Annotated in this window: 56 protein-coding genes, 1 tRNA gene and 1 other RNA gene; 24 read left to right on the top strand and 34 right to left on the bottom strand. The window is 64.0% G+C overall.

Annotation, left to right across the window (positions count from 1 at the left end; genetic code table 11):
- Positions 1-7: 7 nt before the first annotated feature.
- Positions 8-83 (top strand) — tRNA-Lys (locus AAC023_RS01170).
- A gap of 6 nt (positions 84-89) precedes the next feature.
- Here AAC023_RS01170 and AAC023_RS01175 read toward each other — a convergent pair.
- Entirely contained in the window at positions 90-284 is a 195-nt protein-coding gene (locus AAC023_RS01175; RefSeq protein WP_339737260.1) for a hypothetical protein, read from the bottom strand.
- Here AAC023_RS01175 and AAC023_RS01180 point away from each other — a divergent pair, their 5' ends adjacent.
- A complete protein-coding gene (locus AAC023_RS01180; protein WP_339737262.1) occupies positions 285-812 on the top strand; it encodes a hypothetical protein in 528 nt (175 codons plus the stop codon).
- A 76-nt stretch (positions 813-888) separates the two neighbouring features.
- On the opposite strand, the gene AAC023_RS01185 is transcribed toward AAC023_RS01180, so the two are convergent.
- The 3 genes from AAC023_RS01185 to AAC023_RS01195 form a co-directional block, all read right to left on the bottom strand.
- The gene (locus AAC023_RS01185) at positions 889-2589 is read right to left on the bottom strand and encodes a methyl-accepting chemotaxis protein (RefSeq protein ID WP_339737264.1); all 1701 of its coding nucleotides are present in this window, start codon (positions 2587-2589) and stop codon (positions 889-891) included.
- Between the two features lie 118 nt (positions 2590-2707).
- Positions 2708-4729, bottom strand: coding sequence for a TonB-dependent receptor (locus AAC023_RS01190; protein WP_339737266.1), 2022 nt, complete (start codon positions 4727-4729; stop codon positions 2708-2710).
- Positions 4730-4786: 57 nt separating this feature from the next.
- Positions 4787-5296, bottom strand: a complete 510-nt coding sequence (locus tag AAC023_RS01195) for a hypothetical protein (protein WP_339737268.1) — start codon at positions 5294-5296, stop codon at positions 4787-4789.
- A gap of 210 nt (positions 5297-5506) precedes the next feature.
- On the opposite strand from AAC023_RS01195, the gene AAC023_RS01200 reads away from it, so the two are divergent.
- Positions 5507-6013: a paraquat-inducible protein A gene (locus AAC023_RS01200; protein WP_339737270.1), complete on the top strand. Its 507-nt coding sequence runs from the start codon at positions 5507-5509 to the stop codon at positions 6011-6013.
- Here AAC023_RS01200 and AAC023_RS01205 read toward each other — a convergent pair.
- Positions 6010-6489 (bottom strand): MarR family winged helix-turn-helix transcriptional regulator, encoded by a 480-nt coding sequence (locus tag AAC023_RS01205; RefSeq protein WP_339737272.1) that lies wholly within the window; start codon positions 6487-6489, stop codon positions 6010-6012. The two genes, AAC023_RS01200 and AAC023_RS01205, sit on opposite strands and share 4 nt — an antisense overlap.
- Before the next feature lie 63 nt (positions 6490-6552).
- Here AAC023_RS01205 and AAC023_RS01210 point away from each other — a divergent pair, with 63 nt between their 5' ends.
- Complete coding sequence (locus AAC023_RS01210) at positions 6553-7209, top strand: fumarylacetoacetate hydrolase family protein (protein ID WP_339737274.1); 657 nt, start codon at positions 6553-6555, stop codon at positions 7207-7209.
- Positions 7210-7244: 35 nt separating this feature from the next.
- Entirely contained in the window at positions 7245-7889 is a 645-nt protein-coding gene (gene maiA / locus AAC023_RS01215; RefSeq protein WP_339737276.1) for a maleylacetoacetate isomerase, read from the top strand.
- Between the two features lie 4 nt (positions 7890-7893).
- On the opposite strand, the gene AAC023_RS01220 is transcribed toward maiA, so the two are convergent.
- Complete coding sequence (locus tag AAC023_RS01220) at positions 7894-9084, bottom strand: DUF418 domain-containing protein (RefSeq protein ID WP_339737278.1); 1191 nt, start codon at positions 9082-9084, stop codon at positions 7894-7896.
- Positions 9085-9233: 149 nt separating this feature from the next.
- Between AAC023_RS01220 and AAC023_RS01225 the strand changes: the two genes are divergently transcribed.
- Both AAC023_RS01225 and AAC023_RS01230 read left to right on the top strand, forming a co-directional pair.
- Positions 9234-9497, top strand: a complete 264-nt coding sequence (locus AAC023_RS01225) for a hypothetical protein (protein ID WP_339737280.1) — start codon at positions 9234-9236, stop codon at positions 9495-9497.
- 171 nt (positions 9498-9668) lie between these two features.
- Positions 9669-11705 (top strand): hypothetical protein, encoded by a 2037-nt coding sequence (locus AAC023_RS01230; protein ID WP_339737282.1) that lies wholly within the window; start codon positions 9669-9671, stop codon positions 11703-11705.
- A gap of 96 nt (positions 11706-11801) precedes the next feature.
- On the opposite strand, the gene AAC023_RS01235 is transcribed toward AAC023_RS01230, so the two are convergent.
- From AAC023_RS01235 to AAC023_RS01255, 5 genes are read right to left on the bottom strand one after another with little or no spacing between them, the layout of a single operon-like run.
- The gene (locus tag AAC023_RS01235; protein WP_339737284.1) at positions 11802-12422 is read right to left on the bottom strand and encodes an ABC-type transport auxiliary lipoprotein family protein; all 621 of its coding nucleotides are present in this window, start codon (positions 12420-12422) and stop codon (positions 11802-11804) included.
- Positions 12419-13369, bottom strand: a complete 951-nt coding sequence (locus AAC023_RS01240) for an MlaD family protein (RefSeq protein WP_339737285.1) — start codon at positions 13367-13369, stop codon at positions 12419-12421. Before AAC023_RS01240 ends, AAC023_RS01235 begins: the two co-directional genes overlap by 4 nt.
- Positions 13370-13372: 3 nt before the next feature.
- Positions 13373-14146, bottom strand: a complete 774-nt coding sequence (locus AAC023_RS01245) for an ABC transporter ATP-binding protein (protein ID WP_339737287.1) — start codon at positions 14144-14146, stop codon at positions 13373-13375.
- The gene (locus AAC023_RS01250; protein ID WP_339737289.1) at positions 14143-15297 is read right to left on the bottom strand and encodes an MlaE family lipid ABC transporter permease subunit; all 1155 of its coding nucleotides are present in this window, start codon (positions 15295-15297) and stop codon (positions 14143-14145) included. Before AAC023_RS01250 ends, AAC023_RS01245 begins: the two co-directional genes overlap by 4 nt.
- Before the next feature lie 10 nt (positions 15298-15307).
- A complete protein-coding gene (locus AAC023_RS01255; protein ID WP_339737291.1) occupies positions 15308-16480 on the bottom strand; it encodes an MFS transporter in 1173 nt (390 codons plus the stop codon).
- Positions 16481-16604: 124 nt separating this feature from the next.
- On the opposite strand from AAC023_RS01255, the gene AAC023_RS01260 reads away from it, so the two are divergent.
- Genes AAC023_RS01260 through AAC023_RS01270 form a run of 3 tightly spaced genes read left to right on the top strand, consistent with a single transcriptional unit; the run spans position 16605 to position 19719 of the window.
- Complete coding sequence (locus tag AAC023_RS01260; protein WP_339737293.1) at positions 16605-17903, top strand: glycosyltransferase family 4 protein; 1299 nt, start codon at positions 16605-16607, stop codon at positions 17901-17903.
- A complete protein-coding gene (locus tag AAC023_RS01265; protein ID WP_339737295.1) occupies positions 17903-18622 on the top strand; it encodes a class I SAM-dependent methyltransferase in 720 nt (239 codons plus the stop codon). The genes AAC023_RS01260 and AAC023_RS01265 overlap by 1 nt, the downstream gene beginning before the upstream one ends.
- Positions 18622-19719 carry a hypothetical protein gene (locus tag AAC023_RS01270; protein WP_339737297.1) on the top strand — a complete coding sequence of 366 codons (1098 nt, stop codon included), beginning with the start codon at positions 18622-18624 and terminating at the stop codon, positions 19717-19719. Before AAC023_RS01265 ends, AAC023_RS01270 begins: the two co-directional genes overlap by 1 nt.
- Here the strand turns inward: AAC023_RS01270 and AAC023_RS01275 are convergent.
- A complete protein-coding gene (locus AAC023_RS01275; RefSeq protein WP_339737299.1) occupies positions 19676-20281 on the bottom strand; it encodes a class I SAM-dependent methyltransferase in 606 nt (201 codons plus the stop codon). The genes AAC023_RS01270 and AAC023_RS01275 overlap by 44 nt on opposite strands.
- Positions 20281-20952 (bottom strand): hypothetical protein, encoded by a 672-nt coding sequence (locus AAC023_RS01280; RefSeq protein ID WP_339737301.1) that lies wholly within the window; start codon positions 20950-20952, stop codon positions 20281-20283. The genes AAC023_RS01275 and AAC023_RS01280 overlap by 1 nt, the downstream gene beginning before the upstream one ends.
- A 105-nt stretch (positions 20953-21057) precedes the next feature.
- Between AAC023_RS01280 and pip the strand changes: the two genes are divergently transcribed.
- The gene (gene pip / locus AAC023_RS01285) at positions 21058-22032 is read left to right on the top strand and encodes a prolyl aminopeptidase (RefSeq protein ID WP_339737303.1); all 975 of its coding nucleotides are present in this window, start codon (positions 21058-21060) and stop codon (positions 22030-22032) included.
- Positions 22033-22127: 95 nt separating this feature from the next.
- Here the strand turns inward: pip and AAC023_RS01290 are convergent, their stop codons facing one another.
- The 17 genes from AAC023_RS01290 to AAC023_RS01370 all read right to left on the bottom strand — a co-directional run bounded on the left by AAC023_RS01290 (position 22128) and on the right by AAC023_RS01370 (position 38321).
- Complete coding sequence (locus AAC023_RS01290) at positions 22128-23480, bottom strand: sodium-dependent transporter (RefSeq protein ID WP_339737305.1); 1353 nt, start codon at positions 23478-23480, stop codon at positions 22128-22130.
- A gap of 112 nt (positions 23481-23592) precedes the next feature.
- Complete coding sequence (gene rodA / locus AAC023_RS01295) at positions 23593-24738, bottom strand: rod shape-determining protein RodA (RefSeq protein WP_339737307.1); 1146 nt, start codon at positions 24736-24738, stop codon at positions 23593-23595.
- Complete coding sequence (gene mrdA / locus AAC023_RS01300; RefSeq protein ID WP_339737309.1) at positions 24738-26585, bottom strand: penicillin-binding protein 2; 1848 nt, start codon at positions 26583-26585, stop codon at positions 24738-24740. Before mrdA ends, rodA begins: the two co-directional genes overlap by 1 nt.
- Before the next feature lie 39 nt (positions 26586-26624).
- Positions 26625-27146 carry a rod shape-determining protein MreD gene (gene mreD / locus AAC023_RS01305; protein ID WP_339737311.1) on the bottom strand — a complete coding sequence of 174 codons (522 nt, stop codon included), beginning with the start codon at positions 27144-27146 and terminating at the stop codon, positions 26625-26627.
- Positions 27143-28120, bottom strand: coding sequence for a rod shape-determining protein MreC (mreC, locus tag AAC023_RS01310; RefSeq protein ID WP_339737313.1), 978 nt, complete (start codon positions 28118-28120; stop codon positions 27143-27145). Before mreC ends, mreD begins: the two co-directional genes overlap by 4 nt.
- Positions 28121-28152: 32 nt before the next feature.
- Positions 28153-29193: a rod shape-determining protein gene (locus tag AAC023_RS01315; RefSeq protein ID WP_339737315.1), complete on the bottom strand. Its 1041-nt coding sequence runs from the start codon at positions 29191-29193 to the stop codon at positions 28153-28155.
- 124 nt (positions 29194-29317) lie between these two features.
- Positions 29318-30058 carry a VTT domain-containing protein gene (locus AAC023_RS01320; RefSeq protein ID WP_339737317.1) on the bottom strand — a complete coding sequence of 247 codons (741 nt, stop codon included), beginning with the start codon at positions 30056-30058 and terminating at the stop codon, positions 29318-29320.
- 66 nt (positions 30059-30124) lie between these two features.
- Complete coding sequence (locus tag AAC023_RS01325) at positions 30125-30631, bottom strand: hypothetical protein (protein WP_339737319.1); 507 nt, start codon at positions 30629-30631, stop codon at positions 30125-30127.
- Between the two features lie 60 nt (positions 30632-30691).
- Positions 30692-31696: a ketol-acid reductoisomerase gene (gene ilvC, locus AAC023_RS01330; RefSeq protein ID WP_339737321.1), complete on the bottom strand. Its 1005-nt coding sequence runs from the start codon at positions 31694-31696 to the stop codon at positions 30692-30694.
- A 138-nt stretch (positions 31697-31834) separates the two neighbouring features.
- Positions 31835-32752 carry a tRNA (adenosine(37)-N6)-dimethylallyltransferase MiaA gene (miaA, locus tag AAC023_RS01335; protein WP_339737323.1) on the bottom strand — a complete coding sequence of 306 codons (918 nt, stop codon included), beginning with the start codon at positions 32750-32752 and terminating at the stop codon, positions 31835-31837.
- Positions 32749-34134: a Do family serine endopeptidase gene (locus AAC023_RS01340; protein WP_339737325.1), complete on the bottom strand. Its 1386-nt coding sequence runs from the start codon at positions 34132-34134 to the stop codon at positions 32749-32751. Before AAC023_RS01340 ends, miaA begins: the two co-directional genes overlap by 4 nt.
- 123 nt (positions 34135-34257) lie before the next feature.
- The gene (locus AAC023_RS01345; protein ID WP_339737327.1) at positions 34258-34443 is read right to left on the bottom strand and encodes a DUF2065 domain-containing protein; all 186 of its coding nucleotides are present in this window, start codon (positions 34441-34443) and stop codon (positions 34258-34260) included.
- A 5-nt stretch (positions 34444-34448) separates the two neighbouring features.
- Positions 34449-35330: a protease modulator HflC gene (locus AAC023_RS01350; RefSeq protein ID WP_339737329.1), complete on the bottom strand. Its 882-nt coding sequence runs from the start codon at positions 35328-35330 to the stop codon at positions 34449-34451.
- Positions 35327-36487 (bottom strand): FtsH protease activity modulator HflK, encoded by a 1161-nt coding sequence (gene hflK / locus AAC023_RS01355; protein ID WP_339737331.1) that lies wholly within the window; start codon positions 36485-36487, stop codon positions 35327-35329. Before hflK ends, AAC023_RS01350 begins: the two co-directional genes overlap by 4 nt.
- A 108-nt stretch (positions 36488-36595) precedes the next feature.
- On the bottom strand, positions 36596-37132 hold the full coding sequence (locus AAC023_RS01360) for a dihydrofolate reductase (RefSeq protein WP_339737333.1): 537 nt from the start codon (positions 37130-37132) through the stop codon (positions 36596-36598).
- A complete protein-coding gene (locus AAC023_RS01365) occupies positions 37129-37461 on the bottom strand; it encodes a phosphoribosyl-ATP pyrophosphohydrolase (protein WP_339737335.1) in 333 nt (110 codons plus the stop codon). The genes AAC023_RS01360 and AAC023_RS01365 overlap by 4 nt, the downstream gene beginning before the upstream one ends.
- The gene (locus tag AAC023_RS01370) at positions 37458-38321 is read right to left on the bottom strand and encodes a thymidylate synthase (protein ID WP_339737337.1); all 864 of its coding nucleotides are present in this window, start codon (positions 38319-38321) and stop codon (positions 37458-37460) included. The genes AAC023_RS01365 and AAC023_RS01370 overlap by 4 nt, the downstream gene beginning before the upstream one ends.
- Positions 38322-38567: 246 nt before the next feature.
- On the opposite strand from AAC023_RS01370, the gene AAC023_RS01375 reads away from it, so the two are divergent.
- Complete coding sequence (locus tag AAC023_RS01375) at positions 38568-38945, top strand: VOC family protein (RefSeq protein ID WP_339737339.1); 378 nt, start codon at positions 38568-38570, stop codon at positions 38943-38945.
- Between the two features lie 96 nt (positions 38946-39041).
- Here AAC023_RS01375 and AAC023_RS01380 read toward each other — a convergent pair whose 3' ends face one another.
- On the bottom strand, positions 39042-39596 hold the full coding sequence (locus AAC023_RS01380) for a hypothetical protein (protein WP_339737341.1): 555 nt from the start codon (positions 39594-39596) through the stop codon (positions 39042-39044).
- A gap of 108 nt (positions 39597-39704) precedes the next feature.
- Here AAC023_RS01380 and ssrA point away from each other — a divergent pair.
- From ssrA to AAC023_RS01405, 5 genes are all read left to right on the top strand, one after another.
- Positions 39705-40063: a transfer-messenger RNA gene (gene ssrA, locus AAC023_RS01385) on the top strand.
- A gap of 101 nt (positions 40064-40164) precedes the next feature.
- The gene (locus AAC023_RS01390) at positions 40165-40974 is read left to right on the top strand and encodes a DUF3667 domain-containing protein (RefSeq protein ID WP_339737343.1); all 810 of its coding nucleotides are present in this window, start codon (positions 40165-40167) and stop codon (positions 40972-40974) included.
- A gap of 9 nt (positions 40975-40983) precedes the next feature.
- Complete coding sequence (locus AAC023_RS01395; protein ID WP_339737345.1) at positions 40984-41223, top strand: hypothetical protein; 240 nt, start codon at positions 40984-40986, stop codon at positions 41221-41223.
- Positions 41224-41334: 111 nt separating this feature from the next.
- Positions 41335-41811 carry an SspB family protein gene (locus tag AAC023_RS01400; protein WP_339737347.1) on the top strand — a complete coding sequence of 159 codons (477 nt, stop codon included), beginning with the start codon at positions 41335-41337 and terminating at the stop codon, positions 41809-41811.
- 89 nt (positions 41812-41900) lie between these two features.
- Positions 41901-42299: a PaaI family thioesterase gene (locus AAC023_RS01405; protein ID WP_339737349.1), complete on the top strand. Its 399-nt coding sequence runs from the start codon at positions 41901-41903 to the stop codon at positions 42297-42299.
- A 21-nt stretch (positions 42300-42320) separates the two neighbouring features.
- Here the strand turns inward: AAC023_RS01405 and AAC023_RS01410 are convergent, their stop codons facing one another.
- Positions 42321-42773, bottom strand: a complete 453-nt coding sequence (locus tag AAC023_RS01410) for a RusA family crossover junction endodeoxyribonuclease (RefSeq protein ID WP_339737351.1) — start codon at positions 42771-42773, stop codon at positions 42321-42323.
- Positions 42774-42849: 76 nt separating this feature from the next.
- Between AAC023_RS01410 and fumC the strand changes: the two genes are divergently transcribed.
- On the top strand, positions 42850-44244 hold the full coding sequence (gene fumC, locus AAC023_RS01415; protein ID WP_339737353.1) for a class II fumarate hydratase: 1395 nt from the start codon (positions 42850-42852) through the stop codon (positions 44242-44244).
- 2 nt (positions 44245-44246) lie between these two features.
- Positions 44247-44423, top strand: coding sequence for a DUF4169 family protein (locus AAC023_RS01420; protein ID WP_339737355.1), 177 nt, complete (start codon positions 44247-44249; stop codon positions 44421-44423).
- Positions 44424-44593: 170 nt separating this feature from the next.
- Here the strand turns inward: AAC023_RS01420 and AAC023_RS01425 are convergent, their stop codons facing one another.
- Positions 44594-44863, bottom strand: coding sequence for a hypothetical protein (locus tag AAC023_RS01425; RefSeq protein WP_339737357.1), 270 nt, complete (start codon positions 44861-44863; stop codon positions 44594-44596).
- Positions 44864-45014: 151 nt separating this feature from the next.
- On the opposite strand from AAC023_RS01425, the gene AAC023_RS01430 reads away from it, so the two are divergent.
- The gene (locus AAC023_RS01430; protein WP_339737359.1) at positions 45015-45233 is read left to right on the top strand and encodes a ribbon-helix-helix domain-containing protein; all 219 of its coding nucleotides are present in this window, start codon (positions 45015-45017) and stop codon (positions 45231-45233) included.
- On the opposite strand, the gene AAC023_RS01435 is transcribed toward AAC023_RS01430, so the two are convergent.
- On the bottom strand, positions 45230-45841 hold the full coding sequence (locus AAC023_RS01435; RefSeq protein WP_339737361.1) for a hypothetical protein: 612 nt from the start codon (positions 45839-45841) through the stop codon (positions 45230-45232). The genes AAC023_RS01430 and AAC023_RS01435 overlap by 4 nt on opposite strands.
- Positions 45842-45914: 73 nt before the next feature.
- Between AAC023_RS01435 and AAC023_RS01440 the strand changes: the two genes are divergently transcribed.
- The 4 genes from AAC023_RS01440 to AAC023_RS01455 form a co-directional block, all read left to right on the top strand.
- The gene (locus AAC023_RS01440) at positions 45915-47591 is read left to right on the top strand and encodes a chloride channel protein (protein WP_339737363.1); all 1677 of its coding nucleotides are present in this window, start codon (positions 45915-45917) and stop codon (positions 47589-47591) included.
- A gap of 70 nt (positions 47592-47661) precedes the next feature.
- Entirely contained in the window at positions 47662-48189 is a 528-nt protein-coding gene (locus AAC023_RS01445; RefSeq protein WP_339737365.1) for a hypothetical protein, read from the top strand.
- A gap of 111 nt (positions 48190-48300) precedes the next feature.
- Positions 48301-48651 (top strand): hypothetical protein, encoded by a 351-nt coding sequence (locus tag AAC023_RS01450; RefSeq protein WP_339737367.1) that lies wholly within the window; start codon positions 48301-48303, stop codon positions 48649-48651.
- 139 nt (positions 48652-48790) lie between these two features.
- A partial coding sequence (locus AAC023_RS01455; RefSeq protein WP_339737369.1) for a UvrD-helicase domain-containing protein occupies positions 48791-49139 on the top strand: 349 nt, incomplete at its 3' end.

The raw sequence follows: 49139 nt of genomic DNA on the forward strand, positions 1-49139 counted from the left end.
CCCCGGCGCGCCTATAGCTCAGTTGGTAGAGCAGCTGACTCTTAATCAGCGGGTCGTAAGTTCGAATCTTACTGGGCGCACCAATCTCTTTATCCATCTCCTTCAAGATCTGCCGGCACCTGACCCCGCACGCGCTGCGTCACGTGCTCGACCGGGCGAATGCCGGCCGGTTCGCTCTGGGTTTGCGGCTTCCATTTCACACCATCGGAACGGTAAAAGAACGGCGGTGCCAGCGTGCAGCTCTGGCACTGATCGTCGAACCGGGTCCGGGGCTTGTCATGCATATGTTGCGATCAATCTTGCCGGCGCTGGCCGCATGGGCAGCAATCGCTACATTTCCCGCGCCAGCGGCCGCCACCGACATTGTCCAGCTCGAAGCCTTCTTCAGCCGGGCCAAGGGCCTCGCCCGGCTCCAATTATGCCGCGAACCCTTCTACCCACCGGGAGAATGCCGGCCGGCGCGCTTCACCCAGGGCGTGCGCTATAACTGGCTGCACGCCTCCGACGCAATATCGAATGAGCGGCTTTCCGTCGTCCATGATGAGGAACGCAACGGCCATTCCGCCATCTTCCATTCGACCCTGCCGGGCTATGGGCCGATGCGATTTTCCGCCCCGGGCGAAGATATCTGGTGCATGCCGGAATGGCGGCCAGACCAGCGCTCACTCTACCATGCCCGCCTCGCCGGCTTTCGGGAAGATGAAGAGAGCGGCGATACGCGCATCGCGGCGCAATACGGGCTCTATGTCGTGCTCGACAGCGAAACGGGCTGTGAGGCCATGCTTGCGGCCGCCCGCGACATGCTGCGCTAGAGGCCTGCAGTAACGACAAACGCCCGAACTGAAACAGCCCGGGCGCAGTCGTCATACTGGCGAAACCGGCCTGAAATCAGCCAGCCTTGCGAACCTCATTGAGGAAGGTCTCGACCGTCTTGTTGAGCCTGTCGGCGCGTTCGGAAACGGCGCGGACCGATTTGAGAACTTCCTGGGAAGCCTCGCCGGTCTGCATGGCCGAACGCGAGACCGCATCGACATTGTCAGATACATTGCGCGCACTGGTGGCGGCGTGGGCGACCGAGCCGGAGATTTCGCGGGTCGATGCGCTTTGCTCTTCGGAAGCCGCTGCAATCGCTGCCGAGGCGCGGCTGATTTCCGCGACGGCTTTTGTGACATCGCCAATCGAGGTTGAAGAGGACGCCGCAGCCTCCTGGATCGCTTCGATCTGGCCGCGGATATCGCCGGTTGCCTTGGCCGTCTGGGCCGCGAGCGATTTCACTTCCGACGCGACCACGGCAAAACCCTTGCCGGCCTCGCCAGCGCGGGCCGCTTCAATGGTCGCGTTGAGGGCCAGGAGATTGGTCTGCTCGGAGATATCATTGATCAGCTGGACGACATTGCCGATCTGTTGCGCGGCGGAGCCGAGATTATCAACGACGGTCTGGACCGCCTTGGAGCGCTCATCGGCCTGGGCCGCCATATTGGATGAATTCTGGATCTGCTGGGTAACCTCCTGGATCGAGGCAGACAATTCCTCGGACGCGGCGGCCACGGATTCGACATTGCTCGAGGCCTCTGCAGCCGATGTCGCCATCATGCCGCTCTTGGTCGAGCCTTCGATCGCTGCCGTCGACAATTGTTCCGAGATTGCCGACATCGAGGAACACGCCTCGGTGACCTCGCCCAGCAGGGTCATGACTTCGGTGTCGAAAGCCTTGGCCAGATCATTGATCTGGGTGGCGCGGCGCTCCTGGACTGCGGTCGCGGTGCGTTGCTCCTGCTCGAGTTCCTCGGCCTTGATGCCACGCTCGCGGAAGCGTTTAAGGCTTTCCACGACCGCACCCAGCTCATCGGTCCGCTCAAGCGCAACGATATCGAGCGAATAATCGCCATTGGCCAGCGTCTCGGTCGCATCGGCGATCGAACGGACAGATTTGGAAATCCGGGTTCCGAAGAAGATGGACAGGGAGATCAGGCCAACGGCGACCAGTGCGGTCAGGCCGATAAAGACCATGATGGCGGTGCGGGCCGCAGCATCGGCCGCCTCGGCGTCGGCGCGCGACAGGCTGGCGGCGGTATTGGCGAGCTCGGTCAGATCGCCACTCAGCTCGGTAAACACCTCATCGAAAGGTGCCAGGAAGGCAACGGAGCTGGCAAAATCGAGTTCCAGCATCTGGCCGACGAAGTCGAGGGCATCGCGGTAAAGGGCCAATTGTTCGGTCAGGCGGTCGATCGTCTCGCCGCGGCCGGCTTGATTGGCAAAGGGACGCAAAGTCTCGACCTGTGCGGAAAGGCTGTTGATATTGACGCCGACCGGCTCGAAGGCGGCCATGACATCGACGCCCTGACCGGCCGCCTGGGCGGTAATGATCTGGAAGACATCGGCATTGATCGTTTCCAGCGTTGTCTGCATGCGCGTCAGTTCGACACCAACTTCCATGCCCGCAATCACGCGGGCCTGGCTGGCGGAAGCCTGCATGAGAGACCAGGTGCCCAGGCCGGCAACGGCGGCAAGGGCAAGAATGGCAGCAATGGGCGCCACGGCGAATGACCGCGCGATGGTGAGATTGAACAATTTTGTTCCCTTGGCCATGAGGCCCTCCTGCGAACCGGTCAGCGGCAATTGATTTGGTGGCGTTAACAGTCCACCGGAATGGTTAACATGACAATTACCGCCCCGGTGCCTGAGCACCGGGGCGTCATCGCATTTGCTAGAAGCCGGCGCTGAGGGAGACCCACACGCGGGATTCAGTCTGATGATGGGTATTGGTGACCTCACCACTTCCGAAATTCGCGTTCTGGGCGTTCACAGCAACCGTGAAATGGTCGTTGATTTCGTAACCGGCACGCATCGACAGCGCGATATAGCTATCGATCGGATCAAGCGTAATGGTGCCGAACACCGGTTGGTTCGGCATATTGATCGCGGAAACGTAGTTTGCGTATCCATCGATCGTGAAGCGGCCGTCTGTCCAGCCCAGATGAGCATTGGCGATATGAGACGGTGTCGCCTCTTCAAAGTTCAGCGGCGTGTAGAACGGGAAGAGCGACATATCGTCCTCGACCTGCTTATAGGTGTAATTGGCATCCCAGGACCAAGCATTGTCAGGACGGCCGGCCAGGGTCAGCTCCACGCCCGCGACTTGTGTGTCTCCGCGATTGTCGAACAGGAAAGTCGGCACTGGCGTTGCGGGCGGCAACAGGTCGGGTGCCTGGCCGAGCTGGCTTTTGACACCTTCAGTCTCCTGCAGGAATACAGCCGCACGCAAAGTCATTGTCGGCGTCAGTGCGCGATCATAGGCGATCTCGTAATTGGTCACGATCGAGGGTTCGATTGCTGGATTGCCGGCCGCCACAACGAAGAAGCCCCCGAGATTCACCGGCATCGTGAAGCCGATATCGAACATTGTCGGAGCCTGCACACCGCGCGCTGCGGTGAGGCGCACGGCACCGCCGAATTCCGGCCGCCAGACCAGAGCCGCATTATAGCTCAGCTCTTCGATGGAGACGTCGTAATCGGCCTGCGCGAACGGGTAGAGGAACGGGTTCGGCTGCGCATCGCGGCTCCAGTCAACGCTGTCAAACCGGCCAGCCAGGGTGAGGTCGACGGCATTGCTGAACTTGTGGTTCCACATCGCCGAGAAGGCGGTCGTCTCATAACCGAAATCACCATTGGTCGGATCCGGGAATGAGCCGGTTTCACCCTGCCGGAATTCAAGCGAGAGGCGGATGGTATCATTGGTACCAACGCGGAACAGGTCCTGCAGGCGCAGTGTGGTAAGGGTCACGTCCTGCGCGCCGAAGGAATATTCGATTTCCGACTCATTGCGATACGCGGACAGGGTCAGGAAGCCCCAATCGGTGTCGGCCTCGAGATCGCCCTTGTAGGAGACGAGCGTGTAGCCGGTATTCTCGTGGTAATAAATGCTGTCGCCTTCCGAAGCCCGCACATTGGAGAATGTGGCTTCGGCAGTCAGATTGACCTTGTCGGTGATACGAAAACGGCCCTCGATCGCACCGGTTTCGCGGCTGAAATCTGGCTCGCCTGGCGCGCGCAGCACGGCAGTCGCCTGGCCCGCATAGGGCGTGAATTCATTGGCTTCCGACGCGCCATAGCTGGCCCGGACCGCGAAGCGGTCACCGAGCTGGCGCGCGGCTGTGAAGGAAATGCCTTGGTACTCATCCGTCCCGGCATTGACGCGCAGCTGGGTGTAGTCGCCATGGTTCGGATTGCGGGTGATGATGTTCACCACACCGGCAACAGCGTTGAAGCCATAGAGCGCCGATTGCGGCCCCTTGACGACTTCGATCTGCTGGATCTCGTCGAGCTGGACCGGCAGGGTCGACCAGGCGGTATAGCCATAGCTGTCGAGATAAACCTCGCGGCCATTGACCAGGACCAGAAGGCGCGGCGTATAGCCGGTTGCGGCACCGCGGACAGAGACCTGACCGTCGCCATAGGCATAGCGGGTGACATCAACGCCGCCATAATGGCGCAGAATGCCGGGAATGTCGTATTCCGGGAAGCGTTCGATCTCGTCCTGGGTGATGATGATCATCGTCGCAGGCACATCGGACGCGCGCTGCGGAGCACCGGTTGCACCGGCTGTCACGGCTTCGCCGAACATTTCGCTCATCGAAGTGTAGTCCAGCTGCTGCGCGGAAACGCCGACCGTAAAGGCCGCCGAGAGAGCGATCGCAGAGATCGTCGTCAATAGTGTTGTCGTTTTCATGATTTGTCCTCGTCAGGGCCTCAGCCCACCTGAATGTCTTGTGGAGCGTCAGCTCACCTAGATTTCTTCAACCATCATTGCGAAAGCCGCAGCAAAAGAGATGGATGATGCCGAAGCCGCGCCGCCATTGACGACGATCCGCACGGCTGGCGCGCTCTGAACGCCCATCACGCATTTGCCGGACTGGACGCAGCTCATATCGGTGGAAACGCTCATCACGCCATTGGCGCTGGTGGCGGCGAAGACGCCGGCATCGCCAGCGGCAGAGCCGAGCAGGACGGCCGCGTCGGCGCCGGCAAGACTGGCGGTGTCAGACGCTGCGACAAGACGCGGCGTCAGCGTGACGCGGCCGGCCGAAAGCCCGCTGCCCATGGAGGCTGCCAGGGCCTGGGCCTCGGCTTCGCTGCCGGCATCATAAACAATGGCGACGACGCGGCTGGTGCCACTGGCACCATCGACGAAGCCGAGGGCACGACCGATGACTTCGAGGTCGCGCTGGGTGGTTTCAGCCGCGACGGGCGCTGTCAGGAGCGCGCCGGCGAGGACTGTCAGTAGAAATTTCTGCATTGTGGAACCCTGTCCTTTCACGATGACACCCGGGGGAAAGGTGCGTGTCGGCAATGCGTTTAGTTTCCGGGCGTTAACCACAGACTTATTTCGAATCATAGGTTATTACCTCCCTGGGCGGTGCCGGCACTTGGCTGATCTCCAGTCCTGCCTGCCGTTCTTTTGCCTGCATTGGATTTCAGCATTGGCTATCCAGGGGAAGGCGCGATCATGACGAAGCCGCGGGCATTGGCCGATCAGGGGGCCGGACAGACGACGACCGCCCTGCTGGTGTTGAGCTCATGCCTCTTGCCTCTGGGCCTCATCCTGCCAGCCCTGCGGACCACACAGTTCGGACTTTGGACTGGTGAACATTCGATTCTGGGTTTCGGGCGGGCCCTGTTGCATGACGGTGAATTCCTGCTCGCCATGATCGTGTTGGGCTTTTCGGTGGTGTTTCCAGGCTTCAAACTCATCTGGATGTGGCGGCTGCAATTTTCCCGCGCGCCCGGCACCGGTGCCGGCCATCTGCGATTTCTCGAAATGCTGGGCAAATGGTCGATGGCCGATGTGCTGGTCCTGGCCTTGGTGATTTTCAGCGTGCGCGACAATCTCGTCTTCGCCGCATCCACGCTGCCGGGTGTCTATATATTCGCCGCCGCCACCGTGCTGGCCATGTTCGCCTCGGGCCGCATCGTCACCCAGCTGGGCGAGCGGACACGGGTTTCCGCGCCCTAACTGTCCTTGAGATCGCGGGCGCGATCACGCAGACGGTCGAGCAGGGTTGAGAGCCGCGCGACCTCGTCCGGCGTGAGCCCCGCCAGGAGCGCAGCTTCGGCCTCCAGCGCGACTGGTGCGATTTCCGCATAGATGGCCCGTCCCGCCGGCGTCAGTGCCAACAGATGCGAGCGTCGGTCCGCCCGGTTGCTTGAGCGTTCGATCACACCACGATCGGCCAGTGAACGCACAGCGCGGCTGACCGAAACCTTGTCCATCGCCGTCACATCGCACAGGCCCTGCGCCGTCACCGGATGGCCCTCGCCGAGAATGGCGATCACGCGCCATTCCCAGATCGTGATCCCGAACCGGCTCTGATAGGCGCGCGCCACCATTGACGAGACCTGGTTGGAGGCAATCGCCAGGCGGTAGGGCAGATAGTCGCCCAGCCGCAGGGCCGGCATGCCCGGCGCGCTGTTTGGTTTGGCTTCGTCCATATCCGGTCTGGTGCCGCAAACGGGTTGCAGCGGCAAGCCAAAACTCGCTCGACGCCGACCCGCATGTCGCGCTATCCCAACGCCATGATCGACATCATCCCTACACCCGCCCTGCCAAGCCTTCCCATCGAAGGTGATGAGCGCCGCTTTCCCGTCCGCCGCATTTTCTGCATCGGCCGCAATTATGCCGACCATGCCAGGGAAATGGGCGCCGCCGCCGAGGCGATCTTTTTCATGAAGCCCGCCGACGCGATCATGACATCGCCGCGCCTGCCCTACCCGCAAGGCACGTCGGACCTGCATCACGAAGTCGAGCTGGTCCTGGCGCTCGGCGATGGCGGAGCGGTCATGGGCTGTGCCGTCGGTGTCGACCTGACCCGGCGCGACCTGCAAGGTGCGATGAAGGCCAAGGGCGGTCCGTGGGAAATCGGCAAGGCGTTCGAGAATTCCGCGCCGGTCGGCCTGTTGCGCTTCGGGCCCGTGCCTGAACGCGGAGCGATTTCACTCAAGGTCAATGGCGTGCGCCGCCAGTCCGGCGACCTGTCGGAGATGATCCTGCCGCCGCGCCGCGTCCTGTCGGAACTGGCGCGCTATTTCACGCTCAAGCCTGGCGATCTGGTTTTTACCGGCACGCCCGCCGGCGTCGGCCCCTTGCAGCGCGATGACCGGGTCAAGGCCGAGATTGCCGGCCTCCCGCCGCTCGAATTCACCGTCACCTGAGACCCGCCCCCGGCCCCCCTGACAAGGAGATCGCGATGAAACCTGTCCTCTACGGCTATTGGCGCTCCGGTGCCGCCTACCGGCTTCGCATCGCCCTCAATCTCAAGGGCGTCGAATACGAGCAGGTCGCGATCAATCTGAAAACCGGCGAGCAGAAGAGCCAGGCCTGGCTGGCCATGCAGCCCCAGGGTCTGGTACCGGTGCTCAAATATGGCGATGCCATGCTGATGCAATCGCCCGCCATTCTGGAATGGATTGAGGAGAGCTGGCCGCAGCCCGCCCTGCTGCCATCCGATCCGCTGGAGCGTTGCCGCGTACGCGCCTGGGCCGCGATCATTGGCTGCGACACCCACCCGGTGCAGAATTTGCGCATTCTCAAGGCGATCGGGGATGATCTCGGCCAGGGGCCGGCAGGGATGAAAGCCTGGGCCCATCGCTGGACAAGCGACGGGCTGGCCGCGCTGGAGGCCCTCGTCGCAGCCCACCCGCGCTCAACCCCCTTCCTGCACGGCGACGCACCGGGCATGGCGGAGGTCTATCTCCTGCCGCAACTGGTCAATGCCCGGCGCTGGGAGGTTGATCTGTCGGCCTTTCCGACGCTGATGGCCGCCGAAGCCGCCTGCCTCGCCCTGCCGGCCTTCCAGCGCGCCACCCCGGAAAACCAGCCCGATGCCGAGTAGGGCGTCAGCGCAGCCACGCCTGTGGCCGCCCGGCGGTGAGTGAGCGCCACACCCATTCGACCGGGCCGTAGCGATAGCGTTGCAGCCAGAAGATCGAACCGAAAACCTGCGCCACCCAGACCGAAACCAGGATCAGGGCGAGGCCCGTGCGGTCGATCTGGCCGAATTGGCCCAGGCCCGGAAACCCGACGAAGAGCAGTGTCATCAAAAGGGTCTGCGCGAAGTAATTGCTGATCGGCATGCGCCCGACAGCTGCCAGCGCCGAGCGCGCCGCGCGAGCCCGATCCAGTTTCGCCGCCAGCATGAATCCCGCAGCATAACCCAGTGCCAGCGCCAGGCTGCCGAAATACTGGGCGACACGGTTTTGCAGCACCGCCGCGGGTGAGAAACCGGAGGCCATCGCATTCCAGGCGCCAGCGAGGCAGAGCGCCGCGCCAATGCCCAGAGCGATGGCGGCGATCCAGCCATAATGGCGCACCGACCACTGGCCGGTCAGAAAACCGCTTCGCAGCGCCGCCATGCCGAGCAGTAGACAGCCGGCCATCCGTCCGCTCATGAAGACAATCTGCATCATCTCCGATTGCAGCGCGATGCTCATATTATAGCCGAGCCGCGCCACGAAACCGGTGCGGTAGAGTGTTTCAATGCCGGCAATGGCTTCGGGATTGAAACCCATCGCGCCGGCTGCGGTGATGCCGTCGCCGATCAGGGCGCCGATCGCACTGCCCGCCAGCAACATCAGCCCGGTAAAACCGATCAGGCCAAGCCCCAGCCCCCAGAGACTGCGCAGCGTCATGCCATTGGCGGCCACCACGATCATGGCGACCAGGGCCAGCGGCACCAGAATATCGCCATACCAGAACAGATAGGCATGCAGCAGGCCGAGCAGAAGCAACCAGGCCAGTCGCGGCCATTGCCGGGTCGGGTTCTGGCGCGCGGCCCGCACATTCAACACCAGGGCCGCGCCGAACAGGGTGATGAAGAGCGCCGTGCCCGATTGCGAAACCAGGCCCTGGGTCACCAGCCATACGGCACGATTGCCCCACCCCTCGAAATCACTCTGCAGGCCGGGAATATCGGCCGCGATCCAGACGAAGGCGAAGAGCTGAATATTGACGGCAAACATGAGCAGCACGGCGAAGCCCCGCAATGCATCCAGGCTGTCATGGCGCGGGAGTGGTGCATTTTCCGGCATTTTTGCTCCCTTGAGGCGAATTCGCCCAGTTTCCGCCATATTCTTACGAAGATTTCACGACCGCGGCATGTTTCTGGAATTGTATCGAGTCTCAATAAATTTCATAACTCAATCGCGCATGCGGATACGCCTTGGGGTGCGAAAACGTCATGATCCAGCTTCTGGTCTCACTGATTGAATGGTTTGCCGTGATGGGCTTGTCCCTGCTTGGCATTACCTTATCCCCGGGCAGTGACTGCGTCACAGTCGAGCCGACCGAATACCGCCAGATGATCGTCTGGACCCCCGCCGACACCCATGATGCCCGCAAGGGTACGCAGATATCGAGCCGTGACTGCCTGTCGGGCGCCGAGATTCTCATCCACGAAGCCACACCGGCATTTGTCACGCCATCGGACCGGTATGACAGCTAGGCTGGCGCGCTTCCAGCCTCGTCTCAACAGGCAAATATCGATTTCGCATAGATTATCTGTGTCGGCGGCGCGCTTCTGCGGCTATCATCTGTCACAATGGCTCTATTGAGCCCTTCTGTCCGCAGACCCCGTCCGGGAGCGAGCCTGCTCCACGGCCCGATCGAGCGCAATATGACCGAGAAAACGCTAGAAAAATCAGTCCACCTCACCGAAATCGGCCTGGCCGGGCCGGAATCCGACCAGGCCATGGCCGCTGCTGCCTCGCAAGCCGCGGCTGCGGCAGCACCGGACGCCGAGCCGCACCAGCCCCGCATGGCAGAGGAACGCCCGGGCGGGGCCTGGCTGATCTGGCTGGCCAATAGTTTCGCGCTGCTCTGGGTTGGCGGCGCCGCCGCCTTTATCTGGGGCGCACTCGGTGTCCAGTCGCTCGAGCGTCTGGGACAATATGGTTTCGGGCAATTGACCGGGCTGGCCGTTTTCGCGATTGCGCCGGCCCTGCTCTTTGTCATGAGCGGTCTGATGGCGCGCGAAGTCGTTCGCAATGCCCATAATACCCGCCGCGTCGAGCGTGCCATTCGCCGCCTGTCCGAGCCCGCCCAGTACGCGCGCCACGAGGTCCAGTCCCTCTCCCAGGCCGTGACCGGCGAGGTCGACCGCATCAATTCAGCGCTTGAGAGCGCCCTCGCCCGCCTGGCGGCAATGGAAGAAGTCATCAGCCACCACGCGGAATCGCTTGAACTCTCGGCCACCGATGCGCGTGACCGCACCGAGGAATTGCTCAAGGGACTGCGCAAGGAAAGACTGCGTCTGGGCGAGGTCTCGGAATCCTTCGACGACAAGGCAGCGCTGATCGCCGCAGCGATTTCCGACCAGTCCAAAATGGTCGCCGCCGCCGCCGAACTGGCGGCCAACCAGGCCAGCGATAGCGGACGCCGCATCCTCGCCAGCGTCGAAAGCCTGCAGGATGCGGGCGATTCCGTCACGGAGCGCAGCAATATCGCCGCAACGAAACTCTCGGAACGCACCGCGCACCTGCACGAACTCTCGGACACGCTCAAGGAAAGAACCGACAATCTCGATGCCGCCTATGTCAAACACCGCGGCCGCCTGAGCGAAGCCGGTGAGGCGCTGCGCAAGGAGCAGGAGAAGATCGCCGCCGCCCTCGATTTCCATCGCGCCGAGCTTGAAGTCATGGCGACGACAGCCCGCGACGGTGCCGATGCGCTGACCTCCGCCTCGACCAATGGCGCTGCGGCCTTCAAGAAATCCGTCGACGAAGCGCTTGAGCGTGCGCACAGCCTCGCCGGCCGTGTGCGCTCGGAGTCCGAATATGCGGCGCGCGAACATGAAGCCGCCCTGGCCCGCCTGGTGGCCTCGGCCCAGGAAGCCAAGTCGATCTCGGAAGCCGCGATCGAGGCCATCGAGGCCCAGGCCGATGCGGTGACGCAGAAGGTCGAGCACTCCAACGAAATCGCATTTAACGCCGCCCAGCGCTCTGATGATGCTTTCCAGCAACGTCTCGCCGAAGCCGACAAGCTCACCGCACGAGCCTCGCAAGTGGCCGATGAAGCTGCAGAATCGGTTCGCCGCCGCCTGGAAGCCGTCTTGGCCTCGGCCCGCGTCGAGACCCAGAATGTCGAGCGCCATATCGACACCATGACCAATCGGCTGTCCGAATTGCCGGTCATGGCGCGCGAACGCGCCCAGGAAGCCGCTGACGCGCTTCGCCGCGGCCTGGAAGGCCTCAATGCCGCCGCCATGGTAGCTGCCGAAGAATCCCAGGAGATCGACGCCGCCTTCCAGGCGCGCATCCGGCAGAACTACGAATTGCTCAGCGACTTCATGCTCCGCATGGGCTCTGTGGCCGGTGGACGCCGGGTGCCAGATCTGGGCACGAATGAATTGCCCGATCCGCTGCTGGGCCGCAAACGCAAACCGGCCGAAGCCGAAGCGGCGCAGGCCGAGAGCGAGGACAGCAGCCATGACATGCATGCGCCGCTGACCGGCGGGCAGCCTCGCCGAGCCGCGCCCCGCGCAGCGGAGAATGCCGTCGGCTTCCCGGAGCGTGGCGGCCGCCAGTCCGGTGAGCCAGGCTGGCGCTGGAAGGACTTGCTGTCGAGCATGCCCGCCGAAGGCGACGAGGATACGCCCGCCGCAGACAGCGCAGCTGCCAAACGGCCGAACAAGCGCGACAAGAGCGAAAGCTAGCCAGCGGCGCGGCGGTCAATCAGCCGGAAGGCAGACTCCGCGTCGGCGCGCGCCGCACGGGCGCCCCGTTGGGAAAAGAGACGGCCTCGGTCTGGATCAGGGAGCAATCTGTGCTGCGGTCCAGTCAGCCAATTCCTGGCTCACTTGCGATGCAGCCTGGTCGAAGGCGCCGATAATGGCACCGACGCGATTGCTCGAGGCGCGAGCCTCGCCGACAAACACCGAGGAACCGACGAAAGCGCGGCCACTGTTCGCGACCAGCCGCGTGGATAGCCGGACCCGGACCAGCGGCGCATTATTGTCGCCGCGATCATAGACAGCCTCGAATTCGCGCAGATCGAGCCGCAATTCGTAGGCCGCACGGATGCCATCCTCGGGCAAGGCCGGCGCCAGATGAGAATCCGCGGCGTTGAAGGTGTCGACGATCAGATTCTGCATGATGCGCGGGGTCGGGGCGATCCAGCGGGCCGATGCCATATAGGCGATCCGCCCGTCAGCCATCTGAATGGCAATCTCGTCACCGGCCAGACCACGCGGCGCCTGCGGCGGCACCACTTCAACCACGGTCCGGGATTCACCGGACCAGGCTCGCGCTTCCGGCGAAGCGAGACGATAGACCGAGGATGGTGTGGATTCCGGCAAGAGCGAAACACAAGCCGAGAGCGATAATGCGCTCAGGGCAATCAGAGCCAGCTTGATCGAAATGACGGGTCTCATTGCGGCACCTCTACCGTTTGACGGGGTGAACCGGCGATAAAGCCGCCGGGGTTATTCTCGAAGTCCGCAGCGCTGCGCTCCATCGATTCAACAAGCCGGTTCAGATCGCCAGCCGCCCGGGTCAGATCTTCCAGACCGTCCTGGGCAAAGGATTCCAGGGCGGGCTGAATCGCCTGGATAAGGCCGGTGGTGTCCGTCGCGGCCTGGTTGACAGCGATCGCCGCAGCGGTGGTCTCATTGACGGCCAGGGTCATCTCATTGGTCAGGAAAGCATCCGCCGTGACGCCGAATTGCTGCAGCGAGACGGCGGCCTCGGAAATATCCGAAGCGGCGGCATCAATGCGCCCGACCGCGGCGCGCATATCCTCGACCAGTGCCTGTTCGGCATTCACCCGATCCGTGATTTCGCGCAGATTGACGAGGGTTGCCGAGAATTCCTCGACATTCTGGTCGCTGAGCAATTCCGACAGACGGAACAAGGTCAGCTGCGCCGCATCGAGCACATCCTCCGAGCCTTCAACCAGGCCTTCGAGCTGGGCGCGGCGCGCAAAGATTCGCGGGGGCTGCCGGCTGGCCGGGCTCAGCAGGCGCTGGGCGTCCGGGGCGCCGCCGGAAATCAGGATATAGGACAGGCCGGTCAGGCCCTGTGGCTCCAGCTGGGCGTAGGAATCGACGCGGACCGGTGTCTGGGCCAGCACACGGACGCGCGCGATTACCCGGCTCTGGCCATCAAGCCCGAGCGAGGTCACCTCACCGACCTGGATACCGTTGAAGCGGACTTCAGCGGATTCGCGCAGACCGCGGACCGGCCCTTCGAACACGACATCGTAAAACGCATAATCCTCGTCAAAGGAGACCTTGCCGAGCCAGACCGCGAAGATTCCGCCGCCCGCGATCAGGATCAATGCGAACAGGCCAACGAGGACATGATGTGCCTTGGTTTCCATCGTCTAGCTCTCCTTGCCGGCGACCGCAGGCCGGCCGCGCGGACCGTGAAAATATTCCTGGATCCACGGATGTGGGTTTCGCATCAACGCCTCCAGTGGTGCAACCGCCGCGACACGTTTGTCCGCAAGTACGGCAATTCGGTCACAGATGGCATAGAGGCTGTCGAGATCGTGCGTGATCATCAGGACGGTCAGGTCGAGGGCGCGCGACAATTCCAGGATCAGGCCGTCAAAGGCCGCCGCACCGATCGGGTCGAGCCCGGCCGTCGGCTCGTCGAGAAACAGGATATCGGGATCGAGTGCCAGCGCCCGCGCCAGCGCCACCCGTTTGCGCATGCCGCCCGACAATTCGGACGGAAAGCGGTCGAACGCTGTCGAATCCAGCCCGGCGAGACCGAGCTTCATGCCGGCAATCTCCTCCATCAGCGGGATGGACATGTCGACATGCTCGCGCAAGGGCGCCATCACATTCTCGAGCACGGTCAGCGAAGTGAACAGGGCGCCATTCTGGAACAACACGCCCCAGCGGCTCTCGATCTCGCGCCGCTCGCCCTCCTTCATCCCGGAAAAAGCCCGGCCTTTGAACAGGATATCGCCATCGGTATATTTCTGCAGGCCAAGAATGGCATTCATCAGCACGGTCTTGCCGGTGCCGGAACCGCCGACCAGGCCAAGGATTTCGCCACGGCGGATGTCGAGATCGAGATGGTCGTGCACGACATGGCGGCCAAAACCGGTGCACAGGCCGCGGATGGAGATCAGGACATCGTCGCTCATATGCCCAGCTCCAGATACATCATCGCAAACAGGGCCTCGATCACGATCACGATGAAGATCGACTGCACCACCGAGGCGGTGACGCGGCGGCCGAGCGATTCAACATCGCCGGCGACCTTCATGCCCTGACGGCAGCCGATGATCGCCACCACCAGCCCGAAGACCGGCGCCTTCGACATCCCGACCCAGAAATGGCTCCAGTCCAGCTCGGAATGGATCCGCGCAATGAAAACCGCCGGCGAAATGTCCTGCGCACTCCACGCCACCAGCATGCCGCCGAAAATGCCGGTAATCATGGCGGCAAAGGTCAGCAGCGGCGCCATCAGCACGCACGCCACCACGCGCGGCAGAACCAGGACCTCGAACGGGTCGAGGCCGAGCACGCGCATGGCGTCGATCTCCTGCTGCATCTTCATCGCACCGATCGAGGCCGTGAAGGCGGAATCGGACCGGCCCGCCAGCAGGATCGCCGTGATCAGCACGGCAAATTCGCGCAGCACCGAAATGCCGATCAGTTCAACGCTGAAGATGGCAAAGCCGAAATCGGCCAGCAGGTTGGCGCCCATATAGGCAACAACCGCGCCGATGAAGAATGACAAGACCGCCACGATCGGCATCGCATTGACGCCGACCTCTTCCATCGCCCAGATCGCCGAGGTCAGGCGAAAGCTCGCGGGGCGAAACAGCGTGCGCAAGCCGGTCGTGATCGTCTGGCCGAAGAAGGCAATGGTCTCGATCGTCTCGGACAGTGCCGCCTCAAGCCCCGCCCCGATCCGGCCCAGTGCATTGCCAAAGCCAAAGCTTGGCGGTGCCTCCGGCGGACAGACCTGGGTGCGTTGCCGGATTTCCTCGATCAGACGCCGCGCCGTCGGATGCTCGCCGAGATAGTGGAAATCCCCGTCGGGCAGGCCGCAGCGGCGCGTGGCACGCCCCAGCATATAGGCGCCGGAGGTGTCGAGACGCCCGAGATGGGACAGGTCGATGACGATCTTGTCGGGTTCGACACTGGCTTCGACCTGGCGAATGGGCGCATCGACCCGGCCAATCGTGTCGATCGTCCAGTCGCCATGGGCCTCGATGATGGTCTTGCCCGCGTCTTCGCGCAAAACCACGGTCGCACCGTTCGCGGATATTGCCGGATTTCCCCTCATGTCCGGGAGCCTAGTCGATTTTGTCGGCGCGAGGGAGTGCAGAATTGCGGCTCAACAGTAAAGCCGCGACAAGGCCTGCTGCTGCGGGCAGGATCATGATGGCAAAACCTGTCGTTCCAAGCCGCGCGAAGAAATAACCGGACACCGCCGAGGCGATTGCCATCACCACGCCGCCGGCCAGGGCCGAATTGATCGCCTGCCCGGTGGCAGCGAACCGGTCGGGCACCGATTGCGCCGCATAGCGCAGAAAACCGAGATAGGTAGCCGCGAAACTCAGGGCGTGCAGGCATTGCAGCGCAAACAGGCCCCACAATGGTGGCGCCAGCGCCGTCAGGCCCCAACGCAAGATCGAACCGGCGCCACCGATGATCAGCAGGGCTGCCGGGCTGAGGCGGCCGAGCCAGCCGCGCCCCGACACCCACAGGAACACGATCTCGACCGCGACACCGCTGGCCCACAGCGCCCCGATAGTCAGATCGGCATAGCCCTGGGCCGACCAGGCGACAGCGGAAAAGGCATAATAGAATCCATGGCCGCCCTGGATCAGGGCCGAAGCCGCCAGCGCCAGTCCGAACGGGCCGGCCAGCAGCCGGCGCAGGGCCGTGATGTCGGCTTCCTGGGCCGGGGGGTGCGGTGCACGCTCGCCCGCCGGCAATCGCGCCGCAGCGGCGGAGATCGCGACCGAGCCGGCGACGATGCACACCAGGATGGTTTCGCTGCCACGCCAGTCGATCAGGGCGCCGGCGGCGAAATTGCTGATGATGAACATCACCGACCCGATCGCCCGCACCGGTCCGAACACGAACAGGCCATCGCGCGCCTGCCGCAGCGCGAAGGCATCGATCACCGGGATCTGTCCGAACAGCACCGCACCTGACAGGAAGGACAGCACCAGCAGGATCCAGGGCGAACTGACCGGGAAATGCAGGGCAAAGACCAGCGTCGCCGCGAGGGCAAACAGCAGGATCGGATCGCGATTGCGGCGCGCATTATCGGCCCAGCGCGCACCCAGCGGCGAAACCAGGGTCCGCCCCGCCAGCCCGGCGGCGACAATCCAGCCGATCCATTCCGCGCTCAGATCCCGGCCTTCGAGCCATTTGGGGAAGTATGGCAGGAAGGCCCCAAGGGTGAGGTAGAAAGCCCCGTAATAGGTGGCAAAACGAAATCCGGGCGTTCTGAACATTTCAATCCCCTGATGCCCGATGCCCATAACCCGTGCCACTGTTCCTGCATAGGCATGATGCGCTTGGCGAACAGTGTTCACTTCTATAGGTTCGCCGCCAGATTGAAGCAGGGAACAGCCATTCATGGATGCGGACGCCGCGGTATTGCACGGTACGGATAACAGTGTTGATACAGCACAAGTCCGTCCGCTCAGAGTGCTCGTCACCGGCTATCGCTCCAACCCGCATGTTGGCGGCCAGGGCGTCTATATCCGGGAACTGACACGCAATCTGCGCGATCTCGGTCACACCGTCTCGGTGGCTTCCGGCCCGCCCTACCCGCAACTCGATGACGGCATCGAGCTGATCGAACTGCCCTCGCTCGACCTGTTTGCCGAAGACAATGCCTTCCTCGCCCTGCGGCCGCGGCATCTGCGCTCCTGGGCGGATATGTCCGAATGGCTCGCCCACAATAGCGGCGCCTTTGGTGAGCTCTATGCCTTTGGCCGCCGGCTGGAGAACTTCCTGGCGCGCGAGGGCGGCCGCTTCGACGTCGTGCACGACAACCAGACCCTGGCAACGCCCTTCCTGCGCATCAACCGCCGCCTGCCCGTCATTACCACCATCCACCACCCGATCGCGATCGACCGCGACTACGCCCTCGCCGCCAGCAGTAAATGGTGGGAACCGGCACTGACGCGGCGCTGGTATCACTTCATCGGCATGCAGGCGCGTACGGCGCGCCGACTGCCGCGCCTGCTGGCCGTTTCACAGGCCGCCAGCGACAGCCATGCCGAGCGCTATGGCGTCGACCCGGCCCAGGTCCGCGTCGCCTTCAACGGGATCGACCACGCGATCTTCAACCCGGACCCCGCCGTGAAGCCGGAACCGGGCCTGATCGTCACCACGGCCAGCGCCGATGCGCCGATCAAGGGGCTGGACGTGCTGATCGATGCCCTCGCCCGCGTCGCCGCCGCGCGGCCGCTGGCCCGGCTGCACATTATCGGCACGCTGCGCGATGGTCCGGCCAAACAGGCCCTTGCGGCCCACGGCCTCAGCGGCCGCGTCACCACCAGTTCCAACCTGACGCGCGAGGCGATCGCCCAGCTCTACCGCCGCGCCCACATCGTCGCCTGCCCGGCCCGCTTTGAAGGCTTCGGCTTTCCCGCAGCCGAGGCAATGGCTTGCGGCGCCGCTGTCGCAGCCAGCAATGGCGGCGCCCTGCCGGAAGTGGTTGGCGATGCCGGCCTGATCTCCACCGCTGGCGATGCCGCCAGCCTCGCCAACGACCTCGCCCGCCTGCTTGACAATCCCGAAGAGGCGCAACGCCTTGGCGCTCGCGCTGCGATCCGGGCCCGCGAGGAATTCAACTGGTCGCGACACGCCCTGGCCGCCTCGCGCCTCTATGCCGAAGCCCTCGCCGAGCGGAGCCCGAACGCCTGATGTTGACGATGCGACTGGAAGAGATGGCGCTGGAGCCCGGCATGCGCGTGCTCGATCTCGGCTGCGGCCGCGGCCGGCATTTGCACGCCCTCTACTGGAACGAGATCCCGCTGGAGGTCGTGGGCATCGACCTGTCGCACGAAGAGGCCAAGGCGGCATTCGATGGCTTCTTCCAGCTGCCGCCGCCCGAACCGCATTCGCCGCTGCGCAGCGCCGCGCTCGGTGCCGGCGATGCCGCGCGCCTGCCCTTTCCCGACAATAGTTTCGACCGTGTCCTGTGTTCGGAAGTGCTCGAGCATGTCCCAGATCCCGACGCCGTGCTGGCGGAGATCGCGCGCATCCTCAAGCCCGACGGGATCTTCGCTGCCTCGGTGCCGCGCTACTGGCCCGAAGCGATCTGCTGGAAGCTCTCGACCGAATATCACAACACGCCCGGCGGCCATGTGCGCATCTTCCGCACCAAGGCCCTGCGCGATCAGGTGCGCAAACAGGGCTTTGCCGCGTTCAAGCGCCATTGGGCCCATGGGCTGCACAGCCCCTATTGGTGGCTGCAATGCGCGCTGTGGGACCAGCGCGAAAGCGCCGCGAGCGTGCGGCTCTACCGCAAATTCCTCGAATGGGACCTGATGGAAAAACCCTGGCTGACCCAGTCGCTGGAATGGCTGCTGGCGCCGGTGATGGGCAAGTCCGTAGTGATGTATTTCCGGAAGGTTGGCTGATGGCCAGACAGATCGACATCACCGCCTGCGCCGACCATATCGAGCGGCTGCAACGTCCCGATGGCTCGATCCCCTGGGTCGAGGCGGGGATCTGGGATGCGTGGAATCACGGCGAGAGCGCCATGGCGCTGGCGATTGCCGGTCGTGAGGTAGCGACACGCCGGGCGCTGGACGCGCTGTTCGAGCGCCAGGACGCCGATGGCGGCTGGCGCGGCGATCTCGGCGCTTCAGTGCCGCTGGACGATGCCAATCGCCGCCTGGTGCCCGGCACGCCGGAAACCGCCCGCGACACCAATTTCTCCGGCTATGCCGCGGTGACGCTGTTGCGCTCGGTACTGGCCCTGGACGATGCCGCGGCCCTGCCCCGCTACTGGCCGCAATTGCGCCAGGCGATGGACTGGGTGCTCAGTCATCAGACCCGCCATGGGGATATCGTCTGGCGGGCGCCCGATGACGGCGAAGCGCTGGCCGGACTCGACTCGCTGCGCGCCGGCAATGCCAGCCTGTACAAGGCGCTGGAATGCGCGATCCAGATTGCGCGCATGCTCGGCCATGATGACCGCGACTGGATGGTGGCACGCCAGCGCCTCGGCGCCGCCCTGCGCGAGAATGATTCCCGCTTTGACCGCACCGGCATCGATCGCCGCCGCTATGCGATGGACTGGTACTACCCCGTCCTCGCCGGCGTGCTGCCCGCCGAGACCGGGCGCGCGCGCCTCTATGCCCGCTGGACCGATTTCGTCGAGCCGGGGCTGGGTTGCCGCTGCGTCGCCGACGAGCCCTGGGTGACGGCTGCGGAAACGGCGGAACTGGCGCTGGCCTGCATGTCAGTCGGCAAGGCGGACCAGGCGAAAGCCCTGCTGCGCGATCTCGCACCGCTGGCGGCAAAGGATGGCGGTTACTGGATGGGCTGGCAGTTCGAGGAAGGTGTCATCTGGCCCTATGAACGCCCGTCCTGGACGGCCGGGGCCATGGTGCTGGCGGCCGATGCGATACAGGGGCTGAGCAAGGGCTCGGCGCTGCTGATACGCAATGCGGTGCCGGAATTTTCGCTCAAGCGAGGCGGCGCAGAACTTCCAGCGTCCCGACGCGATTGACGGTCTCGTAGAGACCTGACGCTACCGCGAGTTTCCAGATTTCATAGGGCGGGCGGCCGCCATCGGCCGGGTCGGGAAACACGTCGTGGATTGCCAGGATGCCGCCGGCGACCAGCTGGCCACTCCAGCCGCGATAATCGGCCAGCGCCGCGTCCATCGAATGCCCGCCATCGATGAAGACCATGCCCAGCGGCGTGCTCCAGTGGGCGGCGATCAGCGCCGAGCGTCCGACCAGCGGCACGACACAATCCTCCAGCCCGGCGCGAAACAGCGTGCTGCGCAGGGCGGGCAGCGTCTCGACGGCACCCAGCTCGGCATTGAAGAGTTCGGGATCGTGATATTCCTCGCCGGCCTGGTGCTCTTCCGAGCCGCGATGATGATCAAGCGTATAGAGAAGACTTCCGGCCTCGCGCGCTGCAGGGCCGAGATAGAGGGCCGACTTGCCGCAATAGCTGCCGATTTCGAGCACCGGGCCCAGACGGCCGGCATCGCGCGCAAGCGCGGCCAGTGCCTCACCCTCGACCGGATCGAGGAAGCCTTTGACGGTCGCCGGGTCAAGCATCAGGAGAAGGGCTGCACATCGCGGAGTTCGCGGCGCAATCGCGCCAGCGCGTCGGCACGATCACGCAGGCTTTCGGACAGGAAGGCGAGCTGGTCGCGTTCGATCATCACTTGCGCAAGCTGACGTTCGCTGAACCGGTCAGACAGTCGCGCCAACACAGCGTCAAACGTCACGACGGCTTCGCGCGTCAGGGCGATGGCAGATTCAACCTCGCCCAAATCCCGGGTCAGGGTCGGTCGGGTGAAAGCCGCCGGTGCGATGACGATGGCCAGCGCCGCCTGGTCAACCTGGCGGGCCTGCGCGGTGGCAAGTCTGACGTCTGCGATGACAAGCTCGGCGGCGTCAGGGGCATTCAATGTCAGCAATTGGCGCAATTCGATATAGGCCTGCCCGGGTTGCGCGGCAGGCTCGGCCTCGCTGCCGGCCTGGCCGGTCAAGCGATCCATCCATCCGCGCGCAGTCTCCATGGCGCCAGACGTCTGTACCCAGGCATTGTCACGATAGCTGGTTTCCAGCGTCTGGGCGGCATCGAACAACAGGGCTTGCGCCGGGCTCGAACGCAGCTCGCTGTCTGACAAGCCGGTTCCGACGAGTGAAATAGGGTCGCTGGCACAGGCCGTGATCAAGCCGCAGGCGCAAATCGCCGCAAGAACACCCTGGTATCCACGCATCAAACGATATTTCCCAACACGAGAGCCTGCCCCAATTGAAGAGAGGATATAGGGAGTAGCTCTGATAAGCTATGCATTATTATATTGCTGACGCGCTAACGACAGATGGATGCGATGGATTCCGCCTATACACGCCGCTCACTCTACCCGCCGCTCCGGCCCAACAAGGCGTCTCGCCTGCCGGTCGGGGATGGCCATGAGCTCTATGTCGAGGATTGCGGCCGGCCGGACGGGCTCCCGGTTATCGCCCTGCATGGCGGCCCCGGCGGTGGTATATCACCCGCCTTGCGCCGGTTCTTCGACCCGAGCCGGTATCGCATTATCCTGTTTGACCAACGTGGTTGCGGACGCTCGACACCGCATGGCGCCCTGAACGCCAATACCACCAGCCACCTTGTCGGCGACATCGAACGCATTCGCGCAGCCCTCGGTATCGACAAATGGGTCGTTTTTGGCGGTTCCTGGGGAGCAACGCTTGCCCTCGCCTATGCGCGGGAACATGCCAGCCAATGCCTGGGTCTGATCCTGCGCGGGGTCTTTACCTGCCGCCAGCTTGAACTCGACTGGTTCTACCGGCGCGGTGCCAACATGCTCTTCCCGGACAGTTGGGAGCGGTTGACCGGTTCGCTGAGCGCAGCGGAATCCGGGGATGTGCTCAAGGCCTATTATGAGCGCATGCAGGAGCCGGACATCGTGCGGCGGCGTCCCGACGCGCTTGCCTGGGCCCGCTGGGAAAGCGCGCTGATCAGCCTGGCCGGCCAGCCCGATGCGCCGCTGGCCGATCCGCTGCGGGCCGACGCCCTCGCCCGGATGGAGACGCATTACTTCTTCCACAAGGGCTTTTTCGAGCATGACGGCGCCCTGATCGACAGCGCCCCGCGCTTCAAACACCTGCCCGGCATCATCGTCCAGGGGCGCTATGACGTCGTGACCCCGCCGCAGACGGCCTGGAGCCTGGCGCGCGAATGGCCACGCGCCAGGCTGCGCATGATTTCTGATGCGGGCCATGCCGCCGGCGAGCCGGGAATTGTCGACGGGCTGGTCCGCGCCACGGATACTTTCGCCGACCAGTTCAGCTAGCGGCTGGCGCTGCCCCTGAACAAAAAAGGCCCCGCCTGCGATCTGCGCGGCGGGGCCTTTCCTGTTGCGTGCCGTAACCCGCAGGGCGGGATCGGTTAGCCGAGGCCAACCATGGCGCCGAGACGGCCGGCATTGAAGCGGTCATCCAGGCCCAGCACCAGGATGGAGCCGATTGCCACCGGTACGATATAGCGCACCGCAAAGTGGAAGAAGGCAAACAGGCCAGGCGAGGCGTGGCTCAGCTCAGTCCGCATCAGGCTCTTCGGGATCACCCAGCCAGCGAAGACTGCGACCAGGAAGCCACCAAGCGGCAGCAGGATCTGACCGGAGAGCACGTCGACGAAACCGCCGGCGAAAGCCTCCGAATACACAGCCCCCGCACCGATCATGAAGGCGAAACCACCCAGCAGCCAGGCCGTCATCGAACGACCGAAGCTCGCATTCTCCTCGACGAAGGCAACGGTCGCCTCCAGCAGGGAGATGGACGAGGTCAGGGCAGCAATGAAAGCCAGGGCGAAGAAGGCGCCACCAATGAAATTACCGGCCGGCATGGTCGAGAAGACCTGCGGCAGGGCGGTGAAGATCAGGCCGAGCCCGGCAGCCGGGTCCATGCCAACCATGAAGACGATCGGGAAGATCATCAGGCCAGCGATCAGCGCGACCAGCGTATCGGCCGAGACGATCAGGACCGACGAGGAACCGATATTGGAATCGCGCGGCAGATAGGAGCCATAGGTAATCATGATGGCCGAGGCGACGCTGACCGAGAAGAAGGCCTGGCCCAGCGCGGCCACGAAGGTCTGGCCCGACACGGCGCTGAAATCGGGTGCGAACAGATAGGTCACGGCAGCGCCAGCCGCACCATTCATCATCGAATAGACCGTCAGGCCGATCAATACGAGGAAGAAGAGCGGCATCAGGATCGTGGCAACGCGTTCAATCCCGCCTTTCAGGCCCCGCGACACGACCAGGATGGTCAGGACCATGAAGCCGAAATGCCAGAGCATTTTGACGCCGTCAGTGCCGTAGAACATCGTGGCGCCATCAGGCTGGGCGAAGCCGCCCGCAAAACCGGCCGCCGAGAACGCCATGACCTGGCCCGCAATGACGCTATAGGTCGTCAGGACGAGGAAACCGGCCGCGGTACACACCCAGCCAACGATTGACCATTTTCCGGATTTGCCAGCCTCGATCGCCATTTTGCGGGTCGAGGTGATCGCGGATTGTTGCGCGTGACGCCCAATCGCCAATTCAGCCATCAGGACCGGAAGGGCAAACAGCAAGACGCAACCAACATAGATCAGCACGAAGGCCGAGCCGCCATTCTGGCCCGTCATAAACGGGAAGCGCCAGAGATTGCCGAGACCGACGGCCGAGCCGACCGCGGCCATGATAAATGCAAAACGCGACGACCAGTGGGCGTGCGTGCTCGCGAGCGCTGCTGCCATGAAACTCTCCCCTCATGTCCGGCGGTCTATGCGCCTGGACGGTTATTAATTGGAGCGCACATTTCCCCAACCCTACAGCCGGGTCAAGCTCGCGATTGCGGCAAACAGCCAATCAACCGAACAGGCCAACCCCGCGCGGCGGCTCGGCATTGCGGTGAATATGCGCGCCGAGGATGAGTCCGAAGCCGGCCAGCACGGCCAGCATCACGGTGCCGCCATAGGAGATCATCGGCAGCGGCACGCCGACCACCGGCAAGACGCCCATCACCATGCCGACATTAATGAAGACATAGAGCCCGAATGTGGTCGCGACGCCCATCGTCGTCAGGCGCAGAAAAGTCGATTTGCAGCTGGTGGCGATGGCGACCGTATTGGCGAGGATCAGGGCATAGACTGTCAGAATGACGAGCCCGCCAACAAAGCCGAATTCCTCACCCAGAATGGTGAAGATGAAATCAGTCTGTTTCTCCGGCAGGTAGTCGAGCTGCGACTGGGTGCCTTCCATGAAACCCTTGCCGGTGAAACCGCCCGATCCCAGGGCGATCTTGGACTGCAGGATCTGATAGCCGGCACCGAGCGGATCGGAATCAGGGCTGAACATCGTCATGATACGCTGGCGCTGATAGTCCTCCAGCCCATAGCTGAAGAAGCCGATGCCACCGGCCAGGCCGACGACAGCGCCGGGCAGGATGACCTTCCAGCTCAGACCTGCAAGGAATACCACCGCGCCTCCGGTCGCGACCAGTAGCAGGGTCGTACCCAGATCAGGCTGTTTCAGGATCAGCATCGCCGGCACGCCGATCAGGGCGGCCGGAACCAATAGCCCGCCGAGCCGCGAGACGCGCTCGGTCGGCAGGTCGTGATAGAAACGCGCCAGCGCGAATACCAGGGCAATTTTCATGAGTTCCGACGGCTGCAAGCGGATCGGGCCGATATCCAGCCAACGTTGCGAACCATTGACCGTGGCACCGAATAATTCTGCGCCGATCAGCAGGATGAGCGCGACGGTGTAGACCGGGTAGGCCACGCCCATCCAGAAGCGAGGCGGGAACATGGCGATGACCAGCATGGCGACGAATCCCACCGCGAAGCGGATGGCATGACGCACTGCCCACGGCTCCCATGACCCGTCACCGACCGAATACAACATGCCGACGCCGGCCGCGCCGAGCAGGACAAGGAGCAGGACGAGCGACCAGTTGAGCTCCATCATCTTGCCCGGCAGGTCGCGGGGCACGCTTTCCCGGAAAACCGCCATCAGAGACCGCCTCGCGCCATATTCCCTGAATCGGCGAACACGCCGGGCCGGCTGGATGGATCGCGGGCGACAACCCGGCGCAGGATATCGCGCGCAGGACGGGTCGCCGCACTCGAGCCGCCGCCATGTTCAACCACTACGGCAACGGCATATTTGGGATTATTGGCGGGCGCGTAACAGACAAACAGCCCGTGATCGCGCAACCGCCAGGGCAGATCGAGCTGGGTTCGCACCCCGGATTCGCGCTCGGCCGCGGTGATGGAATAGACTTGCGCCGTACCGGTCTTGCCGGCCATTTCGATACCATCAATCCCAAGACCGCCAAGCCCGAAAGAAGTCCCGCCAGGCTCTTCCGCGGCCGCGCGCAGGGCATCGCGTACCTGCACCAGCGATTCATCACGCAAGCCCATATGCGGCGCCGGCGGCGCCATCGCATTGCGGTACAGGGTCGGCTCGACCGCGCGGCCGGAGGCGACACGGGCCGTCATCACCGCCAATTGCAGGGGCGAGGCCAGCATGGCGCCCTGCCCGATCACGGTGTTGTAGCTATCGCCGGTCGACCAGCCCTGATTACGCTGAGCCCGCTTCCAGGCCGGGTCCGGCATGATGCCCCGCGCAACGCCGGAAATGCCGATATCGAAGGGTTGGCCAATACCAAAGCGCTGTCCCATCGCATGCAGCCGTTCGATCCCGAGCCGTTGCGCGGTCTCGTAGAAGAAGATGTCGCACGAGGTCTTCACCGCCGTCCGCAGATTGACGGCGCCATGGCCCTGACGGCGCCAGCAATGGAATTCGCGTTCACCCAGCCGCACCGAGCCGGAACAGAAGACCGTCTCATTGGGCCGGAAGATATTGTGTTCGATGGCGGCGGCAGCCGAGACCGCCTTGAAGGTCGAACCGGGCGGGTAAGTGCCCTGGATCGATTTCTGGAACAGCGGCCGGTGGTCATTATCGCGCAGGCCGGAAAAGTCTGCGCTCGAAATACCGCCGACAAACAGATTGGGATCAAAGCTCGGCGCCGAGACCAGGGCAATCAATTCGCCGCTATTGACGTCGATCACCACCGCTGCGGCACTGTCCTGACCAAGCCGCTCATAGGCATATTGCTGGATATCAGCATCCAGCGTCATGACGACATCACGGCCCTGTTGCGGCGGGTTTGACTGTTCGGGCAGTTCGCGGATCACGCGACCGACGGAATTAACCTCGATTTTCAGGGCACCGGCCGATCCGCGCAAATCCTGTTCGCGGGCAACTTCGACGCCCGTCTTTCCGACCTTGAAGCCGGGATGGCGCAACAGCCGCTCGGCCTCGCGCGATTCATTCGCGAGATCATCCTCATTGGGCGTTTGCACATAGCCCACCACATGCGCGAAGGCCGCCGCATAGGGGTAGGAACGCACTTCGCCGACATCCGGCGCCATGCCCGCCAGCTCCGGAGCGTTGAGATTGATCGCCGAGAAGGTCTGCCAGTCGAGATCCTCGGCGACGGTGATGGCGTTGAAACGCTGTCCCCGGCTGGCCGCGCGCAGAACACGCTCGCGCTCATGCTCGCTCAGCGGCATGAAGCGCGCGAGCCGGTCAAGGGCGGCGGCAATATCACCCGCCTGTTCAGGAACAATGAGGACGCGGAAACTGTCGCGATTATCTGCCAGCAAGGCGCCGAAACGGTCGAGGATCCGGCCACGCGACGGCGGCACAAGCCTGAAATTGAACTGATTGTCTTCCGACAGGAGACGGTAGCGCTCGCCCTCCAGCACCTGCAGGGAATACAGCCTTGCGCTGAGCCCGGTAAAGGCCAGTGCCCCGCCACCCGCCATCAGCAGGGCCCGGCGGGTGAACTTCATATCCTGTTCCTGGCGATCAGCGCGCATCGGGTTTAGCGATCATCCTCCGATAAAGCCGGTTCGGCTGCTGCGACGGCGTCGCAGCGCGAAATGGGCGATGAGCGGGAACATCAACATGGTCGCCGTCGCTTCGATGATCAGGGGACGAAGGTCGGCCAGCTGGCCCAGCGCCAGGCTGCCGGCACCATAGGCAATCGCGTGGGCGAGCAGGAGCGTGCCGGCGAAGCGGGCCAGGATGGGCGGCAGATCGCGCGGCATGCCGTCCTCGCCGCGAAAGCGCAGGGCCGAGATCGAGACCAGATAGGCCAGCGCCCAGACGCCCATGGGGGCACCGGTCAGCAGGTCCTGGCAAAGCCCGATCGAAAAAACGATGATTGGCGGCATGAAATAGGGCCGCAAACCCGCCCACAGAAAGATGGCGATCAGCGGCCAGGTCGGCATGATATTGACGCCGTCAATCAATTGCGTTGGTGCAGCCTGGACAACCAGCGCCAGGAATACCGACAGCGCGCAGCCCGCCGCCGACCAATAGGGAGTCTGGCGTTCGGAGGTTTTTCTCATTCTTCGCCTCCGTCGGATTGTCCCGGGCTGGCAGGGGGCTCGTCATCGTCAGCCCCGGCACCCGGGCTCTCAACGACAGGATTGCCGTCTGCATTGCCAGCAGTGTCCGTGTCTTGCGCTTCCGGCTCGTCGACCGGCGGCTCGATCCGCTGATAGGGCCAGACCCAGACGAAATCGACCGGGGCCTGGTCGGAATAGAGGCGAACACGCCAACTGCCGTCGCGGGCCTCCACCGCTTCACCGACTGGCAGGCCGCGCGGCAGGATACCGTCATCTCCGGAACTGACAATACGGTCGCCCGGCTGAATATCCGCATCGCGGCCGACATAGTCCAGCCGCGGAAAGGCGGTGTTGTCGCCAATCAGAATGGCGCGGGCATTGGAGCGATCGGCCATTACGGGAATGCGGCTGTTGAGATCGGTCAGCAGCAGGATGCGTGCCGAACGGCGGCCGCTCTCGAACACCCGGCCGACCAGGCCGTAGAGATTGATCACCGGATAGCCGTCATCAATCCCGGCATCGCGGCCGCGACCGATCAGGCGCGCGCGAACGAAGGGGCCTTCCGGATCGGCCACCGTCCAGGCCCCGATCCGGTCCTGGGTCGCAGGGGTATTGATGTCGAGCGCCGCTTCATAGACTTCGATCCGGTCGCGTTGGCGATAGGCCAGGTCTTCCCAATAGCGCGCTTCAATCAATTGCTGGCGCAGCTCGGCATTCTCGTCGGCCAATGCGCCCTGACGCCGGAAATAGGGGCCGATATTCTTGAGGCCACGAACCGGCTGGGCGGCCAGTTCCAGAACTGGCGCGGCAATATCGGTGAAGCCTGAGCGGAAACCGGCGAATCCGGCCGATCGTGTTTCAGGCCGGTCGAAAGCGATCAGGGCCCCGGAAATGACAATCAGGGCGATGAAGAGGGTCCGGGAAAACCGAACCCCACCCTCACCTTCATGCCGTCCTGAACGACGAGACGCCACGACTCACTCCTGCCCTTGCGTGAACCGGCAGATTAAACCGCTTCAGACAGAATGGGGCGCCAAAGCTTAAGATCTTCAACCGCCTTGCCACAGCCTAGCACAACGCAGGACAGCGGATCATCGGCGAGACAGACCGGCAGGCCGGTCCGTTCGCGCAGCTCGGTATCAAGATTGCGCAACAGCGCACCGCCGCCTGTGAGCACAATGCCCTTGTCGACGATATCGGCGGCCAGCTCGGGCGGTGTCGCCTCGAGGGCCTGTTTCACGGCTTCAACGATCTGCTCGACCGGCTCGGAAAGCGCATCGGCAATCATCGCCTCGGTGATCGAGATCTCGCGCGGCACGCCATTCATCAGGTCGCGACCCTTGATATCCAGGGTCAGGCCTTCGCCCTTGACCGGCGGCATGGCCGAGCCGATTTCCTTCTTGATGCGCTCAGCGCTGGTTTCACCGATCAGGAGATTGGCCGAGCGGCGAATGTAATTGATGATGGATTCGTCCATCTTGTCGCCGCCCACACGGACCGAGCGCGAATAGACAATCCCCGACAGCGACATCACGGCGACTTCCGTCGTACCGCCACCGATATCGACAATCATCGAGCCGGTCGGCTCATCGATCGGCAGGCCGGCGCCCACTGCGGCGGCCATCGGCTCATCGATCAGATAAACCTTGCGGGCGCCGGCACCGAGTGCGGATTCATGGATCGCGCGGCGTTCGACGGCCGTCGCGCCTGAGGGCACGCAGATCACGACCTGCGGGCTGACCATGGAGCGGCGATTATGCACTTTCTGGATGAAATGCTTGATCATTTCCTCGGCGACGTCGAAATCGGCGATAACGCCATCGCGCATCGGCCGGATCGCTTCGACATTGCCCGGCGTCTTGCCCAGCATCAATTTGGCTTCCGCCCCGACCGCCTGGACGTATTTGCGTCCCTTCTCGACCTTGTACGCTACCACCGAGGGCTCATTGAGCACAACGCCACGCCCCTTGACGTAGACGAGCGTATTCGCGGTGCCAAGATCGATGGCGATATCTGCAGAAAGTAAGCCGAAAAAATAGTTGAACATAGAGCGCGCTGGTTTCGAGGGGTGTGGCGGCAATGCCGCGGGAAAGCTTTTTTTGTTGTGCGATGACCCGCGCCATATTGCAAGGGGCACGCAAGCGCAAACGCATACTGTTCACGCCGGCCGGCTAGGGCTCGGCCTCATGCTTGGCCGGTGGCGCGACCCCGTCAACCGGGCGATTTCGCCGCAACCAGCGGCGCGCGACCAGCATCATGCCGATCCAGCCGACCAGCGCGAGCGCCAGGGATAGACCCAGCAGCAATTGCCCCTCATCCATCATGGCCAGGATGCTCTGCCCCGCCAGGGCAACCACCAGCAGCTTCGGGCCCGTCCCGAGGAGCGTGCCCAGACCGAACGCCCAATAGGGCGTGCGCGCCATGCCAAAACCCATATTGACGACGATGAAGGGCCCCGAGGGCACCCAACGCACGATCATGCTCGCCAACAGGCCATTGCGGCCTATGAAATCAGAAATCCGATTGGCCCAGTCGCCACCGAACCGGGCCAGCAGGCCGGCGCCAAACCAGCGCCCGAGAAAATAATTGACCGTTGCCGCCGCCAGTGTCGCAATCCAGGCATAGATGAAACCGGTCTGCGGTCCGAAGGCAACGATGGCCGCCGCCATCAGGCCAAATTGCGGCGCGCCCAGGAATGACAGCGCTATGAATACGAGAATGGTCAGCGGCAGGGCATACCAGCGGCTGGCTGCGGAATCGAACCAGTCATCAATCGCACCCGGGCCAATCTCAAGAACGAAACGCCCGATCACGAATACGGCCGCGACCACCGCAAACAAGGCGATGGAAACGCCGATGGCGCGCGCGGCCCGGACGTCGAGGCGCAGCATGAATTGAATCAGAGCGTTCATTCTCTCCGGTACCCAAGGACAAGATGCGAGCTAACTAAACACGGATCCGTGCGCCTGCAACGCAGATCATCCGTCGGTCTGGCCGGTTTCGTCCGGCACCTCGCCCGCAGCGATCGCCGTCAGCTTGGCGCGCTGCAAGGCCAGGACGCCCAGTTGTTCGTCGAGCAATTTGAGGATTTCACGCGCCTCCTGCTGATCGACCACACCAGGCGAGCGCTCGGTCTCGCCCAGCGAGTCCATCAGGGCGGCGATATTGCGGGCATTGCCCCGGCTGGCATCGCCAGCCAGTGACAGCCAGTTGGCGTCGGCAGCCTTGTCGACCGGAACGAAAATCCCCCCCGCCAGCGCTGCAAGGTGCTGGGCCGCAGCGGTGGCACCGGATTCGGTCAGCCGCGCGATACGGGCATAGGAAATCTCATTGCTGGAATCAGGATCGGCGAGCGCATAGACGCGGGTCCGGCTGAGCTCGAGCAGATTCATTACCTCGGGGATGCCCCCGACCTCCTCGAATACGCGCGCCACGACTTCTTTCGGTTCGCCGTAGCGGCGCTCCTTGACCGGATTGAATGCCATCTTTGTCCCCAGCATTGGTTATATGTCCCTGTAGCTGACAGAGATGAACAGATTTATTGTCTATTTCGTGGCACTGCCAAGCCTTGAGCGCAATTCCGCGCCGGCGGCCTCGATCGGCAGGGTGCGGTCATGCGCCCGTTCGGCTTGCAGGCGGTCGCCCGATTCATAGCGCTCGACCCATTTGCGCGCGAAACTGCCGGACTCGATAGCCTCCATCGCGCCGTCGATAACCTTGAGCAATTCGGGTCCGGCAATCGCGTCCTCAATCTCGCGGGCACCGAATTCAGCGGTGTCGGAAATGGCTTCATACATGCCGGCGATACCGCGCTCCTGGATCAGGTCGGCGAGATATTTCAGCTCGTGCACGCAATCGATATAGGCCATGCGTTCACTCACCCCGGCCGCCGTCAGCCGCGTGAAGCTCGCCTTGGCCAGTGCCACCATACCGCCCACCAGCACGACCTGTTCACCGAACAGGTCCGAGACGGTTTCCTCGCGAAATGTGGTCGGGAATATCCCGACATTGCCCGACCCGATCGCTGCCAGATAGGCCAGTGCCAGCGCCCGCGCCTCACCGCTGGCGTCCTGGTGAACGGCCCAGAAGCCGATCAGGCCGCGGCCCTTGAGGAATTCCTGGCGCACCGCACCGCCCGGCCCCTTGGCCGCAGCGAGGATGATATCGGCATCGGCCGGCGCCTCGATCATCCCGTAATGCACGGAGAAGCCGTGACAGACGATCAGCGCCTGGCCGGGCTTGCGATGGGGCAGAATGTCCTGCGTCCAGATCTGGCGATGCGCTTCATCGGCGGCCAGCAGGGCGATGGCATCAGCCCAGGCCGCCGCCTGCGCGACAGTGACGACCTCAAACCCGTCCGCCTCGGCCTTGGCCCGCGAGGCGGAGCCGGCACGCAGGGCGATGCGGATCTGCGTCACGCCACTATCGCGCAGGCAGAGCGCGTGCGAGCGACCGTGATTGCCATAACCGACCAGGGCGACCCGGCGGCTGGTAATCGGCCCAGGATCGATATCGCGGGTGTAGAGCGGCTCGGTGGCGTCCGGTGTCATGGGCAGAATCATCCTCGTCGGCAGTCAGCGGATAGGACGCAGGCTCACCCCCCAAGTCCAGCACAGAGCGCCTTTTGCCTGCAGCCTAATCGCCCGTGCCCTGCCTGGCGAGCCAGGCAGCGCCCATTTCCCGGGCGATCAATGCGCGATGATGGCCGCCAGTTCGTCACGCGCCGCCGCGGCGTCGAGCGCGTGGATGCGGGGCCAGTCCGCCTGTTGATTTCGCAACCAGGTCAATTGCCGCTTGGCGTAGCGGCGCGAGTCCCGCTGCGCCAGACTCACCGCCGTATCGAGCTCGATCTCGCCGCGCAAATGCGCCATCAGGGGCGGCACACCCAACGCCTTGCTGGCCGGCAGGAGCGGATCCAGGCCAAGGCTGGCGAAGGCGCGCACCTCGTCGAGCGCCCCCTCGGCAAGCATCACTTCGAAACGCCGGTCGATCCGGTCATACAAGGCCTGGCGCCCGGGTTCGATGGCGATGCCGCGCCAGTCCGCGGCATTCAGCATGGGCCGGGTTTCGGCATGAAAGGCTGTCAGCGGTTCGCCGGTCGCATAGCCGACTTCGACAATCCGGCTCAGCCGCTGCAGATCGGCCGGCTTGATGCGCGCTGCCGCAACCGGGTCCAGCCGCTCGGCCTCGCGCCGCAGTCCGTCCGGCCCCGAGGCCGCAATCAGCTCCGCCACCTGGTGGCGGATGTCGGGATCAATCTCGGGCACCGGCGCCAGGCCCTTGGTCAGGGCGCGAAAGTAGAGGCCGGTTCCGCCGACCAGGATCGGCGTGCGGCCGCGTGCGCGAATCCCGGTGATCAGGCCCAGCGCGGCCTCGGCCCAATGCCCGACCGACCAGCGTTCGGCCGGATCAACACTGCCAAAGAGATGATGGGGTGCACGTGCGAAATCAGCGGCCGCGGGCTGCGCCGTGATCAGCGGCAGACCGGCATAGATCTGCATCGAATCGGCATTGATGATCTCGCCATCCAGCGCTTCGGCCGCCGCCAGGGCCAGCGCGGTCTTGCCCGCCGCCGTCGGTCCCGCAATCAGCAGGCAGCGCGTCACGGCCGGATGGATTGCAGCACGTACTGGCCGCCGCGATTGAGCTGGAAGCGGACCGGGCCGGTCGGAATGCCATCAACAATACGGCGGATATCCTCGATCGAGCTGACCCGTGTGAACTCGACTTCTTCAATCACATCGCCCGGGCGCACCTTGCCGGCAGCATCGCTGCTCGCCGCGACTTCGGTGACCAGCACGCCGGTCGCATCCGGGTGGACGCGGAAACGGCGGCGCGAGGCGGCATCGAGCGCTGCCAGCGTCATGCCCCGCACGCTATTGCCCTGGCCCTGGTCAGGGGCGATGACGGGCGAATTGGTGGCCGCCGCCGCCTCCCCCGCCGCGGCTGCCAGTTCGCCAACGGTCACTCGCAAAGTCATCGGCCGATCGCGGCGGATAATGCCGATCTCGGCGACCAGACCGATTTCGGTCTCGGCCACCAGGCGCGGAAAGCTGCGGCTGTCGCGCACCCGGCGGCCATCAAAGCTGACGACCAGATCGCCGGTGCGCAGACCAGCAGCCGCAGCGGGACCACCCGGCTCAATGCGCGAAATGATCGCGCCATACGGCGAGTCGAGCTCGAAGCTCTCGGCCAGTTCCGGCGTCACCGGCTGGACGCTGACGCCAAGCCAGCCGCGGCGGGTTTCGCCGAACTCGATCAGCTGGGCGACCACGCGCGTCGCGATATTGGACGGGATGGAGAGCGAGATGCCGACACTGGCACCGGTCGGCGACAGGATCAGCGTGTTCACGCCGATGACATCGCCATCCATATTGAACAGCGGGCCGCCGGAATTGCCGGTATTGATGGCGACATCGGTCTGGATGTAATCATCATAGCGCCCGCCCGCCTCGCGGCCCCGCGCCGAGACGACGCCGGCGGTCAAGGTGCCGCCCAGCCCGAACGGATTGCCGATCGCGATCACCCAGTCGCCGACGCGCGCGCGATCACTGTCGCCGAAGCTGACATGTGGCAGCGCCTCGTGAACATTCATCATCCGCAACACGGCCAGATCGGTCACCGGGTCGATACCGATCACCTCGGCCGCGAAGACGCGCCCATCGGGCAGGGCGACCTCGACCTCGTCAGCACCATCGATGACATGATTATTGGTCACGACCAGCCCGGTCGCATCGACGATGAAACCGGAGCCGAGCGAATTGGCGATGCGCGGGGCGTCGCCGAAGATTTCGTTGAAGCGCTCGAGCGGGGAGCCTTCGGGGAAGGATGGCAGGCCTTCGCCGGCATTGAGCCGCTGCGCCGCCGCGATATTGACGACGGCAGGCGAAAGTCCCTCGGCCAGATCGGCAAAGCCACCCGACCCGGGATGCGCCAGGGCGGTCGCGGGCAGGACAAACAGCAAGACGAGGGCAAACAGACGACGCATGAACTCAACCGATCCGAAAAAGAAATTCCAGTCTCTAGACATTGATTGATAGCGCCTTGCGGCCCTGGGCCGCAACCGTTGTGACGCGATTGTCATTGCCATGACAAAGCCGTCACGCCCCGGTCAGGCTCCGAGGAAAGCGACCAGCGCAACTCCGGATACCAAGGCGACCAGCCCCGCAATGCGCAGCTGGTCGCCCGGCATATCCAGAATCTGGAGCAGAAATCGCTTCATCGCCTCGGGAGCCAGCGCATAGGCCGCCCCCTCAAGCGCCAGAGCGACGCCCACACCGACAAGCAATGCCGTCAACACGCCTAGTTACGACCCGTTTCGCTACGGAAATAGTCGAAGAATTCCGAGTCCGGTGCGACGATAATCGGCGTCCCGGCCCCGATCGCTTCCTGATAAGCGATCATCGAGCGATAGAAGGCGAAAAATTCAGGGTCACGGCCATAGGCCGCCGCATAGATGGCGTTGCGCTGGGCATCGCCCTCACCCATGACCCGTTCCGCGTCGGCCCGCGCTTCAGCCCGGATAACCAGGCCCTGGCGGTCGGCATCGGCCTGGATTTCCTGGGCCTGCTGGGCGCCAACGGCGCGGATTTGCGCGGCCCGCTGTTCACGTTCAGAACGCATGCGCTGGAAGACGCGTTCAGCGATCTGTTGCGGAAGGTCAGCGCGAAGGATGCGGACATCGATCACTTCGATGCCGAGATTCTGCCGGGCAACCTGGGCTTCAACGGCCGCCTGGACGCGGTCCATCAATTCAGCGCGTTGACCGGAGACAACTTCCTGGGACGGGATCGAGGCGATCACGCCGCGAAGCGAGTCATCCATGATCGAGCGCAGACGCGATTGGGCCCCACGCTCATTTCCGACGGTCTGGTAGAAGCGCAGCGGGTCAACGATCCGGTAGCGCAGGAAGGCGTCAACAACGAGACGAACCTGGTCCGACGCCTGGATTTCTTCCGGGCTCATGTCGAATTCCAGATTGCGCTTGTCGAACATCAGCACATCCATGACGAAGGGTAGCTTGAAATGCAGGCCCGGATCTTCATCGCCGACTTCATTGACGGCATCGACCGGCTCACCAACCCGCAGGATCAGGGCCTGCTGCAGCTCATTCACCGTGTAGACGCTTTGCAGCCCGACGAAGATGACGCCGAACAGGAGGATTATTCCGAGGGTGCGGATCATTGGTTATTCCCCTGACTGCGAGTGCGGTTCTGACCAAGCTGGTCAAGCGGGAGATAGGGCACGGCGCCGGACTGACTATCGAGAATGGTCAGATCGGAATCGCGCAATACGCCCTCCATGGTTTCCAGATACATGCGGTGACGCGTCACTTCCGGCGCCTGCACATATTCCTGATAGATCGACAGGAAGCGATCAGCCTGGCCTTGCGCCTCGGCAATCACCGAGTCGCGATACCCCTGGGCGGCCTCGCCCAGACGGGCCGCATCACCGCGCGCTTCCGGGATGACCCGGTTGGAATAGGAGGTGGCTTCCAGACGCAGACGTTCAGCGTCCTGCTCGGCGACATCCACATCGCGGAAGGCGTCGATCACGCTGGCCGGTGGCTGAGCGGTCTGAAGGTTGACCTCGAGGATCTCGATGCCCGCCGTGTACTCATCCAGGGTTGCCTGCAGCAATTCCTTGGTCCGGCGCGAAACTTCGCCGCGGCCCTCGGTGATGATGTATTGCAGATTCGACGATCCGATCACTTCACGCATGGCGCTTTCGGCGACGGCACGGACCGTGTTTTCCGGATTGCGGACATTGAACAGATAGTCGCGCACGCCGTCGGGATAGCCCAGATTGACGCGCCACTGCACGGCGAAATTGATGTCGACGATATTCTGGTCGCGCGTCAGCATCTGGCCTTCGGTGCCGGCACCGATGGTGAGCGTGTTGGTCGTCGTCACTTCCGGCAGGAAGACCGTCTCGATCGGGGTCGGGAATTTGAAATGCAGGCCAGGCGTGGTGGTCCGGCTGTATTCACCGAAGCGCAGCACGACACCATTCTGGTTCGGGCCCACCTGGTACCAGCCACTGCCGGGAAGCAGGAACCAGACACCGACGAGGATTGCCAGCACAAGACCGACGCCGAAAATACCGCCGCCCTTGCCGCCATCCTTGCCGCCGGACTTGCCGCCGCCACCGAACATGCCGCGGAAGCTGCGCTGCAATTGGCGCACGACTTCGTCGAGATCGGGCGGCTCCTGGCCGCCACCACCACCGCCACCCTCGGGCCTGCGGCCCCAGGGGTTTTGTCCGTTTCCGTTATTGCCGCCGCCGGAACCCCAAGGGCCTCCGCCGCCGCCGCTACCGCCGGTATTATCGTTCCAGGGCATGGATGCTTCATTCCTCTCGATACATTGCGTCAATAGATGAACGTTTGCGCGCAAAGGTTCAAGGTTTATCGGGGGGGACGCGCAGAGCGCCAATCCCGCCCTCCCGGCTCAGACCCGTTCCAGCACGCGGCAAACGAAATTGTGCTCATCGCCCGGCCCGGCCTCGTGGACCTCGCGCAAGACCTCCGACCATTGCCCGGCCTCAAGCGTCGGGAAAACGGCATCGCCGGGCGGATCGGCCTCGACCTCGGTGATATAGAGCCGGTGGGCATGTCCCAGCGCCGCAGCATAGATCTGGGCGCCGCCGATCACGAAAACCTCGCCGACCGAATCGGCCTGCGCCTGCGCGGCCGCCATCACCAGCGCCGTGCCGAGATCCCTCGCCACCTGCCCGCCCTCGGCGACGAAACCCGCCTGCCGGCTGACCACGATATTCAGCCGTCCGGGCAAGGGCCGCCTCGGCAGGCTGTCCCAGGTCTTGCGGCCCATAATGATCGGCCTGCCGCTGGTGGTGGCCTTGAAATGCCTGAGATCCGAGCTCAACCGCCAGGGCAGATCGCCTTGTGCGCCGATAACCCCGTTGCGTCCGCGCGCGACGATGAGACAGATCGCTGGCAGGCCGAAGGCCGGTTCCCCGCCGCTCATGACACGTCCTCGCGCTCCAGCCAGCTGAGCCATTTATCCTGCACCGCGGCATCAAGATCGATGCCCTCATCGCGGGCCAGCAGGAGCAGCATCCCCAGCGCATCGGCCATTTCACGCGCCAGATTTTCGCGCGCGCCCTCATCGGCGGGCTTGCGGCTGCGGCCAGTGGTGGTGAGATAGGCCTGGGTCAGCTCGCCGAGCTCTTCCTGCAGTTTGAGCAGATACCAGTCACCCGAGCGGTCAATCTGGTAGCGCTCGGCGTAGATGTCTGAGACCTGCGCGATGCGGGCACCCAAAGCGTTGAGACAGGACGGGCTCGCCCCGCTCATACCGCCACCGGTGCCTTGATCGCCGGATGCGGATCATAATCCTCCAGCATGATGTCCTCATACTCGAAGGCGAAGAGGTCATTGGCATCCGGCTTGAGCCGCAGGCGCGGCAGCGGGCGCGGCTGGCGGCCAAGCTGTTCGGCGACCTGGTCCATATGGTTGGAATAGATATGGGCGTCGCCAAACGTATGGATGTATTCGCCCGGCTCCAGCCCGCACACCTTGGCGACCATCGTCGTCAGCAGGGCGTAGGAGGCGATATTAAAGGGCACGCCGAGGAACATGTCGGCCGAGCGCTGATAGAGCTGGCAGCTGAGTTTCCCGTCGGCGACATTGAATTGGTACAGCGTGTGGCAGGGCGGCAGCGCCATCGAGGGCACATCGACCGGGTTCCAGCCCGAGACGATCAGCCGCCGCGAGGCCGGATTATTCCTGATCTGCTCGAGCAGGTTGGAGAGCTGGTCGATCTCGGTGCCGTCCGGCCCGGCCCAGCGGCGCCACTGCTTGCCATAGACCGGGCCGAGTTCGCCATCGGCATCGGCCCATTCATCCCAGATCTTGACGCCACGCTCCTGCAGCCAGCGCACATTGGTCTCGCCGCGCAGGAACCAGAGCAATTCGATCGCGATCGACTTGAAATGCACTTTCTTGGTCGTCAGCAGCGGAAAGCCTTCGGAGAGGTCGCAGCGCAATTGCCGCCCGAACACCGAGCGCGTGCCGACCCCGGTGCGGTCGTCCTGCTGCGTCCCGTGTTCGAGGATGTCGCGCAGCAGATCGAGATAGGCCGCCTCGGCCGCCGAGCCGGTCGCGGCAGCGCTGCCGGATTCAAGTCCGGGCTCAAGAACGGCTGTCTCGGCCATCGCGTTTCTCCCCTGCGTCACGTGATCAGCCACTCTACATCCGATTCGCCGCAACCGGACCGTCGACGTCAGAATGATCCACACGTTTCCTCGATCCGGCTCCCGGCCGTCCCGCCATGGCGGCGTGCGGGCGCAATCACGATCGCGTGCGGGCCGGTCAGATTTCGCTTGCCTTGGCCATTACATGCGCTAGCGTGCGGAATCGGAACATAAACGGAACGATGCCGTCTTTAAGGGAGAAACAGAATGCTTGGCTATGTCACTTTGGGATCCAATGACTTGCAGCGCGCCGCCGCGTTTTACGACAAGATCTGCGCCGAATTCGGCGTCGGCCGGATGATGGAATCCGACACTTTCATCGCCTGGGGCAAACCCGGCGGCGGCGCCGGCATCGGCCTCACCAAACCCTTCGATGGCAAAGCCGCCACCGTCGGCAATGGCGTCATGGCCGCCTTCGAGGCCGACAGCAAGGAACAGGTCGACAAGGTCTACGCCCTCGCCCTCTCGCTCGGCGCCCAGGACGAAGGCCCCGCCGGCCCGCGCGGCGACAGCTTCTACGCCGGCTATTTCCGCGATCTGGACGGCAACAAGCTGAACGTATTCCACATGTCGTTCGGCGAGTAGGCAGAGGCCGGGGCATGCGCCTGGCCGGAAGCGGCAGGCGCATGCCCCGTTTTGCATGGCCGGCGGCTCTCATGGGTGCCCCGGGCCAGCTGGCGATCAGCGGTTCGGCTTGCCGCCCCCCAGGCTTTGCAATTCGGCCTGCAGGCGGGCCTGCTCCTGGCGCATGGCCTCGATTTGCCGGTTCTCGGCTTCAATCCGGGCATTCTCAGCGGCGATGCGGGCATTTTCCGCCTCCAGGTTCGAGGCCGGTGCCGGGGCTGGATTAGAGGCCGGCGCAGGGTTAGCGGCCGGTGCCGGGTTTGAAGCGGGCGCAGGGTTCGAGGCCGGTGCCGCGTTGGCGGGCTGTGTGCGGCCCGAGCGGCCATTGCCGACGGGATCGGCCGAACGGCCGCTATCATTGTCCGTAACCCCGGAGGAGGCCTGACTGCCTGTGCCCCGCCCCTGCCCCGCCGGATCGGCACGCGCGCCGCTATCGCTGTCGGAGACACCGCCTCCGCCGCGCCCATAGCCACCCGGATCGGCATTGGCGCCGCCATCGCTGTCGGACTGGCCGGTATAGGTCTGCGCCGATGCGGCGCCATTGACCGCGCCGACGGCACCCGTGGCGACAATACCGCCAGCCACACGCGCCAGAAAGGAGCGCCGGCTCAATCTCCCTACTTTCGCCATTGCATTCCCCCCGCTGCGACGATTTCTGTCCGCAGCGTAGGGTGGCCCATCGAGCTTGCAAACCCCCGCCGGCCCCGAATGCAGTCAACCGCCCTTTAAACATCGCCCCGCATCCCCTATATTAGGCGTGTCAGCTTGCTGACTATGGCGATAAACGCGCTCGTAATAACCAGACCGGACCCGGGGGCAGTACCCGGCGGCTCCACCATTACCTTCCGCTTGTATTGGCAAGCGAATATGGGGCCGAAACAGGATCGACGGATGGGTAAAGGAGACTGCTTTTGCCCGGGTGAGGCCCGATACAGGCTCATTCTTAAAGTTGCCAATGACAACTTTGCTGAAGAAGTCCGTCTCGCTGCCTAGTCAGCGCGTCTAACTTCGACATGAACTCCTGGGTGTTCGCACGCTCAGGCGGGGTCCGGAGGCACCTGGCAACAGAAGCCTCCACTTTTCCCTTTGTTGATAACGCTTCCCGCCCCGGCCTTGCGCTTGACGCACGGCCCCGGTCACGGGCTAGATGGGGTTTGTCCGCGCGGCGCAGGAGCCCGAATTGACCTCGCCCCGGCCGCCCTCCACGCCTGACCAACGCCATTGCGCCAATTGCGGTGCGCCGCTGGACGGACCCTATTGCGCGGCTTGCGGCCAGGCCGAAGCCGATCTGCGCCGGCCCATCCTGTCACTGGTGACCGATTTTCTCGATGGCGCCTTCGCCTGGGACGGACGTTTCCTGACCACGCTGCGCGGCCTCTATATGCGTCCCGGCGGCGTGGCGCGCGATTATGTCGACGGCAAGCGGATGCAGTTCTCGCCGCCGATGCGGATCTATCTGATCATGACCTTGGCCTTCTTTGCGCTCAGCGCCGCGGCCGGCATTCGTCCGCTGGCGATCACATTCACGCCTGATGCCGCCACCATTCGCAGCCAGAGCGCCGGGGATATCGAGGACCGGCGGGCGCGCCTGCGGCCGGGCGCTGATGCGGCGGGCGATACGCTCGACGACGCCACACTCGCCTGCGGCGTCCTGCCCGGCCCCGACGAGATCGCGGCCGATGGCAGCCTGGTCTTCGCCCGCGATACCGGCATCAATATCGCCCTGTTCCGGCGCGGCACCCCGCCGGAATCGCGCAATCTCGACCTGCAGACCGAACAATGCTTCCACACCGTGCTGACGAATGGCGGCGCCGGGTGGGTCGAGCCCGTCGTGATTGAAGCGATCCGCCATCCCGCGGCCTATGAGGCACGAGCGGCGGCGAATGCCAGCCAGGCCTTCCTGCTGATGGTGGCGGTTTTCGCCTTGCTGAACCTGGCGCTGCACCCCAGACGGCGGCTGATCGAACATGTCGTCTATTCGCTCTACTGAAATGCCAGCATGGTCCCGGCCGCCATGTTGGGCATCCTCGCCGCCAATCTCGGCGCTGGCAGCTGGCCCGGCATGGTCGCCCTGGTCATCCTTGGCATGGCCATCCAGGTGTTTGCGGCGCTGCAGGAGCGCGGCTTCTACGGCTCGAGCTGGATTGGCACCGCCCTGCGCCTGCCCGTGCTGATCACCGGCTATGCGGCCGGACTGACCGCGATATCGATCGGGTTGATCTGGCTGGGCGCGCGCTAGCGCCGCCCCACCCCTCAACCTCCCCGACACCTTGTGCAGTAGAACGACCAGAATGCGTTGACCTGTCCACGCCGTGCGATACCTTGCGGCAAGGGAAAAACGGGGATGTCCATGGCCAAGGATCTGATGCGCTACGACTTGATGGCGCAAGAGGCGCTGCGCGGCGTTGTCCGTCAGGCCTTGCTCAAGGCGGCCCTGCCGCAAGGCCTGCCCGGCCCGCACCATTTCTACATCACCTTCCGCACGCGCGCGCCCGGCGTCGATATCGACCCGTCATTGCTCGAGAAATATCCCGATGAAATGACCATCGTCCTGGAACACCAGTTCTGGGATCTCGAAGTGACCGAAACCGGTTTCGAAGTGACGCTGAAATTCGGTGGCGTGCCGAAATATCTCAAAATGCCCTATTCCGCAGTCTCGCGCTTTCACGATCCGAGCGTCGGCTTTCATCTGCAATTCGACCAGGCCGTCGGCGGCAATGACCCGGCCGTGGATAGTGGCCCCGGCTCCAAGCCCGGCCCCAAGAGCGCGCCTGCAGAGGGCGAGGCCGGCCAGGTCGTCAGCCTCGACAGTTTTCGCAAGAAGTGATGGGCGGCCAGCGACCGGTTGCCCCAGATCTGAGCGACGGGCCGGTACACCGGCTTGATGCGCCACAGATTCGCGCCCGACTCACCCAGATGACCAATCTCGAGCATGCCGCGACCCTGCTCGGCTTCCGCCTGCTCGATTTTTCCATCCAGGAGGGCTGGATCGAGGCTGAATTCGACCCCTCCCCGCAGGTCTCGAACCTGCGCGGCGGCGTGCAGGGCGGCATGATGTGCGCCATGCTTGATGAAGTGATGTCGCTCGCCGTCCTGGTCGAACAGGGATTTACCGTCGGCGTGCCGACGCTGGAAATGAAAACCAGTTTTCTCGCCCCGCTGCCGCTGGCCAAATGCAAGGCGCGCGGCCAGGCGCTGCGCGTCGGCCGCAATGTCGCATTCATGGAAGGCACGATCTGGACCGGTGACGGCATTATTGCGGCCAGGGGGACGGCGACCTGCCAGGTCCGCCGGCCTCGCGCGCTGCGCGACTAGAGCTGACACCCGCCCGGCGGTTCAGGCGTCTTCGAGTACCCGCCGGCGCGCCGCCAGCGGCGGCACCACTACCGGCCGCTCGGGCAGCGGCCGCGCCGTGACACTGACACGGGCGCGGGCGCCGGCATGTTTGGACACGTGCAGCCGGTCGATCAGACTGCCCTTGTGAAAAACCATTCCCGACAGGGCATCGAGCACCGCCTTGGCGACGCGGTCGACATCAATATCGGCGCCATTATCGGGCCGTTCGATCCGCACATCGACTTCATAGGCACGGCCAACCGGCTCGGCACGCCTGAATTCATGGCGAAAGAATTCACCGATCAGCGCCTTGAACCGGCGTGTCTGGGTGGTCGGCGCATCAACGCGCAGATTAAGTTCATCACCGAACATGAAAGCTATGATCGTCCCTGATTTCAGTCCGAATTCGCGCCAGCCCCCACGGCGATGCGCATCATCATCTTGATCCGTCATCTGTGAGTGATACACGTCCGACCTGTTCTTCACCATCTTCGTCCGGCGCCCGGCGCGCTGCAAGGAGCTTCCCCTCATGCGCGAGACCCGCACCGAAACCGACAGCTTTGGCCCACTCGAGGTTCCCAGTGAGAAGCTCTGGGGCGCGCAGACCGCACGCTCGCTGATCAATTTCCCGATCGGCACCGAGACCATGCCGAAACCGCTGATCCGCGCCCTGGGGATCGTCAAATACAGCGCCGCGCGCGCCAATCAGCGGCTGGACAATCTCGAGCCAAGACTGGCCGACGCCATCGCCCAGGCAGCGCTGGAAGTCGCCGAAGGCAAGCTCGACGACAACTTCCCCCTCTCGGTCTGGCAGACCGGCTCGGGCACGCAATCCAACATGAATACCAATGAAGTCGTCTCCAATCGCGCCATCCAGATTCTCGGCGGCAAAGTCGGCTCGAAAGACCCCGTCCATCCCAATGACCACGTCAATCGCTCGCAATCCTCGAACGACACTTTCCCGACCGCGATGCATATCGCTGCGGCCGAAGAGATCACCCACCGGCTGATCCCGGCGCTGCAGACCCTGCACAATGCGCTCAACGACAAGTCGCAGGCCTTCAAATCCATCATCAAGATCGGCCGCACCCATTTGCAGGACGCGACGCCGTTGACGCTGGGCCAGGAGTTTTCCGGCTATACCGCGATGGTCGCCAATGCGATCCGCCGCGTTGAATCGGCCCTGCCGGCCCTGTGCGAGCTGGCCCAGGGCGGTACCGCCGTCGGCACCGGGCTGAACACCAAGATCGGTTTCGCCGAAGCCTTCGCCGAGGAAGCCGCCGCGCTGACCAAAATCCCCTTCATCACCGCGCCGAACAAATTCGAGGCGCTGGCGACCAAGGATGGTCTGGTCGAGGCGCATGGCACGCTCAATTCCGTCGCCGTCTCGCTGTTCAAGATCGCCAATGATATCCGCCTGCTCGGCTCGGGTCCGCGTTCCGGTCTCGGCGAGCTGGCCCTGCCGGAAAACGAGCCGGGCTCCTCGATCATGCCGGGCAAGGTCAATCCGACCCAATGCGAGGCGCTGACCATGGTCTGCACCCAGGTGATGGGCAATAATACCACCGTCTCCATGGCCGGCAGCCAGGGCCATATGGAGCTCAATGTCTACAAGCCGGTGATCATCTTCAACGTGCTGCAATCGATCCGCCTGCTGGCCGATGCCGCCGACAGCTTCACGGAACGCTGCGTCACCGGCATCACCGCGCGCGAGGACAATATCGCCCTCTTGATGAACCGCTCACTGATGCTGGTCACCGCGCTCAATTCCACCATCGGCTATGACAACGCCACCATCGTCGCCAAGACCGCCCACAAGAACGGCACCACCCTGCGCGAGGAAGCCGTCAAGCTCGGCTTCGTGACGGCGGAACAGTTCGACGCGATTGTGAAGCCGGAGAATATGCTGGGGCCGAAAGACTAGCCATGAGCAAGCCGGTCAATCTCAAACAGGCGCGCAAGCGCAAGGCGCGCCTGGAGAAGGCGAAGAAGGCCGAGGCCAACCGGCTGCTGCACGGTCAGCCGAAGGCCGCGACCGATCTTGCGAAAGCGCGCAGCGAAAAGGCCGCGCGTGAACTGGACGGGAAGAAGCTGGAGAGCTGATCACTTTGTGATCCTCACCAGCTCCGACGGCTGCGCCGCCATCTCTTCCATCAAGGAAGAGGAGGAGCCAGGCCGGACGTTCTCGATTACCGCCCTCCTCTTCCTTGATGGAAGAGGTGCCCCCGAAGGGGGCGGAGCTGGTGCAGATCGCAAAACTCAACCACCGGCCGCTAAAACCCCGAATTATACATCGGGCGCTCGCCACGGCGGTCGCGGTATTCGGCGAGGAAGCGGGTGGCTTCTTCCGATTCGCTCAGGCTCTCGAAATACAGGAAGGCCGTCGGCCGGACCGGCCAGTTGGCCTCCGGCTCGAGCCGGACATGGCTGAAGGCCTCGCGCAGGGATCGCGAGGACGAGATCTTGAGCACAGAGGAGGGATCGGTCTCGTCCCGCAGCAGGACGTAGACGCCCGGCCGGTTGGGGACACGGCGTTCACTCATCGCCGTAAACGGCAGGGGGGAGCTCCATTTGCGCATGCCGGTGACCTAGCATGACAAAAGCTGCCGATTGGTAACCATGCGACAATGCTCGGCAGTTGCGACTGCGCATCGCCCGCTTGCCTGCCGGAGCGGGCTGGACGATGCTGCCGCCATGCCCCTGATCAAACGCTCAGTTTCGCTCGCCGGTCACCGCACCTCCCTGTCGCTGGAGCCGGAATTCTGGGCCGTGATCGATACCGCGATCCGCGCCGACGGCCTGTCGCTGGCCGGGCTGATCGCCCGCATCGACGAAGCCCGCGGCCTGGAACCGCTGGCCTCCTCGATGCGGGTCTGGGCCCTGAAACGGGCGCAGGGCTTGCCGGACGGCTAGTGTCCGGGCCGGCGCTGGGCCGCGATGGTCAGTACGTCCAGCTCTGAATCAAGATCGAGCACGATCGGCTCATCAATGCCGCACTGCCAGCCTGGCGCCAGGTAATCCGCTGCATCGCGGGCGATCTGATTGGCACCGGGCTGCTGCGCCGCCTCGACATAGGCGACATGGCAGGCGCCGACTTCGCCGTCCGGGCGCAGGGCGGAGACGGTGAGATACTGGCCGCCATCGCCGGGCTCGAAACCGGTGAAGATCGAGCGATAAATCGTCGCGAAGGGCGCGCCGGACGCGTCGAGACGCCATTCCATCACCTGGCCGAGATCCTGGAAAACCCCGGCGCGCGGCGGGTTCTCGCCCCATTGCGCTTCCTTGCCGCGCCGGGAATAGGCCACTGCCGCGCCATGTTCACCGGCGACGATATGGACCGTCCAGCCCGCAAAGCCGGCGCAATCGGAGAAATGGACCGGCTCGTCTTCGGCCTGGTAGGCCGTGCAATTGTCGAAGACGCGCACATAGGCGCTGTCATTGGCGCCCGCATGCGCCTGGGCCCAGGCGGTGGCGGACAGCGCGAAGACGGCGATCAGGCTTGCAGGAACAAAGTGTTGCATGATGGCTCCCCTTTTTCCGTTTTACTCTACGGCGCAAGGGCGGGTTGCGGCCAGCAGAAAAGTGAAACCGTCCATGCCCTTGACCCTGGTCGCCAGAGCACGGCAAATCGGCCCCGTGTCGAATCCCAAGCCCAATCCCTCCGCCCTTGCGGTCATCAGCCATTCCATCCGCGAGGGCCGCGGACCGGTGCTATGGGTGTTGGGAATTCTCGTCGGCCTGCTGGCAGGCTATGCGACGATCGGGCTGCGGCTGGGGATCAGTTTTTTCGAACAGACCGCCTTTGGTGTCACCGAGGAGAATCTGGCGAGCCAGGCGGCCACCCTGCCCTATCTGCGCCTGGTGCTGATCCCGCTGGCGACCGGCATCGTGATCGCCTCGCTCTATTATCTCGGCCGCCGCTTCGGACTGGTGACCGAGCCGGCCGGGAAGGCTGTCGCGGATGTGCTCGAGGCGCGCGCCGTCAAGGGCGGCAAGGTGGAGCTGAAATCGGGCCTGTATTCGGCCCTGCTCTCCGCCATCTCGCTCGGCGGCGGCGCCAGCGCCGGGCGCGAGGGCCCGGCCGTGCATCTGGGCGGCACGATGGGTTCGGCGCTCGCCGCCTGGCTCAACATGCCCGCCCGTGCCAGCCGTATCCTGCTCGCCTGCGGCGCCGCAGCGGCGGTGTCCGCCAGTTTCAACGCCCCGGTCGCCGGCGCCCTGTTTGCCTTTGAGGTCGTGCTCGGACATTACGCGCTGCGCTCGATCGCCCCGGTCGCTGTCGCCAGCGTCGTCGGCGCGCTGATCCTGCGCCTGCATCTGGGCGAGGATCCGGTCTTCGGGGATTTGCAGGTCGCTCCGGTCGGGCTGTGGGATTATCCCGCCGCCGCCGTGCTCGGCATTGCCGCCGCCGGCCTCGCCATCCTGTTTGATCGCGGCGTGCTGCACGGCCCGGCTATCGTCACCGGCTGGGCCGACAGGATCGGCTTCCCCCACTGGATGCTGCCCATCCCGGGCGGGCTTCTGGTCGGCCTGCTGGCACTGATCGCCCCGGAAATTCTCGGGGTCGGCTATGAGGCCACCTCCAACGCGCTGCATGTCGCCTATCCGCTGCAACTCCTCCTGCTCTTCATCGCGCTGAAGGTGATCGCCACCACCATCACCCTCTCCTTCCGATTTGCCGGCGGCGTGTTTTCGCCCTCCATCTATCTCGGCGCGATGCTGGGCTCGGCCTTCGGCCTGGTGATGGTCACCCTGTTCGGTGACGCCACGGCGGGCGCCGGTTTCTTCGCCGTGATCGGCATGGGCGCGGTCGCCGGAGCGGTGCTCGGCGCGCCGCTCTCGACCACGCTGATCGTGTTCGAACTGACCTCCAGCTATGAGGCCTCGGTTGCCGTGCTGGTCTCGGTCTCGCTGGCGACGATCCTGACCCAGTCAGCGCTGGGCGGCTCGCTCTTCCAGCGCCAGGTCATGCGGCATGGCTATGATATTTCCGGCGGCTCCAGCCGTCTGGTGCTGCAGACGGTGCGGGTGCGCGATTTCATGCTGACGCTCGATGAATGGGGCAAGGCCGAACTGGCCACCGGCGTCTGCCTGTATGAAGATGACACGCTGGGCAAGGCTATGGGCCTGCTGGACGCCGAACAGATTGACGGCGCCCCGGTCCGCAGCCGCTCCGATGATCAATCGGTCGTCGGCTGGGTCACCAAGGCCGATGCCCAGGCCGCCTATGCCCGGCGCCTGGCCGAAATCAGCGAAGAGGAACACCGCTGATCGCACCACGCTTCATTTCCCGCCCGGCGATTATCCGTCTGGAAAGAATGTCGGCTTATATGTGTGACACATGACCGCAGAGCAGCACGACATGACGGGGCCAACCCCGCTTCTGGGAGAGGGCATATTGAGCCCTGAAGCCCTGCGTGCCGCCAATATCAATCCGGTCACCGGGCTGGCGACCGACTATCTCAATCACTTCAATGAGGTGATGATGTTGATGGAAATGCTGCCCGACATGCCCGATTGCGCTGAAGACGTGCTCGACTGGGCGCCGGCCGACTATACCGAACACTTCACCAATTCCGGCTTCAAGGACAAGGAGCTCGCCGTGCTCGCCTATCAGGCCGCGCCGCACCCTGTGCGGGCGCAACTGGTGACAGTGGTGCTGCAGATCGAGGCCGAGGTCCGCCGCGCGCAGGACATGTTATGCGTCGAGGCCAGCCCCCCTGCCTGCCAGGCGGTGGCGGCACTGGCGACCGAGTGCATCAAACCGCTGATCATCGCCGCGTCCGGCGCGATACATGGCCAGGTCGAAGACGCGGATGATTATCGGGATGAAGGCGTTCAGGCTGGCGTGGACGCGCTGTTTGGCTAGTTGCACAATGCGACCACGCACCCAATTTTCATATTGTATGAGTAGGGTTAACGCGCCGGACCACCGATAAGGGCGGTGCACAACATCTTCCCCTGATACGAGAATTTCATCATGCCCCGCCTGACACTGGTTCCACGAGCCGCGCAGACCCCGCCTCCATGCCCCACCCAGGAATTGCAGGAGATCATTGCCGATCTGCATCAGGCCCGCGATGGACTGACCGATGGTCCGAGCATTCTGTGGCTGATCAATGATCTCATGTGCTGGTGCGAGAGCCGCATCGAGGATTGCGATGATGAGTCGCCAAACAGCGCCCAGACCACACTCAGCCGCCAGAACTTCATGTCGCGCCTGACCGGCTATGCCGAGAATATCCGGCGCTCGAATGGCGAGTTGAGCGATGAATTCCTCGCCTTCCTCGCCACCGTACAGACGGCAATGGACGCACCAACGACCAATTAGGCCCGCATCGGCCCGCCGCCCGAATCGGCCCTGCCACCGGATGCGAACAAAAAACGAACAATTGCACATCACCGGCTTGGGATTGCGCGTTTTTCGGTCCAGACTACCGGATTGAACGACTCGTTATTCGCAGGCTGGCATGACTTCGCTCTCGATTTCCGACATGGCGCGCGCGGCGCCGCCCTCGCCTTATCTCGAAGGCCTCAATGCCGAGCAGCGCACCGCTGTCGAGGCGCTCGACGGGGCCGTGCTGGTGCTCGCCGGTGCCGGCACCGGCAAGACCCGTGTGCTCACCACCCGCCTCGCCCATATCCTCGCCACCGGCCGCGCGCGGCCGTGGGAAATCCTCGCCGTCACCTTCACCAACAAGGCCGCACGCGAGATGAAGGAGCGGGTCGGCAAGATTATCGGCGAAGCCGTCGAGGGCGTGCCGTGGATGGGAACCTTCCACTCGGTCTCGGCCCAGATCCTGCGCCGCCATGCCGAAC

The sequence above is a fragment of the uncultured Maricaulis sp. genome, from assembly GCF_963976135.1.
Taxonomy (GTDB): domain Bacteria; phylum Pseudomonadota; class Alphaproteobacteria; order Caulobacterales; family Maricaulaceae; genus Maricaulis.

Excerpts from the sequence above, each read along its gene's own strand:
- AAC023_RS01175 (WP_339737260.1), bottom strand. The coding sequence starts at position 284 with ATGCATGACAAGCCCCGGACCCGGTTCGACGATCAGTGCCAGAGCTGC.
- AAC023_RS01180 (WP_339737262.1), top strand. The coding sequence starts at position 285 with ATGTTGCGATCAATCTTGCCGGCGCTGGCCGCATGGGCAGCAATCGCT.
- AAC023_RS01185 (WP_339737264.1), bottom strand. The coding sequence starts at position 2,589 with ATGGCCAAGGGAACAAAATTGTTCAATCTCACCATCGCGCGGTCATTC.
- AAC023_RS01190 (WP_339737266.1), bottom strand. The coding sequence starts at position 4,729 with ATGAAAACGACAACACTATTGACGACGATCTCTGCGATCGCTCTCTCG.
- AAC023_RS01195 (WP_339737268.1), bottom strand. The coding sequence starts at position 5,296 with ATGCAGAAATTTCTACTGACAGTCCTCGCCGGCGCGCTCCTGACAGCG.
- AAC023_RS01200 (WP_339737270.1), top strand. The coding sequence starts at position 5,507 with ATGACGAAGCCGCGGGCATTGGCCGATCAGGGGGCCGGACAGACGACG.
- AAC023_RS01205 (WP_339737272.1), bottom strand. The coding sequence starts at position 6,489 with ATGGACGAAGCCAAACCAAACAGCGCGCCGGGCATGCCGGCCCTGCGG.
- AAC023_RS01210 (WP_339737274.1), top strand. The coding sequence starts at position 6,553 with ATGTCGCGCTATCCCAACGCCATGATCGACATCATCCCTACACCCGCC.
- maiA (WP_339737276.1), top strand. The coding sequence starts at position 7,245 with ATGAAACCTGTCCTCTACGGCTATTGGCGCTCCGGTGCCGCCTACCGG.
- AAC023_RS01220 (WP_339737278.1), bottom strand. The coding sequence starts at position 9,084 with ATGCCGGAAAATGCACCACTCCCGCGCCATGACAGCCTGGATGCATTG.
- AAC023_RS01225 (WP_339737280.1), top strand. The coding sequence starts at position 9,234 with ATGATCCAGCTTCTGGTCTCACTGATTGAATGGTTTGCCGTGATGGGC.
- AAC023_RS01230 (WP_339737282.1), top strand. The coding sequence starts at position 9,669 with ATGACCGAGAAAACGCTAGAAAAATCAGTCCACCTCACCGAAATCGGC.
- AAC023_RS01235 (WP_339737284.1), bottom strand. The coding sequence starts at position 12,422 with ATGAGACCCGTCATTTCGATCAAGCTGGCTCTGATTGCCCTGAGCGCA.
- AAC023_RS01240 (WP_339737285.1), bottom strand. The coding sequence starts at position 13,369 with ATGGAAACCAAGGCACATCATGTCCTCGTTGGCCTGTTCGCATTGATC.
- AAC023_RS01245 (WP_339737287.1), bottom strand. The coding sequence starts at position 14,146 with ATGAGCGACGATGTCCTGATCTCCATCCGCGGCCTGTGCACCGGTTTT.
- AAC023_RS01250 (WP_339737289.1), bottom strand. The coding sequence starts at position 15,297 with ATGAGGGGAAATCCGGCAATATCCGCGAACGGTGCGACCGTGGTTTTG.
- AAC023_RS01255 (WP_339737291.1), bottom strand. The coding sequence starts at position 16,480 with ATGTTCAGAACGCCCGGATTTCGTTTTGCCACCTATTACGGGGCTTTC.
- AAC023_RS01260 (WP_339737293.1), top strand. The coding sequence starts at position 16,605 with ATGGATGCGGACGCCGCGGTATTGCACGGTACGGATAACAGTGTTGAT.
- AAC023_RS01265 (WP_339737295.1), top strand. The coding sequence starts at position 17,903 with ATGTTGACGATGCGACTGGAAGAGATGGCGCTGGAGCCCGGCATGCGC.
- AAC023_RS01270 (WP_339737297.1), top strand. The coding sequence starts at position 18,622 with ATGGCCAGACAGATCGACATCACCGCCTGCGCCGACCATATCGAGCGG.
- AAC023_RS01275 (WP_339737299.1), bottom strand. The coding sequence starts at position 20,281 with ATGCTTGACCCGGCGACCGTCAAAGGCTTCCTCGATCCGGTCGAGGGT.
- AAC023_RS01280 (WP_339737301.1), bottom strand. The coding sequence starts at position 20,952 with ATGCGTGGATACCAGGGTGTTCTTGCGGCGATTTGCGCCTGCGGCTTG.
- pip (WP_339737303.1), top strand. The coding sequence starts at position 21,058 with ATGGATGCGATGGATTCCGCCTATACACGCCGCTCACTCTACCCGCCG.
- AAC023_RS01290 (WP_339737305.1), bottom strand. The coding sequence starts at position 23,480 with ATGGCAGCAGCGCTCGCGAGCACGCACGCCCACTGGTCGTCGCGTTTT.
- rodA (WP_339737307.1), bottom strand. The coding sequence starts at position 24,738 with ATGGCGGTTTTCCGGGAAAGCGTGCCCCGCGACCTGCCGGGCAAGATG.
- mrdA (WP_339737309.1), bottom strand. The coding sequence starts at position 26,585 with ATGAAGTTCACCCGCCGGGCCCTGCTGATGGCGGGTGGCGGGGCACTG.
- mreD (WP_339737311.1), bottom strand. The coding sequence starts at position 27,146 with ATGAGAAAAACCTCCGAACGCCAGACTCCCTATTGGTCGGCGGCGGGC.
- AAC023_RS01315 (WP_339737315.1), bottom strand. The coding sequence starts at position 29,193 with ATGTTCAACTATTTTTTCGGCTTACTTTCTGCAGATATCGCCATCGAT.
- AAC023_RS01320 (WP_339737317.1), bottom strand. The coding sequence starts at position 30,058 with ATGAACGCTCTGATTCAATTCATGCTGCGCCTCGACGTCCGGGCCGCG.
- AAC023_RS01325 (WP_339737319.1), bottom strand. The coding sequence starts at position 30,631 with ATGGCATTCAATCCGGTCAAGGAGCGCCGCTACGGCGAACCGAAAGAA.
- ilvC (WP_339737321.1), bottom strand. The coding sequence starts at position 31,696 with ATGACACCGGACGCCACCGAGCCGCTCTACACCCGCGATATCGATCCT.
- AAC023_RS01340 (WP_339737325.1), bottom strand. The coding sequence starts at position 34,134 with ATGCGTCGTCTGTTTGCCCTCGTCTTGCTGTTTGTCCTGCCCGCGACC.
- AAC023_RS01350 (WP_339737329.1), bottom strand. The coding sequence starts at position 35,330 with ATGATCCGCACCCTCGGAATAATCCTCCTGTTCGGCGTCATCTTCGTC.
- hflK (WP_339737331.1), bottom strand. The coding sequence starts at position 36,487 with ATGCCCTGGAACGATAATACCGGCGGTAGCGGCGGCGGCGGAGGCCCT.
- AAC023_RS01360 (WP_339737333.1), bottom strand. The coding sequence starts at position 37,132 with ATGAGCGGCGGGGAACCGGCCTTCGGCCTGCCAGCGATCTGTCTCATC.
- AAC023_RS01365 (WP_339737335.1), bottom strand. The coding sequence starts at position 37,461 with ATGAGCGGGGCGAGCCCGTCCTGTCTCAACGCTTTGGGTGCCCGCATC.
- AAC023_RS01370 (WP_339737337.1), bottom strand. The coding sequence starts at position 38,321 with ATGGCCGAGACAGCCGTTCTTGAGCCCGGACTTGAATCCGGCAGCGCT.
- AAC023_RS01375 (WP_339737339.1), top strand. The coding sequence starts at position 38,568 with ATGCTTGGCTATGTCACTTTGGGATCCAATGACTTGCAGCGCGCCGCC.
- AAC023_RS01395 (WP_339737345.1), top strand. The coding sequence starts at position 40,984 with ATGGTCCCGGCCGCCATGTTGGGCATCCTCGCCGCCAATCTCGGCGCT.
- AAC023_RS01400 (WP_339737347.1), top strand. The coding sequence starts at position 41,335 with ATGGCCAAGGATCTGATGCGCTACGACTTGATGGCGCAAGAGGCGCTG.
- AAC023_RS01405 (WP_339737349.1), top strand. The coding sequence starts at position 41,901 with ATGACCAATCTCGAGCATGCCGCGACCCTGCTCGGCTTCCGCCTGCTC.
- AAC023_RS01410 (WP_339737351.1), bottom strand. The coding sequence starts at position 42,773 with ATGACGGATCAAGATGATGATGCGCATCGCCGTGGGGGCTGGCGCGAA.
- fumC (WP_339737353.1), top strand. The coding sequence starts at position 42,850 with ATGCGCGAGACCCGCACCGAAACCGACAGCTTTGGCCCACTCGAGGTT.
- AAC023_RS01420 (WP_339737355.1), top strand. The coding sequence starts at position 44,247 with ATGAGCAAGCCGGTCAATCTCAAACAGGCGCGCAAGCGCAAGGCGCGC.
- AAC023_RS01425 (WP_339737357.1), bottom strand. The coding sequence starts at position 44,863 with ATGAGTGAACGCCGTGTCCCCAACCGGCCGGGCGTCTACGTCCTGCTG.
- AAC023_RS01430 (WP_339737359.1), top strand. The coding sequence starts at position 45,015 with ATGCCCCTGATCAAACGCTCAGTTTCGCTCGCCGGTCACCGCACCTCC.
- AAC023_RS01435 (WP_339737361.1), bottom strand. The coding sequence starts at position 45,841 with ATGCAACACTTTGTTCCTGCAAGCCTGATCGCCGTCTTCGCGCTGTCC.
- AAC023_RS01440 (WP_339737363.1), top strand. The coding sequence starts at position 45,915 with ATGCCCTTGACCCTGGTCGCCAGAGCACGGCAAATCGGCCCCGTGTCG.
- AAC023_RS01445 (WP_339737365.1), top strand. The coding sequence starts at position 47,662 with ATGACCGCAGAGCAGCACGACATGACGGGGCCAACCCCGCTTCTGGGA.
- AAC023_RS01450 (WP_339737367.1), top strand. The coding sequence starts at position 48,301 with ATGCCCCGCCTGACACTGGTTCCACGAGCCGCGCAGACCCCGCCTCCA.